Below are 57,062 nucleotides of genomic sequence, written 5' to 3'. Positions count from 1 at the left end.
CGACCTCGGCGACCAGGCATGGACCAAGGAAGTCCCGGCGAACTTCCACCCCGCCTACCGGCACAAGGGCAAGACGTATCTGTATTCGGCGGGAAGCAGCGCCATCGGCGCCATCCACAACAAGAAGGCCTTCGCCGAGGCCGGCGTCGAGCCACCCAAGACCTGGAGTGAACTCCTCGACGTCTGCGCCAAGTTGAAGGCCAAGGGCGTGATACCGATCGCGCTCGGGGCGCAGACTCCCTGGGTCACGCAACTGATCACCTACGCGCTGGTCCCCAATGCCGTCTACGCGAAGAACCCCGGTTTCGACGCCGAGATGGCCGCCGGACGGGCGCACTTCCGCGGCTCCGGGTGGGCCGACGCGATGGGCAAGTACCAGGAGTTGCAGCGCCGGGGGTTCTTCAACGACAACCCCAACGGAACGACGTACGAGCAGCAGACATCGATGGTCGCAAGTGGTAAGGCGGCGATGGCCGTCCAGGTATCCGCCGTACTCGCCAACTTCCGTCAGGCCACCCGGACACCGGACGACCTCGGCATGTTCCCGTTCCCCGGCGGTGACGACGCCGCGAACCTGTGGATCCCGGCAGGCATCGTCGTCGGCCTCGGCGTCTCCGCACGGTCCAAGAAGGCAGCAGGGGCAAAGGCGTTCATCGAATTCCTCGGGAAACAGGAGAACGTCGACCGGTGGGCGCAGTCCGTTGCCGCGATCCCGTTCAAGCGCGATGCTTCCACCGAGATCGACCCCGTCCTCAATGACTTCCTGCCCATCATCGACGACAACCGGGCCGTCCCCTTCATGGACCAGAGCTGGCCCAACGCCGAGGTGCAGCCCGCCCATTTCGCCGCCGTGCAGAACCTGCTCGCAGGAAAGACGGACGTCGACGGCGCCCTGGGACAGATGGACAAAGCCTACGGGAAAGAATCGTGACGACCACGTCCCAGAAGGCCGACTCCGGCACGGTCGGCAAGGCCGGAGGCGGGCCGCGGACCGGCTCCGGCCGCCCGGTCCGGCACCGCGATCACACGGTCCCACCGTGGATCTTCGTAGTTCCGGCGCTCGTCGTCTACGGCGTCGTCGTCCTGTACCCGAGCCTCGCCGGGGTGATGTACGCCTTCACCGACTGGTCCGGCATCGGCGGCTTCTCCTTCACCGGCCCGGACAACTTCCGGGCCCTGCTCGACGACAGCCGGGCACTGGATTCCGTCAGCAACACTCTGCTGCTCACCGTCGCCGTGGTCGTCGTCCAGAACGGCGTCGGCCTGCTGCTCGCGCTCGGCGTCCACGCCAACATCAAGTCCCGCGCGCTGCTGCGGCTGATCTTCTTCGCGCCCGCCGTCGTCAGTCCCGTCATGGTCGCGATCCTGTGGAAGTACGTCTACAACCCCGAGAACGGCGCAGGCCTCAACGGTGTCCTCGGCGCGGTCGGACTCGGCGGTCTGCGTCAGGACTGGCTGGGCGATCCCTCGCTCGCCCTGTGGTCCGTCGCGGCGATGGTCGTGTGGCAGTACGCCGGATACTCGATGGTCGTCTTCCTCGCCGGCTTGCAGGGCGTACCCGCCGAACTCCACGAGGCCGCAAGAATCGACGGCGCCGGCTCCTGGCAGCGCTTCCGCTATGTCACCTGGCCGCTGCTGGCCCCGGCCCTGACGATCAACCTCATGTTGTCGACCATCGGCGGTCTCAAACTCTTCGACCAGGTCTACGCCGCCACCAATGGCGGACCCGGCACCTCCAGCGAGACCTTGTCGACCGTGCTGTACAAGGAGGCGTTCGTCTACGGGAAGTTCGGCTACAGCACCGCCGTCGCCCTCGTCCTCGCGCTGTTCGTCGCCGCGGTCTCCCTGGTCCAGCTTCGCTATCTGCGCGCGAGGGAGGTCACCGCGTGATCACCGACACGTCCCGCGGACCCGCGAAACAGAAACCCGAACGCAGAGGCCGCAGGCCACGGTTCGGGCAGTACGCCCTCGAACTTGTCATGATCGCGGTCGCCGTCGTGTTCCTGTTCCCGGTGTACGCACTGGTCACCCTGGCGATGAAGGACCCCCAGCAGATCTCCGACTCGCCCCTCTCGCTGCCCTCCCCACCCACTTTCGCCAACTTCGGCAACGCCTGGTCCTCCGCGTCGCTGGGGCCCGCCCTGCTCAACAGCACGGTCATCACCGCCGTCAGTCTGCTGATCCTCGTCGTCCTGGGTTCCACGGGGGCCTACTACCTCGCGCGCCGCGCCCGCGGCATCGGCTACGGCCTGTACATCCTGTTCCTGCTGGGCATCGTGCTGCCCTTCCAGCTCGGCATGATCCCGCTCTACAAACTCGTCGACGACCTGGGCTGGCTCGGCACCTATCAGGGCATGGTGCTCTTCTACACGGGCATCCAGCTGCCGTTCACCGTCTTCCTCTACACCGGATTCATCCGGGCCCTGCCGCAGGACTACGCACAGGCCGCGCTCATCGACGGCTGCAACCACCGGCAGGCGTTCACCCGAATCGTCTTCCCTCTGCTGCGCCCCATCACCGGCACCGTGATCATCCTGAACGCCGTCTTCATCTGGAACGACTTCTTCACCCCGCTGCTGTACCTGGGCGGTTCCGACAAGGAGACCGTGCCCGTCGGTGTGTTCGCGTTCGTCGGCCAGTACGTCTCCGACTACGGACTCGTCTTCGCCGGACTGGTGCTGGCCGCCCTGCCGATCCTGGTGGTGTTCGTGGTCCTCCAGCGATATGTGATCAAGGGCTTCGCGGGCGGTCTCAAGGGCTGAGGGCATCTCATGACACACCCGGCGCACCCACCACTCCCCCCGAGCATCGCGGCGGTACTCGCCGAACCCCCACGTGCCTTCTCGCCCACCGCCATCTGGTGGTGGAGCGGAGAACGGCTCGACCACGCGCGGCTGCGGGCGCAGCTGGAACGGTTCACGGAGGGCGGGGTGCACAACCTCGTGCTCCTCAACCTGGCGCCGTCCGGCCCCCTGTTCGGCTCCGACGCCGACGACCCGCCTTTCATGTCCGACGCGTGGTGGGCCCTGCTCGACAGCGTGTGCGACGACGCCCGCGAACTGGGCGTCAGCCTGTGGTTCTACGATCAGCTCGGCTTCTCCGGTGCCGACCTCCAGGCGCGCCTCGTCGACGAACAGCCCGCCCACGCGGGACGTCGGCTCGACCGCTTGCGTGCCGTCGTCGACTCCACAGCGATACGGACCGGAGAGCTGCGGTGTCCCCCGGACGGCCGGCCGCTCGCGGGCCGCGCCGAACCGGTCGACGCCGACGGCCGGACAGTCGGCCCGGCGGTCCCGGTCGCGGTGGCCGACGGCGTCATACGGGCGCCGAGCCCTGGACGCTGGCGCCTGACGCTCCATCATCATGTGCCGCTCGGCTTCGACTACCTCGGCGCTCAGGCGTGTGCAGCGCTGCTGGACCGGGTGCACGGGGAATTCGAGCGCCGACTCGGCGACCGGCTCGGGACCGTCGTCGTCGGCTCGTTCCAGGACGAGCTGCCTTCCCTGCCCACCTGGTCCACCGGTTTCGCCGACGCCTTCGTGCGCCTTCGCGGCTACGACATCACTGCACGGCTCGACGCCCTGTACGACGACAGCACGGATCCGGACGCCCACCGGGTCCGGCGCGACTTTCAGGTGACCCGCGCCGAGCTGGCCGAGGAGGCGTTCTTCCGGCCGCTGGCCGCCTGGCACGACCGCCACGGCCTGCTCATCGGCTGCGACCAGCAGGACCCGGCCCGTGCCGGACACCCCGTCGCGGGCGTGGAGTTGTACGCCGACTACGCCCGCACCCACCGTTGGTTCTCGGCCCCCGGCTCCGACCACCACGGGGACGCCCGCATCCATTCCTCGCTCGCCCACCTCTACGGCCGCCCCCGCACCTGGATCGAGGCCTTCCACTCCACCGGCTGGGGCGGCACGCCGGAGGAGACCTTCGACTGGCTGCTCCCGTGGCTCCGCGCAGGCGCGACCCTCTACAACCCGCATGCCGTCTACTACACGACCAAGGGCGGCTGGTGGGAGTGGGCGCCACCGGCAACCGACTGGCGTCAGCCGTACTGGCGCCACCACCGCGTCTTCGCCGACGCCGTGACCCGGCTGTGCGCGATCCTGAGCCTCGGCCACCACCTGTGCGACATCGCGATCCTGCTGCCCACCACCACAGCCCAGGCCGGTACCGCTCTGGACGGGGTCACGGATGCTGCGGCGCGGGCCCAGTCGACGTATCTCCAACTCATTGGTGACATGGCCTGGTTCCGTACCCGGCCGGGCATCCTGGACCGTCTCGGTCTCGACGCCGACGTCATCGACGACGCGTCCCTGGCGCGCGCCCGGATCGCTCCGTCCGACGGCGGTGTACGGCTGAGGGTCGCGGACGAGGCGTACGCCACGATCGTGCTGCCCTCGTGCACAGTCCTTGAACGGGACACAGCACGCCGACTCATCGAATTCGCCTCCTCCGGTGGGACGTTGATCGCGGTCGGCGCCCTCCCCGAGCACGTCATCGGCCCCGGATCGACCACCGTGCTTGCCGAGCTGCGCGCGTGTTTCGCGGACGGCCGGGCCGATTCCGTCCCCCTGACGGACGATCCGGCCGACTCGCTCGCCGCGGCGCTCGCTGGGGCGCACCCGGTGGTCCGGGCCCCGGTCCCCGCACTCGCGCGCCGTGTGGACGGCGCCACGGTGGTGTTCCTGACCGCCGCCGCCCCACGGGCAACCCGAGCGGCCGTCGCGGCCCCCGACGAGCGGGGCGCCGCACTGGGCTGGCTGGATGCCCGATACGACTTCGATCCGGACCGCTGCGCGCGCGGCGCACGGGTGCGGGTGCGGGACGTGGTGGGCCCGGCGGTCCTGCTGGATCCGTTCGGCGGCGCTCCCCGGACGCTTCCGGTGCGGCCCGCCGATGACGACGTCCGGGCCGTGGAGGTCGATGTTCCTTTCGATACGGGCCCCGCAGCGGTGCTGGTCTTCCCGGCGGGGACCCGAGAGACGGCGATGACCGCAGCGGCCGACGCACCCGGCACACCCGGCACACCCGCACCTGACATCACCACCATCGAGATCCCTCCGGACGCGGACTGGGACATGACGCTCGTGCCGACCCTCGACAACACCTGGGGCGACTTCGCCCGCCCCGCGACCGGCCCGCCCGCCGGCCCGGCCGTCACCGAATGCCGGACCTTCCGGCACCGAGTGGAAGAGGCCGGGGAGGACGGCGTACGCGATGGATGGGCCGTGCCGGACCGCGCCGATGAATCAGTCGCGGCCACGGTCCACGCGACGTTCGGCCCGCACGCGGTCGTGCTCGGCGACGGCCCCGGCCACGACGTCCCGTCGGCCCTCGAATGGTCCGACACCCTGGGTGTGTACAAGGACCCGATCCACCGTGCCGTTCTGGGGCCCAAGGGTCATGTGCCGGAGGAGTTCGTACACATCGGCCCCACCGCCGCCAAAGAGGTGGTGCGGCTGCGCATGGAACTGCTCCTCGACGAGGCCTTCGACGGACACCTCGCGATCGGGGCCGCGGCGGCGAAGCAGGCCCGGCTCGACGGGGCCCCCGTCTCCCTGGACGACGGGGGTCACCTTGCGATGGGCCCGGTAGGAGTGGCAGCGGGACGCCGTCTGCTCGAACTGGAGCTGACACCCGATCAGGATGGTTATCTGCGGGCGCATGTGGCGCTCGTACGCGATCCGGATCGCTACCGGCGTCCGGAATGGATTCATGCCTCCGGGACGACGGGCACAACGCTGCGTCTCCCGGCCCTCCCCGTCCGGGCCATCGTCCAGGTGGTCGCGCGCGTACCCTGCGTACTGCGCGTCAACGGACAAGTGGTCGGCAGGCAGGGCGGATTCGACCCGTACGCCGAACACTCGGTCCCGCGCGTGCGACGGCATGACGTGGCGGCGGCCCTGCGCATCGGTGACAACGACATCACGGTGGAGACGTCCGGGGGCGGCGACCGCGCGGTCCTGGTGGACGCGGTTTTCGACGACGAAATCGGCAACCGTGTCGCGACCCTGCACAGCGACGCCCGCTGGTGGGCCGAGAGCGCGGAGGGGCGTGTGCCGGTCGCGGTACGTCGCGAGCCGATGGGTGACCCGGCCGCGTTGTATCTGCGCCGCCGCCCTCATCCGCTGCCGGGCGCCGCCTGGCTGGATCCGACCGCGGACGACGGCACGGTGGCGCCGGTCCGGTTCGCGGTCCCGGGGCGCCGGAGAGCGGTGGAGTGGCTGTGGTGCGAACTGCCGCCTGGCGCAACCCGGTTGACTGTGCTCGTGCGCGGCGAGACGACTGTCTTCGTGGATGGCTCCGAGTGCACTGGGCCCGTCACCGCCGTCGACGCGCGGGACTCGCGGGACGTGCTGAATGTGACCGCCTGCCTTGCGGCCGGTGGCCCCTCCGGACCCCGGACCGTGGCCCTGCGCATCCGGACGCACCCCGGGTACGAGGGTGGCGCCGCGCTGGCCGGTCCCGTGCGCTGTGAGGTGGGGCCGGGGCGGATTCGCGTCGGCAACTGGGAGACGCACGGCCTCGCCGAGTACAGCGGCGGTGTGCGGTACCGCCGCGTGGTGACCGTGCCCGCCGAGGTCGCCCCGGGGCATGTGTCGCTCGACCTCGGACGGGTCCGCGGGACGGCGGAGGTGCGGGTCGGTGGCGTCGCTGCGGGGGTGCGCGTGTGCTCCCCGTACGTCTTCGATCTGACAGGTCTGGTCGGGCCCGGCGCCAATACCCTCGACATCACCGTGTTCGGGACGCTGGCGCCGCACCTGGACGCGACGAGCCCGACCCACTTCGTCTTCCCGGGCCAGCGTGTCAGCGGTTTGCTGGGTCCCGTACGGCTGCGGGTCGGCGGTTCCGACGGGGGTCAGGGGCAGCTTTGACACCGTCCTGACCTTCCCGTGTCGACGTCGTCCCGACCACCCCGTCAAGAACGCGTGAAGAGATCACCGTTTCGCGCCAAGAACGCGCCATTGGCTGCCGTCCCCGGCCGGAAGCGGGAACACCCTGAGCGGACCCGATCGAAGGACCGCAAAGCAGATGTCTCTTCTGGCCTCAGACCCCGATACGGCACCGAGTGCCGAGGAACCCCCCGACACCGGGGCCCGCCACAAGCTCACCACCCTCACCGGCCTCGCCGCTCTGTCGCTCGACGCAATGGCCTCGGTGGCGTACGGGCCCGAGGCGATCGTCCTGGTCCTGGCAGCGGCCGGCGGTCACGGGCTCGGCTTCACGCTCCCCGTCACGCTGGCGATCGCCGTCCTCCTGGCCGTCCTCGTGGCCTCGTACCGCCAGGTCATCGCGGCCTTCCCGGACGGTGGCGGAAGCTACGCTGTCGCCAGGGCGCACATCGGCCGCCGCACCAGCCTGGTCGCGGCCGCCTCACTGGTTCTGGATTACGTCCTGAACGTCGCGGTCGCCGTCACCGCCGGAGTGGCCGCGCTGACCTCGGCCTTCCCCGGTCTGTACGACGAGCGGCTGTGGCTCTGTCTCGGCGTGCTGGTCCTGATCACCGCGGTGAATCTGCGCGGGATCGTCGATTCCGCGCGTGCGTTCGTCGTGCCGACCGCAGTATTCATCGGGGCGATCCTGGCGCTGATCGCAGTAGGTCTCTTCCGGTCCGCGCCGGTGAGCACCGAGGCGGCGGCCGGCCATGCCTCCGTACTCGTCGGCAACGCCACCACGGTCGGTACGCTGCTCCTGCTCAAGGCCTTCGCCTCGGGCTGCTCGGCGCTCACCGGTGTGGAGGCGATCGCCAACGCCGTTCCGTCCTTCCGTGCCCCGGCCGTCCGCCGCGCCCAGCGCGCGGAGGTCGCTCTCGGTGCGCTGCTGGGTGTGATGCTGATCGGTCTGTCCGTGCTGATCTCCCGGTTCGGGCTGCAGCCGGTCGAGGGCGTGACCGTGCTGGCGCAGCTCGCCGACGCGTCCTTCGGGCACAATCTCGCCTTCTATGTCGTGCAGTTCGCCACCATGGTGCTGCTGGCGCTGTCCGCGAACACGTCGTTCGGCGGTCTGCCGGTGCTGCTCAAGCTGCTGGCCCGCGACAACTATCTGCCGCATGTCTTCGGCCTGAAGGCCGACCGGCAGGTCCACCGTCACGGGGTCCTTACGCTCGCGGCCGTCTCCGCCGCGCTCCTGGTCTTCTCCGGCGGCAATACCAACACCCTCGTCCCGCTCTTCGCGATCGGCGTCTTCGTCGGCTTCACCATCGCCCAGACCGGGATGGTCATCCACTGGCGCGCAGTCCGCGGCACCAAGTGGGTTGGCAAGGCGTTGCTGAACGGCCTGGGCGCGCTCCTGACGGGGGTCAGCGCGGTCGTCGTCACGGCCACCAAGTTCCATGACGGCGCCTGGCTGATCGTGGTCGCCCTGCCCCTGCTGGTCGCCGGCTTCGAGTCCGTCCACCGTGCCTACACCAGGATCGGCGAACGGCTGGGCGTCGGCCGCATCCCGGAGCCACCGCACCGCGACCGCTCGCTGATCGTGGTTCCCGTCTCCTCGCTCACCCGGCTCACCAGCGAGGCCCTCACCGCCGCTGTATCCCTCGGAGACGAGGTCCGCGCGGTCACAATCTGCCACCCCGATGCCGAGGACCGCATCCAGACCGAAGCGCTGGAACGGGACTGGGCACTGTGGAACCCGGGCGTCCCCCTGGTGCGTGTGACCTCGCAGCGCCGTTCGGTCGGCCGCCCGGTCGCCGCGTATGTACGCGAGGTGTCGGCCGCTGATCCGGGCGTACGGATCACCGTGCTCATCCCCGAGGTGGAACCGGCCCACATGTGGCAGCGGCTGTTGCAGAACCAGCGAGGCGCGGTCGTCGCGCACGCCGTCCGCCACGAGACGGACGCGGTGATCTGCCGACTGCGGTTCCGGCTGTTGGATCCTCCCCTGGAGGTGCAAGCGGCTGCACGACCGTCAAGGACGACGTGCCGCGGCGGTTGTCGCGGTCATGTACTGAGCAGGCGATTGAAGAACGAGCGGTAACGCTGGAGTGCTATCCGCAGGTCCTCGGTGAGGACCTCTTCTCCACGGCCCCATTGACTCTCAAGCCCTTCCTTCCGGGATGCGAATGAACTGGCGAGCGACTGCATGACCTCGGCGACCAATGCGTCGGCGTTACGAACGGCATCCTGCGGATCGTCGACGAAGGCGGTCTGGACCGCCTTCCATCTGGTGTGGAATTCCTCGGCTTCCTCGGGCCCGAGGAGTGGCTCGTTCTCCTGAGCCTGTTCCGGCGCCGAAGGCTGCGGTGTGCCCGCCGCCGGCTCCGCCGACGCGGCCTCGTCCTCGGAGGCTGGTGACTCGCTGCCTCGACCTGCCTCCGAGCCTTCCCGAGGACCGGCAAGATCCTCCGTACTCAGGCCTTCCCTCGTCGCACCACCGTGATCGTCTGTTCCTCTGTCTTCACGCTGCATGTTTCTCCACCTCGTCCGGCAGCAGCTCCGTCGGGTGCTCGCTCCTTGCCTTCCGCCACCGTGGACGCCTTGGTCACGCGCGCTGCGTCCCCGGCTCTTCGCCGTTGCTGAGCAGATCGTCGAAGAGCGCGCGGTAGTGCACCATCGCGCCCCGCAGTTCCTCAGTGGTCGTCCGTCGGCCACTGGTCCGTGTGTTGACCTCGTGGGCCGCGCGGTAGTGCTCCAGCGTGCGTCCGTGTTCGACGGACAGGTCCTTCACCTGCTGCTCGTACCCCTCGGTCGGGTAACCGCGTTCCCTCATGAGCCGGGTCACCAGTTGATCCGCCTCACCGACAGCCTCGTCGGGGCTGTCGACGAAGTGTTCCTGCACGCCGTTCCACTGCTGCGCGTACTGTTGCCGGGCCGTCGGGGTCAGCGATTTCACGTCGAGGTCGTCATGGCGTTGTTCACGCGCGCGCAAATCGCGCTCTGCCGCCATGCGACTGCCCCCGGTTTCAACAGCGCGCTCGTATTCCGGCCCGAAGCGATCCCGCAGGTGTCTGCGCCGAATGGCGAGCCACAAAACCAACGCGAGCGCGACCAGCACCACTACGACGACGATGGCAATACTGATTCCTGTGGACACCTGGCCCTCCATTCAGGTCAGCCATGATCCCGCGATCGGCGACTGCCCCAGGGGCGTTGCACTCGGACGCGCGCGCATCCCTCGGCTCGGTCAGCGGCGATTGCCCCCGGCGAGCCGCCCTCAAGTCGATTCGACTGCTTGATCGGTCATCGCGGTCGCCCTTTCCGGAGAAAGGTCATTCGACTCCACCGCGGTCAGTCTACGCGCGGTTTACCCACATCGCTTGAGAAGGAACGCCCGAAGTCACACCGTGTAGTACATCAAATACGCATCCAATGCGCATGAACTCACCGCCCGGTCGACTCGACCCAGTGTGTTTTCGCGACGAGGCCGGCCGAGACGGAAGGCCTCGACGCAGACGGTTTCGACTCCGTCCACCCGCAGCATTTCCGCCACGAGAACGGGGTCGAGCCGAGGGTCTTCGGTGAGGATGCGGCGTAGGTGGCAGTGGCGTCCCGGGCGGGGCAGCGACGATCCACGCACCGGGGCGCACGCCGAGCGGCGCCCCGTGCGCAGCGAACGGCGGCCGCCTACCGCTCTCTTGCCAGCATCGGCAGCAGCAGCGCCGCGGACCAGCTGAAGTTGGGCGAGTTGAGCGGTGCCCCGGTGATCGGGTCGTAGTTCTCCATGATCGGTCCGTTGCCCGCGAGGCCCGACGCATGGGTGAGGAGCTGGTCCGTCAGGGCGTCCGCATCCTTGGCGTAGCCGTAGCGGCGCAGGCCGCCGAGGGCGAAGTATGCCTGGTCGAACCAGACGGGGCCGCGCCAGTACGCGGTCGGCGAGAAGTAGGGGGAGCTCTTCGCCACGGTCGGGAACGGGACAGTGGTGGCGAACTCCCCCGGGTCCGTCAGCTTGTCGCGCACGGCACGGGCCTGCGCCTGGGACGCTGTGCCGGTCCACAGCGGGACGGCGCCCTCGATGCCGCGTCCGCGGGCCGTGAGCGGTGCGCCGGTGCCGAGCGCGGTGTCGTGGAACCAGCCGTCCGCGGGGTCGTACATCGTCGTGCGGACGGCGGCGGACGTGGCGGCGGACCGCTGCTTCCACCGCTTGGCGTCGGCGCCGCGGCCCAGCGTGCCCGCGATGCGCGCCAAGTAGCCCTGGTCAGCGGCGAGATAGGAGTTCAGGTCGACGGACTCCTGGTCGAGGGAGTAGCCGAGAAGTGTTCCGTCGGCCGCCCGGTTGGCGACGATGCCGGTGCCGAGGGCGGCGTCGAAGCGGGGTGCGTTGTCCATGCCGCTCTCCCAGGCCGCGGCGAGGCGCCGCTCCTCGGGCGAGTTGTTGGCGGGGTCGACGGTGGCACCGTACTCGGCGAGGCCGTCGTGGTCGTGGTCGCGGTTGCGGTACCACCAGGCTTGGTAGGCGGCGAGTTTCGGGTACATCTCACGCAGGAAGGCCTTGTCCCCGGTCTTCGCGTACACCTCCCAGACTGCCCAGGCGGCCAGCGGGGGCTTGGAGTTGCGCTCGTTCCAGTTGCCGCCGCCGCGCGAGGGGTCGTTGTAGAAGATGACGTCGGGGATCATCCCGGCGTCCTGCGGGCGGGTCGTGGAGTCCGGGCTTATCTGCCAGTCGAACATGGCGCGGATCTGCGACTCGGCCAGGTCGGGCGCGAAGCGTGCCGTGCCCACAGCCTGCTTCCAGGTGTCCCAGGCCCAGATGCCACCGGTGAACCACTTGTAGGAGATCGACGGCGTGATGCCGTCGTGTTTGATCTGCCCTGCCGCGCCCCGCCAGTTGGTGACCAGGGTCTCCAGCGACTTCACGGCCGTGCGCCGCCGATCCGCCGGAACGCCCTGCGTCACCCCCGCGACATAGCCCCGCCAGCGCGCGTCGGAGGCGGAGACGACGGCATCGGGGTGCGCGAGTACGTCACGGACCTTCGCCTTCTCCTTCGCGCGCTCGGCGGCGGTGAAGGTGTAGGACTCGGTCCAGTCGAAGCTGTGCGAGCGGCCCGGCGCGAGGGTCACCGGTTCCACGGCCTCGGTGCGGTACGTGTCGCCGTCCACCGTCGTACGGACGGCGTCCTTGTGCGTGACGTCGAAGCGTTCCGTGCCGTCGGTGAGGTAGTCCCAGGTCTCCCGGACCTTCGCGAAGCCGACGCCGACACCGGAGCCGGTGGCGGTCAACGAGGGCGCGTCGCGCATCGGCCGGTCGGCGGGCCGCAACAGGCTGCCCGTCCAGTCGGCATCCAGCGTGCGGGGCGCCGGGCCGGTGTTGCGGACCTCGGCCCGCACCAGGGCGCTGCGGTCGGTGGCGAAGCGGAGTTCGAGGGTCAGGCGCAGGCCGCGGCCGAGGTCGTACGACTGGAGGAGCCGGCCCGGGAGCGAGGTGAGGCGTGGCGCGCCTCCCCCGGCCAGGTCCAGGGTGCGGCCGTGTTCGGTGAGGCGGATGCGGCTGAAGGACTTGCTGAGCCACCAGGGGTATTCCTGTGCGATGTAGAGGGGCCCGGAGAAGCCGCCGTAGGCGTCCTTGTCGCCGGCCTTCGGCAGGGCGTAGGCGTGCCAGGCTCCCCGGTCGGCGAAGACGGTGACGGGGTTGTTGTCCTCGTCGTCGCCCGGCTCGGCGGCAGCGGGGGTGCCGTGCAGGTCGAGGACGTCGGCGTACGAGGAGGGCGGCTTCGGGCGCGCATGGGCGGAGGCCGTCTGCGGGACGGCGAGGGCACCGCCGGCGAGAAGGAATGCGATCAGGGCGCACAGGGGCCGGTGTCTGGTCACTTGTCGGTCTCTCCAAGGGAGTCGGTGGCGATGCGCAGGACTGCGGCGCCGAGCGGGCCGAGGCCGATGTGGTCGCGGACGGCGGCTCCGGTGAGCAGGTCGGTGCCGCCGGCCGCGTAGGGGCCGGTCAGTTGCGTCCGGGTGTCGTGGTCGCTGTGATTGAGGACGAAGAGGTACGTGCCCTGCGTGCCGGAGCGCACGGTCGCCTCGACTCCCTCGGGGACTTCGAGCACGGGGCGTACGCCCGCTGCCCGCAGCACGTCGTCGAACACGGCTGAGATGCCGTCGCCGAGGTGGGCGCTCACGTACCACGCGGTGCCGGCGCCGTAGGGATGGCGGGTGACGGCGGGGCGGCCGGTCAGTTCTCCGGACGCGTACGAGTCGACGACCGCGGTGTCCGGGGCGTCGGGTTCGATCCACTCGCTCCAGTGGGTGGCCTCGGCACCGGAGTCGAGCCGCACCGCCTCGCCGTCGGGGATCGGCCAGAACTCGTCGACGGACACGCCGAGTACGTCCCGCAGCGGTCCTGGTGCGCCGCCGTCGTGGATGTGGTCGTGGCCGTCGACGACGCCGCTGAAGGGGCCGCACACGAGGTGGCCACCGCCGCGTACGTAGGCTGCGATGCGTACGGCGTTCTCGGGCCGCAGAAGGTGGAGGTTGGGCGCGAGCACCGCCCGGTAGCCGTCGAGGTCCGCGTGCGGGGGCACGAAGTCGGCGGTGACGGCTCGGGCGTGGAGAGCCGCGTACCAGGGGCGCAGGAGGTCGGGCCAGCGCATGCGGGCGGAGGGATGGTCGTCGGCCTCGAGGGCCCACCAGGAGTCCCAGTCCAGGACGATCGCCACGTCGGCCCGGGTGGTGGCGCCGGTGACTTCGCCGAGCCGGGCGAGTTCGGCGCCGAAGCGCACGGTCTCGCGCCAGCCGCGGGAGGCGGTGCCGCGGTGCGGGAGCAGCGCGCTGTGGTACTTCTCGGCGCCGGCGCGGGAGGCGCGCCACTGGAAGTACATGATGCCGTCGGCGCCGCGGGCCAGGGCCTGGAGGGACCAGAGTCGTTGCAGGCCGGGCTTCTTGGGGACGTTGACCGGCCGCCAACTGACGGCGGAAGGCGCCTGTTCGAGGAGCAGCCAGGGCCGGCCGCCCTTGAGGGAGCGCATCAGGTCGTAGTTGAGGGAGGCGTTGACGTGGGCGCGCGGGTCGGCGGGGTCGGGGTAGGCGTCGTCGGAGACGAGGTCCTCGTGCTCGGCCCACTTCCAGTAGTCGAGTGCCTTGAACATCGACATGAAGTTGGTGGTGGCCGGGATGTCCGGGCTGAGTTCCCTGAGTGCCTCGCGCTCGGCGCGGTGGCATTCGAGGAGTGCGTCGGAGCAGAAGCGCCGCCAGTCCAGGAGCTGCGTCGGGTTGCCGGGTCCCGGAGCGGTGCGCGGCGGTTCGATCTCGTCGTACGTGCCGTAGCGCTGCGACCAGAAGGCCGTGCCCCACGCGTGGTTGAGGCCGTCGATCGTGCCGTACCGGTCGGTGAGCCAGGCGCGGAAGTGGTCGGCGGAGCGTGCGCAGAAGCACTCGGTGACATGGTCGCCGTACTCGTTGTGGATGTGCCACAGAGCGAGGGCCGGATGGCGTGCGTAGCGTTCGGCGAGGGCTCGGGTGAGGCGGAGAGCAGCGGCACGGTACTCGGGCGAGGACGGACAGTAGTGCTGGCGCGAGCCGAATTCGAGTCGTACGCCGTCGGCCGTGACCGGCAGGATCTCGGGGTGGGCGCGGACCAGCCACGCGGGCGGTGACGCGGTCGCGGTGGCCAGGTCGACGGCGATGCCGTGGGCGTGCAGCAGGTCGAGGAGCCGGTCGAACCAGGGGAAGTCCCACGTGTCCGGGCCAGGTTGGAGCCGTGCCCAGGAAAAGACGCCGACGGTCACCATCGTGACGCCGGCCTCGCGCATCAGCTCGGCGTCCTCGGCCCAGACGTCCTCGGGCCACTGTTCGGGGTTGTAGTCACCGCCGTAGAGGACGCCCGGGACGCGGGTGAGGCGGCTCATCCCTTCACCGCCCCGCCGAGGAGTCCGGCCACGAACTGCCTTTGGAAGAGAAGGAAGAGGGCCATCAGCGGAAGGGTGGCGAGGAGTGAGCCGAGCATCAGTCCTGAGTAGTCGACATGGGAGAGCCCCGTGAGGGTGTTGAGAGCGACGGGCACGGTGTATTTGTCCTCGGAGTTGAGCATGAGCAGCGGCCAGATGAAGCTGTTCCACTGCGCCATGAACGTGAAGATGACCAGGGCGCCGAGCTGCGGGCGCACGCACGGCAGCACGACTTGGTAGAAGGTGCGCAGCTCGCCGGAGCCGTCGATACGGGCCGATTCGAGGAGCTCGTCGGGGAAGTCGACGAAGCCCTGCCGCATCAGCAGGATGCCGAAGGAGTTCGCCAGGAACGGCAGGACGACCGCTTGGTAGGAGTCGATCCAGCCGACGCTCGCCATCATCTGGAACAGCGGCACGAGCAGCACCTGGAACGGGATCATCATCGTCGCGAGCACGGCGCCGAGCAGCAGACCCCGGCCGCGGAAACGGTACTTGGCGAGCCCGTAGCCGCACATGGCGGAGATCAGCGAGCTGAGCGCGGTGTGCACGACGGCGATACCGAAGCTGTTGACCAGGACCCTCCCGAAGCCGATGGTGTCCTGGAGCCGCGCGAGGTTGTCGAGCAGACGGCCGCCGGGCAGGAACGGCGGCGGCGAGCGGAACAGGTCCGACGTGGAGTGCGTCGCGGCGATCGCCATCCAGAGGAACGGCACCAGGCTGACGACGGCGCCGGCCGCGAGGAACAGGCGTACGGCGTAGCGGCCGGCGCGCCGGGCCGGGTGGACACGTACGGGGGCCTGCTGGAGGGCGGTCACCGGCGGCGTTCCCTTCCGAAGGCGACGTACTGGAGGGCGGAGATCGCGGCGATGAGGGCCACGACGACCCAGGCGATGGCCGCGGCGTAGCCGAAGTCGAGCTGCTGGAAGCCGACTTTGTAGAGGTAGACGACCGGGGTGAGGGTCGCGTCGTCGGGGCCGCCGCGGGTGAGGACGTAGTTCTCGTCGAAGAGCTGGAGTGTCCCGATGGTGGAGGTGATCACGCAGAACAGGACGACCGGGCGCAGCTGCGGCAGGATCACGCGGGTGTACGTGGAGAGGGTGGTGGCGCCGTCGATGGAGGCGGCCTCGTACTGTTCCTTGCCGATGGACTGGAGTCCGGCGAGCAGGATGACGGCGTTGTAGCCGGTCCAGCGCCAGGTCAGGGACGCGATCAGCGAGACGCGGGCCCAGGTGGGGCTGTTGAGCCAGTCGACCTGACCGATGCCGACGGCGCCGAGGATCTGGTTGACGAGGCCGCCGTCGGTCTTGAGGAGGACCTGGAAGACGACGGCGTACGCGACGAGCGTGGTGACGGCGGGCAGGAAGTAGACCGCTCGCCAGGTGCCGCGGAAGCGCAGCCAGGACTGGTTGAGCAGGACGGCGAGGACGAGTGCCAGGCCGATCATCACGGGGACCTGCACGACGAGGATGATCCCGGTGTTGAACAGGGACTCCAGGAACGCGGGGTCGTGGATCATGCGCCGGTACTGGTCGAGTCCGACCCAGTGGGTGGCGCCGGCGTCCTCGGTGGTGAAGCTCTGCAGGAGGCTCGCGCCCAGCGGATAGGCGAAGAAGAGCGCGAAGAGGGCGGCCGCGGGTCCGGCGAAGATCCAGGCGGTGGGGCGTCGGCGTCTGCGGCGCGCCTCGACCGGGGCGCGGGCGGGGGCGACCGGCCGGTCGTAGGTGGTGTGGACGGCCATCGGGCTACTTCACCCTTTCGCGGCCGGTGGCCGTGGCGAGCTGCCGCGCGGCCGAGTTCAGGGCGGCGCGCGGGTCCTTGCCCCGGAGCATCACGCCGGTGACGGCGGAGATCATGATGTCGGTGGCCTTCGCGTCGTCCTTGTTGTTCTCGACCGGCGGGATGTTGCGGGCGAGCCGGGCGAACACGTCGAGGGCCGCCTGCCCGCCGAAGTACTCCTGCTTCGCGCTCAGATACGGGTCGTCGAGCGCGGGCAGATAGGCGGGGAACAGGCCCTCACGCTTGAGCATGGAGACCTGGTTCGCCTTGCCGGTGAGCAGGAACTGAATGAAGGCCCAGGCCAGTTGGGGGTTCTTGCTCTGCCCTGGGACGCAGAGCGTGGAGCCGCCGATGTTCGAGGTGCGGATGCCGTCGGCGGTGAATCCGGGCAGCGGCACCACCCCGAACCTTCCCTTCAGCTCGGGCATCTCGTCGCTGAGCGTGCCCGTCCACCAGGCGGCGGTGGGAGTGGTGGTGGCCTTGCCCTCCTTGGTGCCGGTGACGAGGCCGTCCCAGCCCTTCTCGTAGTCGACGAGACCCCTTTCGTGCAGGGTCTTCATCAGCGTCAGGGCCTTGACGGCCTCCGGGGTGTCGACCGCGACCCGGCCGCCCTTGAAGTAGGCCTGGCCCTGCTGCTGGAGCAGCATCGGCAGGATCCCGGCGTCCGTGGAGTCCATGATGAGCAGCTTGCGACCGGTGGCCTTCTTGATGCGGACACCCGCCGCTACGTAGTCGTCCCAGGTCAGCAGCGACTTGGGGTCGACTCCGGCGGCGCGGAAGTGGTCCGTGCGGTAGTAGAGCGCGCAGGGGCCGATGTCCCAGGGCAGGGCGAAGACCGCGCCGTCCTTGCCGGTGACGGTACGCCACGCGGCGCGGTCGAAGTCGCCTCCGTAGCGGCCGCCGAGGCTCGTCAGGTCGTAGAAGCCACTCGGGAAGTTGCCGATGTAGCGCGGCATGTGGCTGCCCTCGACCGTGAGGACGTCGGCGAGGCCCGAGCCGCCGCGCAGGCCCACGGTGATCTTGTCGTAGGCGTTGTCGTAGCCGATGTCGACGACGTCGACGGTGGTGCCGGGGTGGCGCTTCTCGAAGGTGCGGGCGAGTCGCTTCATGGCCTTGGCGGCCACGTCCCACGACCAGACGGTGATCTTCCCGCTGACCTCGCCCCCTTCGTCATCCTTCCTGCCGCCGATGTCACGGGCGTCTCCGCCGCCCGCGCCGCCCATGGCACATCCGCTGACCAGTGACGATGCCGCGGTCGCGAGACCTGTGGCCAGAACAACCCGTCGGGTGGACCTTGTTGACACTCTTGCCTCCTGGAGCCTGAATGCCTAATGCTGTATTCAGAACACTGAATGACGGAGCCTGCCGTCAAGAGGTGTACACCCAAAGACTTTTGTTGCTGTGGTTCATGACTGACCTGACCGAGTCGGCTCACGCGAAAGGCGCGGCATGACGTCACCCCAGGAATCCGTCCCCCCCTACACCCACCCCTACATCCCGAACGCGGTCCCGGCCGTTCGGCAGGCGATGCTCGACGAGATCGGCGCGGCGAGCGTCGAGGACTTCTACGCCGACATCCCGGACGGCATCCGGCTGCACCGTCCCCTCGATCTGCCGGCCCCGCTGCGTTCGGAAGCCGAACTCACCCGCCACATGGAGGAGCTGCTCGGCCGCAACACCTCGACGCGGCAGGCGCTCAGCTTTCTCGGCTCCGGCTGCTACCAGCACCACGTACCGGCGGTCGTGGACGAGGTGGTCAACCGCAGCGAGTTCCTCACGGCGTACGCCGGCGAGCCCTACGAGGACCACGGCCGCTTCCAGGCGTTGTGGGAGTACCAGTCGATGATGGCCGAGCTGCTCGACGTCGAGATCGTCAACGTCCCGGTGTACGACGGCTTCCAGGCCTCGGGAACCGCCCTGCGCATGGCAGGCCGGATCACGGGCCGCCGCCGCGTGCTCGTCGCCACCGCGATCGACACCGACAAGCTCTCCCGCATACGTGACTACGTACGGCCCGACCACGACGTGACGGTGATCCCGGTCGACCCGGACACCGGCTGCGCCGACCTCGACGCGGTGCGTGAAGCGCTCTCCGCCGACGACACGGCGGCGGTGTACGCGGACACGCCCTCCGCGCTCGGCATCGTCGACGAGGCACTGCCCCGCCTCGCCGAACTCGCCCACGAAGCAGGGGCGTTGTTCGTCGCGGGCTGCAATCCGCTCACACTCGGCGTGCTCGCGCCGCCCTCCGCGTACGGCGCCGACATCGCGTGCGGCGACATCCAGCCGCTCGGCCTCCACCAGAGCTTCGGCGGCGGCAACGCGGGATTCATCGCCACGCGCGACGAGGAGACGCTGGTCGCCGAGTACCCGTCGCGCCTGTTCGGCCTCGTGCCGACGACCGTCGAGGGCGAGTACGGCTTCGGCGACGTCGCCTACGAGCGGACCTCGTTCGCGCTGCGCGAGGAGGGCAAGGAGTGGGTCGGCACGGCCGCCGCGCTGCACGGCATCGGTGCCGGGGTCTATCTCGCGCTGATGGGACCGCAGGGCATGCGGGAGATCGGCGACACGATCCTCGCGCTCACCGCGTACGCCCGCAGGCGCCTCGCCGAGGTGCCCGGCATCGAGGTCCCGTACGGCGACGCCCTGCACTTCGCCGACTTCACCGTCCGCTACACGGGCGGCAGGACCGCCGCCGAGATCCGCACCGACCTGAAGGAGCGGGGCATCTTCGGCGGCGTACCTACCGGCGGGCACGAGGCCACGTACTGCGTCACCGAAGTCCACACCAAGGCCGACATCGACCGGCTCGCCGCAACCCTGGAGGAGATCGTCAAGTGACCGCCCCGCACGCGCCCGTCTCCGTCTCCCCCGAGGAGGCGCGCATCGCCGACAAGCCGCGCCTCCGCCGTTTTCAGCAGGCCTCCTGGGACGAGGAGCTGATCTTCGAGCTCGGTTCGCCGGGCGAGCGAGGCGTCCTCGTACCGGCCACGGACCCGTCCATCGGGAAGGCCGAGATACCCGCCGCCCTGCGCCGCGCCGAACCGCCCGCACTGCCGGAGATGTCCCAACAACAGGTCCTGCGCCACTACTTGCGCCTGTCGCAGGAGAATCTGGGCGCCGATCTCAACATCGACGTCGGCCAGGGCACCTGCACCATGAAGTACAGCCCCAAGGTCAACGACCAGTTCGTCCGTGACCCGCGGATCGCGGCGCTGCACCCCCTCCAGGACGAGGACACGGTCCAGGGCGTCCTCGGGATCATCCACAGCCTGGAGCAGCTCCTGAAGGAGATCTCCGGCATGGACCGGGTCTCGCTCCAGCCGGGCGCCGGCTCCGCCGCGATCTACACGAACGTCGCCATGATCCGCGCCTACTTCGCCGCGCGCGGCGAGCTGGAGCAGCGCGACGAGGTCATCACGACGATCTTCTCCCACCCGTCGAACGCGGCTTGCGCGAAGACGGCGGGCTTCAAGGTCATCACGCTCCACCCGGACGCGGACGGCTACCCGGACATCGAGGCCCTCAAGGCGGCGGTCGGCCCGCGCACGGCGGCGCTCCTCATCACGAACCCCGAGGACACGGGCATCTACAACCCGCGCATCGAGGAGTTCGTACGGATCGTGCACGCGGCGGGCGGCCTGTGCTCGTACGACCAGGCCAACGCGAACGGCATCCTCGGCATCACGCGCGCCCGGGACGCGGGCTTCGACCTGTGCCACTTCAATCTGCACAAGACGTTCTCGACGCCGCACGCGTGCGGCGGTCCGGCGGCGGGTGCGTGCGCGGTCTCCGAGGACCTCGCCCCGTATCTGCCGCGCCCCACCGTCGAGTTCGACGGTTCGGCGTACCGTCTTGACGACGACCGGCCCGAGTCGGTCGGCAAGATGCGGCCGTTCTACGGCGTCGTGCCGAACCTGGTCCGTGCCTACGCCTGGATCATGTCGCTCGGCGCACAGGGCCTGCGGGCCGCCGCCGAGACGGCCGTCCTCAACAACAACTACCTGCTCCACAAGGTCCGGCAGATCCCGGGCGTCTCCATCCCCTACGCGGCGGGGCGCCCGCGCGTCGAGCAGGTCCGCTACAGCTGGGAGAAGCTCCACGAGGACACCGGCCTGCACTCCGAGGACATCGGCCTGCGTGCCGCGGACTTCGGTACGCACTACTGGACCAGCCACCACCCGTACGTCGTGCCGGAACCCATGACGCTGGAGCCGACCGAGTCCTACACGCGCGCCGACCTCGACGAGTACGCGGCGATCCTCACAGAGATCGCCCGTGAGGCGTACGAGGACCCGGAGACCGTACGAACGGCGCCGCACCGCTCGACCATCCACCGGGTCCGCCCGGAAGCCCTGGACTCCCCGGCGACCTGGGCGGTCTCCTGGCGCGCCTACCGCCGCAAGGTGCTCGGTGAGGCCGGCCGGTGACGAGGATCGGCCTGGTGGTCAACCCGGTCGCCGGCCTCGGCGGCCGGGTGGGCCTGGGCGGTACCGACGGCCCGGACCGGACCCGCGTGGCACTCTCGCTGGGCGCACGCCCCTTGGCGGGGGCGCGTGCCGCTGCGGCTTTGAGTGAACTGGCGGCACGTTCGGGTCAGTTGACAGAGGCCGGCCGTCCTGCGTGGGACGGGCCAGGCAGCGAGTCGACAGCGGCGGTGCACCCCGCGCCCAGCCGGCGCACACAGCCGAGCGCCGCTTCGACGGCCTCCGCGCCGGATGGGCGTCCCGATGCGTCGCAGAGCACGGCGCACGTCCCCGCGACCACGCGGGAGCGCACGCCACACCCCGTGCCCGGCCGCCGGGCCGACGCCACCGCGGATCCCGCGCCGAACGAGCTCAGCGACACGAACGCCGGGGCGGCGGCCATCGTCCCGGCCGCTCACCCGCCGGGCTCAGGAATCCTCGTCGTGACCGCCGCCGGTCCCCTGGGCGCTGACTCCGTCGCCGCCGCAGGGCTTGCGGGGCGGGTCGTGTACGCCGCCGGGGCCGGGCGGGACACCTCGGCCGCGGACACGGCCGCCGCGGTGCGGGCCGTCGTCGCCGAGGGCGTCGACCTCCTGCTCTTCGCCGGCGGCGACGGCACCGCGCGGGACGTGCTCGGCGCCCTCCGCGACGTGCCCTGCCCGGTCCTGGGCGTACCGACCGGCGTGAAGATGCACTCGGCCGTCTTCGCCATCAGTCCGCGCGCCGCGGGTGAGGTCGCGGCGGCGTGGCTCGCCCGCAGGAGCACTGTTCGGCTGCGGGACGCCGAGGTGATGGACCGGGACGAGGACGCCCTGAGCGAGGGCCGCGTCGCCTCACAGCTCTTCGGATGGCTGCGCGTTCCCGACGTACCGGTCCGCGTACAGCAGCGCAAGACCGGCAGCACCGCCACCACGCCCGAGGCGGTCGGCGGCATCGCGACCGACGTCGCCGAGCGCGTCGGGGACGGGCTGCTCGTGCTCGGCCCCGGCAGCACCACCCGGGCGGTCGCGGCGACGCTCGGCGCGGACGTCTCCCTCACGGGGGTCGACGTGCTCCGCCTGCGGCCCGGCCACCGGCCGCGAATCGTGGCCCGCGACGCGGGCGAGAACACCCTCCTCTCCGTCGGCCCGGCCTGGATCGCCCTCTCCCCCATCGGCGGCCAGGGCTTCCTCCTCGGCCGCGGCAACCAGCAGATCTCGCCGCGCGTCCTGCGCGCGGCGGGCGGCCGCGAGCGCCTGCTCGTGCTGTGCACTGAACAGAAACTGGCCGCGCTCGGCGGCCGCCCTCTTCTCCTCGACACCGGCGACGACGCGCTCAACGCGGAGCTGTCCGGCCACCTGCCCGTCATCACCGGCAGGCGGCGCACGTCGCTGTACCGCGTGGTCGGATGACCCCTTATGCCTCCCATCACACCCAGAAGGAGCCAAAGATGATCTCCCTTGACGGCAAGCGTGCCATCGTGACCGGCGGCGGAGCCGGAATCGGCCGCGCCACCGCCCAGGTCCTCGCGGAGCTCGGCGCGCGCGTGGTGATCGCCGACATCGACACGGACGGCGGCGAACGCACCGCGAAGGACACCGGAGGGACCTTCGTGCGCTGCGACGTGTCACGGCGCGAGGACTGCGAGGCCGTCGTGCACACGGCGCAGGAGCAGTTCGGCGGCGTGGACGTCCTCTTCAACAACGCCGGCATCATCCGCCGCTCCACGGTCTGCGAGATCACCGAGGACGACTGGGACCTGGTGATGGCCGTGAACATCCGCTCGGTGATGCTGATGAGCCGCCTCGTGATCCCGGGGATGGCGGCCCGGGGCGGCGGCTCCGTCATCAACACCGGCTCCGGATGGGGCATCCGCGGTGGCGGCCGGGCCGTCTCGTACTGCGCGTCGAAGGGCGCCGTCGTCAACATGACCCGCGCCATGGCCATCGACCACGGCCCCGACAACATCCGCGTCAACTGCGTCTGCCCCGGTGACACGGCGACCGGGATGCTCGCCGAGGAGGCCCGCCAGCTCGGCGAGAGCTCCGACGCGTTCTACGCCGACGCCGCCGACCGGCCGCTCGGCCGGATCGGGCAGCCCCGCGACATCGCCCAGACCGTGGCGTTCCTCGCCTCCGACGCCTCGGCGTTCCTGAGCGGGGCGATCATCCCGGTCGACGGCGCCGGTACCGCGTGACCCGCCGGTAGCGGATAATCGACCGGACCGAAGGGGAGGGCAGCCTCACATGCCAATCGAAAATCGCCCGCTGCGCGAACAGGTCAAGGAGGAACTGATCAAGCGCCTCGGGCGCGGCACGATCGCTACCAGCGAGCCGATCAACGAGGGGCAGCTCGCCACCGAACTCGGCGTCAGCCGTACTCCGCTGCGCGAGGCACTGATCACGCTGGAGCGCGAGGGCGTCATCACCAGCGAGCGCGGCAAGGGCTTCCGCTTCACGCCGCTCAGCGCGCAGGAGTTCCGTGACCTGTCCGCGATCGTCGCGACGCTGGAGGCGCTCGCCCTGGAGTCCAGCGATCCCGAGCACCTGACGGCGACAGCCCCCCGTCTCCTGGAGGAGGCGCGTGCGTTCTCGGCCCCGCAGGCACCGCACGACGTCATAGAGCGTTACGACGACGCGTGGCACGACCTGCTCCTGTCCGGCTGCACGAACAACCGCCTGATGAAGCTGATCACCTCCCTGAAGGTGACGATGCACCGCTACGAGCGGGTGGCCCTGGGCGACCAGGACATCCTGGAGCGTTCGGCGGTGGAGCACGAGCGGATCGCCGAGTGCCTGCAGCGCGGCGACCTCGACGCGGCCGTCGCGGCGCTCAAGGAGAACTGGAACAGCGGGATGCACCGGATCCTGGAGCATCTGAAGGACTGACCACGGGCGGCGAGACCCTGACGGGGACAGCGGAGAGGAACTCCACAAGTAGGACCGACCGGCAATTGGGGGGTGGGTGAAGGAGCGGGGCTGGGGTGCGTGCATCGCAAGGCGGAGGATTGAGCCATGGAGCATGGGGCCTCCCCTGCTCGAGCGAAGCCGAGAACTCGGGGAACATGGTGATTGACGACAACGCCGCGAGGTGCGTGCCCCAGCCCCGTGACGCCGCCCCCCAATTGCCGGTCGGTCCAACTTGCAAGGTTCCTTGTGGAGTTTTACCCGGGTCATGAACACGAACCCCAGGCCGCAGCAGTCCACTGCGACCGCGCAGCGCCTCGACGACGCGATCAAACGGCTGCGCGCACGCCTGCGCGCGGAATCGGGGCAGGACGCGACCGGCCTGACCGCCACGCAGCTCGGCGTGCTGGCAAGCGTGGTACGGGAGGGCCCCGTCACTGCGGCCCGGCTCGCCGCGCTGGAGCGCTTCAGCGCGCAATCCGTCGCGCAGAGCCCGGCGGTACTCAAGGCCGCCGGGCCGGTCCACAGCGAGCCCGCTCCGCAGGACGGCCGCAATGAGCTGATGAGCGCCGACCCGTCCGCGACCGAACTCGTCGACAATCTGCTCGCGGGACGCGCCTCCCTCCTGGCGCGGGCCATCGACCAAGTCGTCGCCCCTTCTCGGCGTCCACTCCGTGAACCCGGTGGGGGGAAGCCGCACACGGGATTTCCACTGTGGGGGCGGGACCCCTGCTCCTGCCGATGGGCGCCGTCTCCGCGCTGCTCTCGCGCCCGCTCGCCAGCCGCAACCTGGTGCGCGGACCGCTGATCGCCTCGGCAGTGACCATGCTGCTCGGCTCAGTCGGCATCATGCTGCTCACCTCGCGCAGCCCGGCGATCGCGATCGTGCTGGTCTCCCTGATCTTCGGCGTCACGTCCGCCTCCACCACGGTCGGCAACCAGACCGCCCGACAAGCGGATCACGCCCGAGCACGGCGACATCGTCGTCCGCAAGATCCGCTACGGCTCGGCCTCCACCACCGACCTCCACCAACAGCTGACCGACCGCGGCATCGGCACCCTGGTGCTCGCCGGAATCAGCACCAGCGGCGTCGTTCTGTCCACCCTCATCGACGCCGCCGCCATGATTACCGGGTCTACGTTCTGTCCGGCGGCATCGTGGGTCTTCAAAGTTGAGCGGTGCGGAGGTGTCCGCGGGCTCGCCGGGTGGTGACGCAGCTTGTCCGTAGCCGCTGGTTCTCGGCGTTGCGGAAGCCGAACGCGTTGCGGGCGACGAGCTTGATCACGCGGTTGATGCCATGACGATCACAAAACCGGGGTTGGAGGCGTGCCGTCGGGATCTGCGGCCTGGCCGCCCGGCTTTCAACGGTCGCAGGTGACGTGGAGTCGGGCCCAGGCGTTGTTGGCGTAGCCCTTGGGGTTCCAGACCGTCGCTGGCGACTCGGGCTGTACGGCTGCGGCGGAGTCCCAGGCACGGGCGAGGAGTTCCGTCTCCCCTGCCGGGAGGGTGAGCGTGGCGCGCCAGTGCTGCCACGTCCATGGGTTGTCCGGTGCGTGCAGATCGGCGTGGACCCACGTGGTGCCGCCGTCGGCGGACACGTCCACGCGTGTCACCGTGCGGTCGTCGCCGGCGAAGGCCACGCCAGTGACCTCGGCAGGTCCGGACGACAGCTGGGCACCTTTGCCGGGCCGCAGGATGGCGATGTGAATGACGACCGGCCCGAGCGTGATGCCGTCGCCTGGTCCTGCCTTGTGGGGGTCGGCCTCGGGAGGCAGGAGGCTGTATTCCCACTGGAAGTAGTTGTCGGACGATTCGGTCTGTGCGGTGATGCGCTGGAGCCATTTGACGCTGCGGGCGCCGATGTAGCCCGGGACGACGGCGCGCAGCGGGGCGCCGTGCGCGACGGGAAGCACCTGATCGTTCATCGCCCAGGCCAAGAGCACCTCGCTGGAGGTGGCCTTCGCCGCCGGTATGGAGGCGCCGAAGGGCTGTGGCGGGTCGGCGTCCTGTGACACGTCGGCGCCGGTGAAGGCGATATGGGCCGCTTCGGCCTGCAGCCCTGCCTCGGTCAGTACATCCGCCAGGCTCACACCGGTCCACCATGCCGTGGAGATGGCCCCGGGGCCCCAGGGGACCTGGCCGGGTATGTCGCGGAACTCCATGAGGTCGGCGCGGCGGTTACCCGCGCACTGCAAAGTGGCGAGCACTTTCCGTTCGGGGAAGCGGCGCCGCAATTCGTCCAGCGACAATTCCAGCGGGCGGTCGACCGTGCCGTCCACCCGCAGCCGCCAGCTCGCCCCGTCCACGCGGGGGATCGGGGCATGGTTGCGGCCATAGAAGGTGTCCAGAGGGGTGACCGGGTCCACGAGCGCGCCAGGAGGTGGTTCAGCGTTGTAGGGCTCGACCTGGTGCACGATCATGTCGTCTCGTTTGCCCCATATGCCCATATCGCCACTATGCTCGAAGTCCTTCCAAACGGCACTTTCGATCCCGCTCGTTTTCGGCGACAGCGACAGAATGCGCATCGCTGCGGCCTCCAGCAGGAGAGCGAGTCATGGGCGAGGAACGCCCCGGGGATGACACAGATCCATCCCACGCCCGAGATCATCTGGCGAACGAGCGCACCTACCTCGCATGGTTGCGCACATCCGCGACCGTGATGGCTCTAGGGCTGGCCGTGGCCAAGTTCGTCGAAGGCAGCCGTACCCGTTCACTGGCCGCAGGCGCTCTGCTGATGGCTGTCGGAGCGGCTGGGCTGGCTTACTCCGCCGTGCGCTATCGAAACGCCGCAGCCGATATCAGGCACGAACGGCTTCGCGCCGCCAGCCGAACCGGAGGACCACTGGCCGCAGGCGCCGTACTGGCCGTCGCACTCGCTGTCGCCCTATTGCTGCTCTGGTGACGTCAGTACGGCCAGGACGAAGGTCGGCCCGCGGATGGCCTCGGGCCGACCTACGACACCGCGTTCTTGCTGATGCATCTTGTTGGCGAGCGGGACGACGTGGAAAGTGGTCGACGACCACGATGACGTCCGGGAGACCGGCGCGCACGGCGGCTCGGTAGGTGGCTGACATGTCGATGGCGACGTAGCGGATGTGCCGTCTCCAGGTTAGGGGCGTGGTGGACAGCCAGGCCAGGACGTCGGCCACGGCGCGGCCCTCGACCTGGCCGAGCATCCCGCCGGTGCCGAGTGCGTCGACGAACCCGGTGTGCCGGCGGTCCCGCGTCAGCTGCCACTTCCCGGTGTCGGCATCCTGCTCCCAGCGGGTGCGGCCGCGCCGGGTCCCGTCGATGCCCAGCACTGAAACCTCGGGCAGCTCCCCTTTTCCAGGGTCTGTCCATGACCGGGACAGGGTGGATGCGTACTCCTTGCCGGTTGAGTATGCCGACCAGTTCGGTCTCCGCCGGCCACAACTCGGAGATCTCCCGGGGCAAGGAGCCGCGTTCGGACGCCTGCAGAGTCGCTACGGCCTCGTGCCTGCTCTCGTCGGTGAGAGCGGACGCGTCGTCGTGCGCCTGCGTGGCGGTCGACGTCAGCACGGATGACCTCGGCCCGCACCCTCTCCGACACAGAGAGCCCCGGCCTGACGCCTTGTCAGTAAAGTCAGCGTCGGGTCAGCATCGACCTACCCAAAGACGGTTACACGGGAGGACAGCTGCACATAGTGTCCTCCCGTCAGGTATCCGCTGACCTGGCAGAATGCAGCCCTGGAGCCGATCCGGCAGAGCTAGGAGCCGCCCCGTGTTCTATTACGTGCTCAAATACGTCATCCTCGGGCCGCTTCTCCGACTGTTCTTCCGCCCCAGGATCGAAGGCCTGGAACACATCCCGGAGGACGGCGCGGCCATCGTCGCCGGTAACCATCTGTCGTTCTCCGACCATTTCCTGATGCCTGCGATCCTCAAACGGCGCATCACGTTTCTCGCCAAGGCGGAGTACTTCACCGGACCGGGGGTGAAGGGGCGGCTGACCGCCGCCTTCTTCCGCAGCATCGGGCAGATTCCGGTGGACCGGTCCGGCAAGGACGCGGGGCAGGCGGCGATCCGCGAAGGGCTCGGGGTGCTGAGCAGGGGCGAGCTGTTGGGGATCTACCCGGAGGGCACCCGCTCGCACGACGGCCGACTGTACAAGGGCAAGGTCGGCGTGGCCGTGATGGCGATCACGGCACAGGTGCCGGTGGTGCCGTGCGCGATGGTCGGTACGTTTGAGATCCAGCCGCCGGGACAGGTCGTCCCGCGCATCAAGCGGGTCACCATCCGCTTCGGTGAGCCGCTGGACTTCTCCCGCTACGCCGGTCTGGAGAACCAGAAGGCTGCGATCCGGGCGGTCACCGACGAGATCATGTACGCGATCCTCGGCCTCTCCGGACAGGAGTACGTCGACGAGTACGCGGCCAAGGTGAAGGCCGCGCAGGCCGAGCAGGTCAGGCAGTCGAAGAAGTTCCCGAAGCTGCGACGCTGACAGCGAATCCGCGCTGGGTGAACTCCACTGGTCCGGGCGACGGCCTCGTCCTAACGTGCCTCTCATGAGCAGGGGAAACGCATGGGTTCTGGGAGCGACGGGACAGATCGGGCGAGTGGCCGTGCAGGCGCTCGTCGAGGACGGCTGGGAGGTGACGGCCGCTTCACGCGGCGGCGGGCGGGACGCGCGGTGGGACGGCGCGGTGCGCACGACGGCTCTCGATCGCGACGAGGACGGGGCGCTGGCGGCGTCGCTGGGTGACGGTTGTGACGTACTGGTCGACATGGTCGCGTACGGCGCGGACCACGCCCGGCAGCTGACCGGCCTCGCAGACCGGATCGGTTCGGCCGTGGTCATCTCCAGCGGTGCGGTGTACGAGGACGATCAGGGTCGCAGCTTCGACACACAGGGCGAACCCGACGGAGCCCCGCGGTACCCCGTGCCGGTCCCGGAGACACAGCGCACCGTGCCGGCCGGCGATGCCACGTACGGGACGCGGAAGATACAGCTGGAGCAGGATCTGCTCGCGGCGGGGGACGCGCTGCCGGTGACGCTGTTGCGTGCGGGGGCGATTCACGGGGCGTACTGCCGCTCGCCACGAGAGCTGTACTTCGTGAAGCGGCTCCTGGACGGCCGGGGGCGGCGGGTGCTCTCGTACGGCGGGACATCCCGTTTCCACCCGGTCCATGTATCCAACCTGGCCGAGCTGATCCGGCTCGCCGCCGGGCGGCCCGGTTCGCGGGTGCTCAATGCCGGGGACCCGCAGGCGCCGACGGTCGCGGAGATCGGCGAGGCCGTCGACGCGGTGCTCGGCCGGAGGACCGAGACCCTGCTGATGACCGGCGCTCCCGGGGACGACGGCGTCGGCTCGACGCCCTGGAGCGCCGCCCATCCCCTCGTGTACGACATGACGGCCGCCGAGCGGGAACTCGGGTACCAGCCGGTGACGGGCTACGCGGAGTCGCTTCCGGAAACGGTCGAGTGGATCGGCGCGCAACTGGAGGGCAAGGACTGGACGGAGGCCTTTCCCGTCATGCTGCGGGCATACGGGAAGCAGCTCTTCGACTACGCGGCGGAGGACGCCTGGCTGGAGACGTACGACCGCAAGGCATGAGGCGGAGCCCGTACGCGAGAACGGGCGGCCGGTGGTTCGAGGCCTCCGGCCGCCCGTGCCCGTGAGGTGTGACCGTTACGGCTTGGGCGTGGCGTGCGGGGCGCACGTCACGTCGCTGCGGTCGGTCCTGCCGGTGAGCAGGTAGGTGTCCACCCGCTCGTTGATGCAGGGGTTGACCAGGCCGGTGACACCGTGCGAACCGGCGTCCCGCTCCGTGATGAGGCGCGAGCCCTTGAAGCGCTTGTGCAGTTCGACAGCGCCCTCGTACGGGGTTGCGGCGTCACGCGTGGACTGCACGATCAGCACCGGCGGCAGGCCCTTGCCGGTCTTCACGTTCAGCGGGGTCTGCTGCTTGGCCGACCAGGTCGCACAGGGCAGGTTCATCCAGGCGTTGGCCCAGGTCATGAACGGGTAGTCCTTGTGCAGCCGGGTGTTGTCGCGGTCCCACTTCTGCCAGCTGGTGGGCCACTTGGCGTCCGCGCACTCGACCGCCGTGTACACGGCGTTGCCGTTCTCCGAGGAGATGTTCCCCGCGATGTCCGACATGGTCGGTCCGGCGGCCTTGACCAGCGCCTGGGTGTCGCCGCCCAGGTAGTCGCTCCAGGTCCGGGCGACGCGCGCCCAGCTGGAGTCGTAGTAGGGCGCGCTCTGGAAGAAGCCGATGAGCTCGGCGGGGCCGACGACACCACCGATCGGGTTCTGCTTCGCGGCGGCGCGCAGCTTCAGCCACGCCTGCTCGACCTTCTCGGGGGTGTCGCCGATGTGGAAGGCGGAGTCGTTCTCGGCGACCCATGCCTTCCAGTCGTCCCAGCGCCCCTGGAAGGCGATGTCCTGGTTGAGGTTGGCCTGGTACCAGATGTTGTCCTTCGCCGGGTCGACGACACTGTCGACGACCATGCGGCGGACGTGGGTCGGGAAGAGCGTGCCGTAGACCGCGCCCAGATAGGTGCCGTAGGAGACACCCAGGAAGTTGAGCTGCTTCTCACCGAGGGCGGCGCGGATGACATCCAGGTCGCGTGCGGTGTTCGGTGTGGTCATGTGCGGCAGCATGTCGCCGCTGCGTTCGGCGCAGCCGTCCGCGTACTCGGCGGCGAGCTTGCGCTGGGCGCGCTTGTCGGCCTCGGAGTCGGGTACGGGGTCGGCCTTCGGGGCCTTGGCGTACTCCTGGGGGTCGATGCAGGAGATCGGCGCGGAGTGGCCGACGCCCCGAGGGTCGAAGCCCACGAAGTCGTAGGCCTTCGCCGCGTTCGCCCAGATCGCGGTCTGGTTGATGATGCGCTTCGGGAACGCCATGCCCGAACCGCCGGGGCCACCCGGGTTGTAGAGCAGGGCGCCCTGACGCTCGTCCTCCGTGCCGGTGCTGACGTGCCGGTCGACGGCGAGCCTGATCTGCTTGCCGTCGGGCCTGGCGTAGTCGAGCGGCACGGTCACCCAGCCGCACTGGATCGGCTTGGCCAGGGCCCAGTCGGCCGGACAGTCCTTCCAGTCGATGCCGGACCTGGCCGCCCGTGCCGCGGCGACCTGAACGCCGCGTGCCTCGGAACCTTGGTGGTGACGGCCTTCGGCAGTGGCCGCCGGTGCGGTCACCGCGCCTGCTATGAGCGTGCCCGCGATCAGAGCGCCGGCCGAGCCGAGCACTGCTGTGCGTCTCAAGTGGAACCTCCCCCATCTCTGAAGCGCCGCCGGTGGCGGCGCAGTTCATTCGGGACCTCCCGCGGATCCTGTCGTCTGTGAGGTTCCTGAGAACAGGTCACACACCCACTTCTTTACCGAATCGATAACCGGACACCCGTGTCCCGCTGAGCGGTATTCACCCTGCCGGGATGTCGAGTACGTCGCTCAGAGCGTCGTCCAGGACCCTGCGCAGCAGGCGTGCATCGGGGGCGACCGCTGTCACCAGAACGGCCGGACCGGCGAGCGGGGTGAGGACGGCGGTCGGTCCCAGCAGGCGCGCTTCGGGACTCTTGTCGTCGAACGACGGGTCCACGGCGAGGAGTTGACCGATGGCTCGGTGGCCGCCCAGGACGGCCGCGCCGTCCCAGCCGCCGGGTGCTCCTGGCCCGTACGCCACCTGCTGGCCGATCAGCGGACGGCCGGCGCGGTGCACGGTGAGGCGGCTGGTGAGGGTGCCGGTGCTCTCGCCGTGGCGGCCGAGAATCTGCTCCTCGCGCAGCACCAGCCTTGCGGTGGGGGCGAGTTCGACCCGTGTGGTCATGTGCAGGACGCTGCCGTGCGCCGAGACGAGCTGCTCCGGCAGCCAGCAGAGCTCGGCCCGTTCCCCCACGCTCAACCCGATGTCGTACGTGGCCGGTTCGGCGGCCGCTCCCGGTCCGGGCAGGGCGATGGTCGCCGCGGCCGAGTCGACGGTGAGCCGGGCGCCTTCCTCGACCCGTGCCTCGATGGCGAGCCGGTCGCCGCCGAGCGGCGCGCTCATGGCGCCGACGACGGTGACACGGGCATACGGGCCGTTCGCTGCCCGGGTCCGGCGCAGGGCGAGCGGTCCGTCGCTCTCCAGCACGGGGAGTGAGGTGACGCCCCGGCTGTCGAGGACCGCGGTGATCCGGGCGGTGGCCTGGACGCTCATGCGGTCCAGGCGGCGAGCTGCCCCCGCACCCAGTCGACGACGGGCCCCACGCCTTCCTCGGAGGCGAGCGAGGTGAAGGCCACGGGGAGCGGGCCGCGCTGCTGTGCGGCGTCGTGAGCCATACGGTCGAGATCGGAGCCGACGTACGGGGCGAGGTCGGTCTTGTTGATGACGAGCAGGTCGGAGGTGGTGACGCCGGGGCCGCCCTTGCGCGGGATGTCGTCACCGCCCGCCACATCGATGACGAATATCTGGGCGTCGACCAGGCCTTTGGAGAAAGTGGCGGTGAGGTTGTCGCCGCCGGATTCGACCAGGATCAGATCAAGCGGCCCGACGGTGTCCTCCAGGTCCTCGACGGCTTCGAGGTTGGCGGAGATGTCGTCCCTGATCGCGGTGTGCGGGCAGGCACCGGTCTCCACGGCCTGGATGCGCTCGGGCGGCAGGACGGCATGGCGCAGCAGGAAGGCGGCGTCCTCGCGGGTGTAGATGTCGTTGGTGACCACGGCGATGGAGAGCTGGTCGCGCAGGGCCCGGCACAGGGCTGCGACGGTTGCGGTCTTTCCCGAGCCGACCGGTCCGCCGAGTCCGATGCGCAGGGCGCGGCGGGTGCCGTCGGGGCGGGCGGCATCGGCGCTCACGGCGGCGGGGCCGTGCTGGGCGTGGTCGAGGTGCATGAGGTCGGCTCCTGGTTCTTGCAGGTCTACGAGGCAAACAGGCGAATTGGCCAGGCCGCGTGCGCCTCGGCGGTGATGTCGAGGAGAGGGGCGGAGGCGGCGGGCAGCGCGTCGATGGTTCCGTGCGCCGCAGCGGCGGCCTGTTCGGCGATCCGGTCGAGCTCGGGTGCGAGGCGGGCGAGGACGGCGGTGGCCTCGAAGGGGTCGAGGGAGAGCAGGCGGACGACGGCGGTGGCCGGTCCGCTGACGGTCTCGTAGGCGACGCAGTGCGCGGCGTCCTCGGGCCGGAGGCCCGCGGCGCGGGCGGTGAGGCCGAGCACGACGGGCTGGTGGGCGCCGCGCGGCCGGGCCTGGGCCAGGGCGGCGAGTTCGGGACTGGGCCAGGTGGCGCGGGCGGCCCGCATCAGCTGCCGGCCGAGCTTGCGCGCGACGGTCCGCAGCGCGGGCGACGGGGTACGGGCATCGGCGGCCTCGTCGAGCGCGAGCGGGTCATGGCCGCGGGCGGCCGCCGCGGCAAGTGCGGCGGCCGTGAGTCCGGTGGTGTGGAGGCGGCCCCGGCAGAACTCGGCGAGGTCCTCGGCGTTACGAATACGTCCTTCCTTCACGGCCGGTTCGGCGCCGCCGGAGTGGGCGTGGCCACCTGCGGGGAACCGGCCGTCGGCGAGGACGAGCAGAGCTGCGCGGCTCATCACAGGGTCCGCATCAGAAGAGGAAGTAGCGCTGGGCCAGGGGAAGTTCGGCGGCCGGTTCCGGTTCGACCGTTTCGCCGTCGATCGTCACGGCGAAGCTGTCGGGGTCGACGTGGACCCGCGGCAGTGTGTCGTTCTCCCGCATGTCGGCCTTGGTGACGCCGCGCGTGCTGGTGATCGGAACGAATTGCTTGCCGAGACCGAGGCGTTCGGGCAGCCCGTCCTCGATGGCCGCGTTCGCCACGAAGTTGAACGAGTTGGCGGCGGGCGCCCGGCCGAGTGCGCCGAACATCGGCCGCGGCATCACCGGCTGCGGGGTAGGGATGGACGCGTTGGCGTCGCCCATCTGCGCGTACGCGATCTGCCCGCCCTTGATGACGGTCTGCGGCTTGACGCCGAAGAACGCCGGGTCCCACAGCACCAGATCGGCGAGCTTGCCGGTCTCGACCGAACCGATCTCCCGGTCGAGGCCCTGGGCGACCGCGGGGTTGATGGTGTATTTGGCGACATAACGACGAACCCGGTGGTTGTCGGCCCGGCCGTCGCCGGGAAGGACGCCGCGGCGCTTCTTCATCACATGGGCGGTCTGCCAGGTGCGCAGGACGACCTCGCCGATGCGGCCCATCGCCTGGGCGTCGGAGGAGATGATCGAGATCGCCCCGAGGTCGTGGAGGATGTCCTCCGCCGCGATGGTGGAGGGACGGATCCGGGACTCGGCGAAGGCCAGGTCCTCCGGCACGGCGGGGTTGAGGTGGTGACAGACCATCAGCATGTCGAGGTGTTCCTCGATGGTGTTGACGGTGTGCGGCCGGGTCGGATTGGTGGAACTGGGCAGGACGTACGGCTCCGAGACCACGGTGATGATGTCCGGGGCGTGCCCGCCGCCGGCGCCTTCGGTGTGGTAGGCGTGGATGGAGCGTCCGGCGATGGCCGCGAGCGTATCGGCGACGAAGCCGGCCTCGTTGAGGGTGTCCGTGTGGATGGCGAGCTGCGCGCCGCTCTCCTCGCACACGTTCAGACAGGCGTCGATGACGGCGGGAGTGGCACCCCAGTCCTCGTGGATCTTGAATCCGAGGGCGCCCCCGCGCAGTTGGGCGCGCATGGCGTCGCCCGACATCGTGTTGCCCTTGCCGAGCAGCCCGATGTTGACGGGGTAGGTCTCCAGGGCCTCGAACATCCGGGCAAGGTGCCAGGCGCCCGGAGTGACCGTGGTCGCCTTCGTGCCCTCGGCCGGTCCGGTGCCGCCTCCGACGAGCGTGGTGACACCGGCGGAGAGCGCCTGGTCGACGATGGTCGGCGAGATGAAGTGGACATGGGCGTCGATGGCGCCCGCGGTGAGGAACTGGCCGTTGCCCGCGACGATTTCGGTCTCGGGGCCGATGACCAGATCGGGGTCGACGCCGTCCATGGTGTCCGGGTTGCCGGCTTTGCCGATCCCGGTGATCCGGCCGTCGCGGATGCCGATGTCCGCCTTCACGATGCCCCAGTGGTCAATGATCACGGCGCCGGTGATGACGGTGTCCGGGGCGCCTTCGGCGCGGGTGGTACGCGCCTGGCCCATCGACTCGCGGATCACCTTGCCTCCGCCGAAAACTGCCTCGTCTCCCGCGAGTCCGGGGCCGCCCGAGCGGTCCTCCTCGATCTCGACGAGCAGATCGGTGTCGGCGAGCCGGATGCGGTCGCCGGTCGTGGGGCCGAACAGGTCGGCGTAGACCGCGCGGTCGAGTTCAGCCATCGATGGCACCTCCGGTTTCGCCGCGCAGGCCGGGGACGATACGCCGTCCGGCGAGCGGGACGAGCTCGATGTCGACGGGTACGCCGGGTTCGAAACGCACGGCGGTCCCGGCGGCGATGTTCAGCCTCAGTCCGCGGGCGGCCGAACGGTCGAAGTCCAGGCCCGGGTTGGCCTCGGCGAAGTGATAGTGCGAACCGACCTGGACGGGTCGGTCGGCGGCGTTGAGAACGGTGAGGCGGGTGACGGCCCGGCCCTCGTTGAACGGTACGGGCCCGTCTCCGTACAGGATCTCTCCGGGAATCACCGGTGACACCTCCTGTCAGACGATCGGCTCGTGCACGGTCACGAGCTTGGTGCCGTCCGGGAAGGTGGCCTCGACCTGGACGTCATGGATCATCTCGGGCACCCCGTCCATGACGTCCTCGCGGGAGAGCACCTTGCGGCCCGATGCCATCAGTTCGGAGACCGTACGACCGTCGCGGGCCCCCTCCAGCAGATGGGTGGTGATCAGCGCGACCGCCTCGGGGTGGTTGAGCCGCAGTCCGCGCGCCCGACGCTTCTGAGCCACGTCGGCAGCAACATGGATGAGCAGGCGTTCCTGCTCATGCGGAGTCAGTTGCATGCTTCCACCTCACAGTCCTGTGCCCAGTACCGGCCCTGGGCACAGCGAGACACTAGCCGCAGTCAACAGACTGTTGAACATCGAACCGGTCTCTCACGGCGAGGTATTGCACGTTGGAGCCGAAGTTTTTCCGGCGCGTTAACTGATCTTTTGCAGATCCATGGACATCAGGCCGCGCAGGCCGTTTTCCAGCACTTCGGGTTCGGCGTCGCCGAACATCGCCAGCTGGGCGATGAACCCCTGAGCGGTGGCGATCAGCGTGCGGGCCACATGATCGGCGGACACATCGGAGCCGAGCAGGCCGATGTCGCGGTACACGTCGACCAGCTCCGTCCACGCCGCCCGCAAACCCCCGAAAGCCTCGGCGAGTGTGGCAGCCAGCCGCTCACTGCGCAGAGTCTCGGACCACACCTGCACGATCAGTCCGGCATAGGCCTGTCGACCCATGCCACGCCCAGCACTTTCGAACAGCGAGCGGGCCACACGACCGATCAGCACATCAGGGGCAGGCGGCGGCGAAACACGGGCGGCCTCCTCGAACGCCCGCCTGACGCCGCCGACCGCCTCATCGGCGATGGCCGCGATCAGGTCTTCCTTCCCGCTGAAGTAACGGTAGACCGCACCGGCCGACAGGCCGACCTCCTTCAGCACCCCCTGCATCGATGTGCCGTGGAAGCCGTCGCGCGCGAAGCAGCGCGCCGCGCCGTCGATGATCTGCCGACGGCGGGCGTCGAGGTGTTCCTGGGATACACGGGCCATGTCGCAAATCTAAAACGAACGTTCCTTCTTGACAAGCCCCGACACCCGACGGACAGTGTGGCCATCAACTAAAACGAACGATCCTTCTCTTTGAATCGAGGCCTCTCGTGTCCGCTACCCCGAACCGCCGCATGGTGGCGGTCATCCTGCTGATCCCCGTGGTGGTGATCCTCGCGCTCTGGGCCTTCGCCTGGCCCGCGGCCCGGATCGCACCACACGATCTGCCCGTCGGGGTAGCCGGTTCCGCACCGGCCGCCGATCGGCTCCAGCAGCAGTTCGAGCAGCGCGAGGGCGCCTTCGAGGTCCATCGCTACGCGTCCGCGGCCGATGCCCGGCACGCGATAGAGGACCGGTCCGTATATGGCGCGGTCGCGGTCACCCCGCAGGGCCCGCAGTTGCTGACCGCATCCGCGGCGAGCCCGGTGGTGGCCCAACTGCTGCGCGAAGCGGTCACGGCCCAGGCCCCCGAGGGCGCTCAGGTGCAGGTCACGGATGTGGTGGCGGCGCCCGCCGGGGATGCGCGCGGCAACGCGCTCGGTGCGAGCTTCCTGCCACTGGCGATCGCCGGCGTCCTTTCGGGCTCCGCGGTCACGATGCTGCGGCTGCGCGGAGGCCGGGCCGCACTGGCGCTCATCGGCGCGGCCACACTGGTCGGGGTCGGCGCGGCGGCGCTGACCGACAACTGGCTCGGCGTGATCACCGGCGACTGGTGGGCCGAGGCCGGGACTCTGGGCCTCACCGTCCTGGCCACAGGCGGGACGGTGGCGGGGCTCGCCGCGCTGATCGGTCCGCCCGGTGTCGGCCTCGGCGCCCTGCTGATGGTGCTCCTCGGAAACCCGTTCTCCGGCGTTACCAGCGCTCCCGAGCTGCTGCCCCGGCCGATCGGGACGATCGGACAGCTGATGCCGCCGGGTGCGGGCGGCTCACTGCTGCGGTCGGTGGCCTTCTTCGACGGCAGCGGTGCGGGCAGTGCGCTGCTCACGCTCACGATATGGGCGGCGCTCGGGCTGACGGCGGTACTGATCGGCGGCCGACGCCGGGCCCGGCCTCCGGCCGTGCCCGCTCCCAGCGCCCCGGAGCCGGCCCTGATGGGCTGACCTCGTTCGAGCATGCCGTGCACCCCCGCCGCAACGGGCGGGGGTGCACGGCATTTCCGCGTTACGGAACGTCAGTGCGGCGCTCAGCTGCCCGGCTCGCGGTACCCCGTGTGTTCCGCCGCGATGCCGAAGCGCCGCCGTTCGCCGGGAGCGGACACGGAGGAGCCGATCGAGGAGACCGAGCTGATCACCTGCTCCTCGGCAGCCGCCTCGTCGTTTTCGAGTCGCTCCAGGTCAGCGGCCGAAACGAGCGCCACGAGCGGCTTGCCGTGCCGCGTCACAACCACTCGCTCGCCGCCGTAGACAACGCGGTTGATCAGTTCGGCGAGCTCAGCTCGGGCTTGCGTCACCGGAATCTCGTAGGCCATGCTCCCTAGCCTATGTAATGTCCACCTGGTCCGCCGTGGTCCGTAGCGACGGCGATTATCCAGGTCAGAGGCTCTCGCGTGCTCCCGTGCGCTCTCGATTGTGAGAGATGTGTGAGACGAGGTGGGACGAAGAGTTTTCTGGTAGCCCCGGATCCTGACGGGTCTCAGCGTCGGGGCCGGAAGCGGGGTGAGATACCGCTGAACGCGGGGTCGAAACAGCCCTCGGGCACCAGACATCCGCCCTGCTCAGGCAGCTGAACACCGCCTGCGACAACGCTGAACAGCTCGAAGAAGCCGTCACGCAAGCCTTCGCAGAGCATCACGATGCCCCGATCGTCCGCAGCTTTCCCGGACTTGCCTCACTGACCGGCGCCCGGATTTTGGCAGAGATCGGCGATGACCGGACCCGCTTTGCCAACGCTCCCGGCACGCGCCAAGGGTTCGTACTCGTCGCCAGCTCATGGCCGCCCGGCCCTCGCCGCACACGAAGGCCGCCCGGGCGCCAAGGCTCAACCAGTCTCACTGGTCACGCGGTTGTCCTGGCCGAGTCCCGGTGCCTTGGCCACCGCGCTCGGTCTCACGTTGGAGTTCGGACACGCTTCGGAGAGTCGCCTTGAAGGCCGTGTACTCCTGCTCGCCCAGCGCTTTCGCATGGCGTTCCTCGATCGCGCGCATGATCGAGGAAGCAGCCTCCATCTGGAGCAGGCCCCGTTCTGTGGGGCAGATCAGTTTGGCGCGGCGGTCCACAGGGTCGGGCTGGCGTTCGACATACCCCAGGCGTTCGAGATCGTCGACGAGAGTGCCGATGACCTGCTTGTGCTGCCCGGAGGCGCGGGCGAGTTCGCTGGCACGGATGCCGTCGGCGCGCAGGTAGGCGAGGACTGCGCCGGCGCGGGGAGCTATGTCGTCGAAGCCCTGCTCGGCGAGCGTAGTGAACAGTTCCCGCTGGACGGAGAAGAGAACTCGGGCGGCGAGTACGCCGAGGTCCGGGTCCGTGGCCTGGTGCCCGGTCAACGCTCCTCCGTCGGTACGCTCGTCCGCGGTTCTGCCATGACCAGCAATTTTAGCCCTGCCCGGTGGGCTGTCCATCGCCCCGGGTGCCGGGGGCCGGGTGCCCAGTCCCTGCCGATGCTTGCGCTCCAGGTGGCAGAAGGCATAGCCTCAAATTCGTCACTAATCTTGACTATCAATATCAGTGACCAGTGAAGCCGTGGCCCAACCCTCGAAGGAGCGGAAAATGAGCGAGCACAGCAAGTTCCTGGAGTCTGTTACCCGGGAGAACGCCGCCGTGGTGCTGGTTGACCACCAAGTGGGCCTCCTCTCGGGCGTCCGGGACGTCCCGGTCGGCGAGCTGAAGCACAACGTGGTGGCGCTGGCCCGGGCCGCTACCGTGCTGGGCATCCCGCTGGTCGTCACCACCACAGCGGCCGACAGCATGTGGGGGCCGACCACCCCCGAACTTGTCCAGGCACTGCCGACCGGACAGAAGATCATCGACCGCGGCACGGTCAACGCCTGGCACGACGACCGGGTACGCGAGGCCATCGAGACCACCGGCCGGCAGAAGCTGATCTTCGCTGGGGTGTCGCTAGAGGTTTGCGCGGCCCTGCCCGCGATCTCCGCCACAGCTGCCGGGTACGACGCCTACGTCACCGTGGACGCCTCCGGCACCTTCAGCCAGGCCAAGCGTGAGGCCGGACTGCTCCGCATGCAGCAGGCAGGCGTCATCGTCTCCGACTACGCCACTCTCATGGTCGAGGCGCTGGCGGACAACGCCGCACCCGAGTCCGGCGCCCTGTACGCCGCCCTGGACATGCCGTTCGCCGTCCTGGTGGGCCAGATCTCTGCGGCCTACCGCGCATAGGGGCTCACCGGCCGCCGGGCCCCGGCACACGCCCGAGCCAGGGCCCGCCAATGGCCAGAAGGCAAGTACCAGTAGCACCACGTCCTGCCTCGACCCCCACGCGGAACCCCGAGCCGGGCAGCAACCGAAACACGGCCGGCAGCAGGGAAAGCAGCAGGGCCTCCTCGTCAGCTTCCGCCTCCACCTGGACGGCGTGCACCCGGACCTGAAAGTCCGAGCGCCCACCGGCGGCTACCGCTCCGATGCCCTTGGCAACCTGATCTGTCCCGCTGAGACGACGCTCACCATGTACGCGCCTCAGGGCAACGGCTCTGCCAACCAGCCCAGAACCGGTACGAAAAGAAAAAGGCCACGCGCCTGAGACGGGAACGTGGCCACGGGCGTGAGACATCCCAAGGACACGCAGGTCGCAGTACTTCAAGATGACAAGGAATTTGAGACCCACAACAATGAAGTCAGCCGACGTCAGTGCTCTGACCAGGCTCGACTGACTTCGTTGTCACGCGTCACCGCTCTTCTCGTGCGGCTGGTGCCTGCCGCCGGCCGGGTTTCACATGCGGCCGATGCCGCGACGCCGAGAACACCGCCCGCCTACAATTCCAGTGAATATGTTCACCATTGCAGATATATGAGAGATTATGCGATGGATGGTATCGCCGATATGGGGGGAACCCCGGGATGGGGTCCCGTTCATCCGCCGAGACGCGATGAACCTGTTTTCGAGGAGCCCTGGCAGCTCAAGGCATTCGCGCTTGCGATCCTCTCCAGCCGCGTTGCGTGCGGCGGCATCAACACGGACGCCTTCCGGCACGCGCTGGAGCGCCTGGACCGGGCCGCCTACCTGGACGACGGCTACTACGGGCGCTGGCTCAACGCCGGGGAGCTGATGCTCACCGACAGCGCCATCCTGGCGCCGGGCGCGATCGACGCCCGCGCCCGCAACCTGCGCGGTGAGCGCGTCGAGGAACCGCCGATCCCGGAGCCCGCCCGGCCGGACTACACGCCGACCGCCGAGGGCTCGCTGCGCACTGTGGACGCCGCCCCGGTCTTCGCCGTCGGCGAGCGTGTGCGCGCCAAGGACATGTCGCCGCCCGGGCACACTCGGCTGCCGGGCTACGTACGGGGCCATACCGGCATCGTCGAGCTCATCCAGCCCGCCGCGGTGCTGCCGGACACCAACGCGCACTTCCTGGGCGAGAACCCGCAGCACGTCTACTCGGTGCGGTTCGACTCGCACGAGCTGTGGGGCGTCGACGCCGAACCCTTCGCGCTCACCGCAGAGCTGTACGAGAGCTACCTGGAGACAACCTCATGACCACCACCGGCGGACCGGGCGAGAGGCTTCCCGCGGCCCTGCGCACCGAGGCGCTCGAGCAACTGCTCACCGAGCGGGGCCTGATCGACCCGAAGGTGATGAACGGGATCATCACCACCTACGAGACCCACGTGGGCCCGCTCAACGGGGCCGAGGTCGTCGCCAAGGCGTGGACCGATCCGGAGTACCGGCGGCGGCTGCTCGAGGACGGCACCGCCGCCATCAAGGAGTTGGGCTTCTCGGGGCAGCAGGGCGAGCACATCGTCGTCGTGGAGAACACCGCGACCACCCACAACGTGGTGGTCTGCACGCTGTGCTCGTGCTACCCGTGGCCGGTGCTCGGCCTGCCGCCGAGCTGGTACAAGGACCCCGCCTACCGCGCGCGGATCGTCAGGGAGCCGCGTAGGGTGCTGGCCGAGATGGGACTCCAACTCTCCGACGACGTGCGGATCACCGTCCGCGACTCCACCAGCGAGGTGCGCTGGCTGGTGCTGCCCGAACGTCCGGCCGGCACCGAGCACTTGTCCGAGGAAGAGCTCGTGCCGCTGGTGACGAGGGACGCGATGGTGGGCGTGGCGAGGGTCGAGGCCCCATGAGCGCGCCGTTGGACATCGAGGGCCCGACCGCACCGCCCCGCTCCAACGGCGAGTTGGTGTTCGCCGAGCCGTGGGAGAGCCGTGCCTTCGGCATGGCCGTCAGTTTGTACGAGGCGGGCGCGTTCACCTGGCCGCAATTCCAGGCCGCGTTGATCGCCCGGATCGCTGCCTGGGAGAACGCGTCGGCGCGGGAGGAGCCCTACAACTACTACCTGCTCTGGCTGGGTGCCCTGGAGGACGTGCTCGTCGACCTGCGCGCCGTGTCCACGGACGAGGTCACCGCACGCACCGAGGCCCTGGCGCAACGCCCCGAGGGCCATGACCACCGTCACGATCACGACCATCCGCACTCACACTGATCCGCAGCGTCCTCCCCCGACAGCGGATCGCGACCCGCCGCCACACGTTCTCGCCGTGGCGGCGCAGCGCATCGTGCAGCCACGAGCCCGTGGCCATGCCCTGGTCGACCGCGGGCTCTACCTGCCTAACAGAATCGCACACGGACAGGCTGCATCCACGGCGCATGCGTATCCCCGGCCTGCTCGACGGCCGGGACCAAAGTGGCCCCGGGCACTCACCGATTGGCGTACAGCTTGTCCAGTCCCCCCGAGAGCCTGGCGCGTACCTGGCGGGTGACCTCGTCAACCAGCACTTCGGGTTCATCGTTGAGCAGCCCCGTCATCGTCGCCTCGGCCACGTCGCCGACGAGGGTTTTCGGGGAGTCGACGTCCGCCGACAAGTCGGTGTCGACATAGCCGGCATGCACGCCGACCACCAGCGTGCCCTGCTCCTGCAGTGCCAGCCGGAAGGCGTTCGTCAGCGACCATTGAGCGGACTTGGAGGCCGCGTAGCTCGGAAACTGCCGATTGGCCACCCACGACGCCACGGATAGCATGTTCACCAGTGCTCCACCGCCATGGGCGGCCAACACGGGCGCGAACGCACGCGAGACAGACCAGGTGCCGAAGTAGTTGACTTCCATCTCGCGTCTGGCACCGTCGAATGACCCCTCCAGCAGCGAGGGGCCACCGGTGACCCCGGCGTTGTTGATGACAATGTTGACATCATCGGCGGCACGTGCGGCTGCGGCGACCTGCTCCTCGTCGGTGACGTCCAGTCGCAGCGGAGTGAGCCCGGAGGCCAAGGCGGCCTTCGGGTCCCGGACGCCGGCGTAGACCTTGGCCGCGCCGTGCGCGAGCAGGGCCTCGGTGAACGCCATTCCGATGCCACGGTTGGCTCCCGTGACAAGGGCTACCGAACCGTTGATGTCCATGATCAACACTTCCGTCAGCGAAGGCGAAGGACTCTCTTCTTCAAGGCTAGTACGGGACTGTAAAACGTTCGTTTGACAGACCCTCTGCCGGTGATGGACGGACCCAGGCATACGGAACTGCGCCGCGTGTTGATGAAGGCGTTCTCGCCACGAGCCCCGGCGTCGGTGGTGGACAGCATCGCGAACGCCTCCCGCGCACTGGTCACGGAGGCCGTGGAGCGGGGCCGGTGCGACGTCGCCCGGGACATCGCCGCGCAGCTCCCCCTTCGGGCAATCTGCGATCTGCTCGACGTTCCGCCGGCGGACCGGCAGCAGTTGCTGACCAGGACCTCGAAAGCGCTCGGGGCGGAGAGCGCAGAAGAGCTGGCAGCGGACTCCTGGGTGTCCCGTGGCGAGATCCTCTTCTACTTCGCCGAGCTGGCGGCGCGGCGACGGCGCGAGCCGGGGGACGACATCGTCAGTCTCCTCACCCAGTGCCGGGTCGGTGGTCAGAACCTCACCGACGAGGAGGTGGTCCTCAACTGCTACAGCCTGATCCTCGGCGGTGACGAGACCACACGCCTGGCGCTGGTCGGGGCGGTGGCCGCGCTGCTGGAGAACCCCGAGCAGTGGCGGACCTACCAGGCGGGCGGCATCGCCACGGAGACGGCGGTGGAGGAGGTCCTGCGCTGGACGACGCCGACGCTGCACGCGGGGCGTACGGCCACGGTCGGCATCGACCTGCACGGCCGGACCGTCCGGGCAGGTGACGTCGTCACGCTCTGGAACGCGGCCGCCAACCGGGACGGGTCGGCCTTCGACGAACCGGACCGCTTCCTGCTGTCGCGCTCCCCGAACCCGCACCTGACGTTGGCGTTCGGTCCGCACTTCTGCCTGGGGGCGTTCCTCGCGCGGGCCGAGATCGGCGCGGTCCTGTGCGATCTGCGGGACCTGGTGGGCGAGATGCGCCCCACGGCCCCGCCGCGGCGCGTCTACTCCAACTTCCTGTCCGGGATCGACTCGCTCGCGATCGCACTCACACCGGTCCGCTGACCGGGCGCGCACGACCTTCCCGGCTACGTCATCACGGTCTGCTTCACCACGGCCACCATGGCGTAGGCGACAGTGTCGGCCCGGTAGCCGGTGCGGTTGGACCAGTGAGCAGTGGATGGTTCCTCGGTAATCCTGAAGAACCGTCATGATCCGTTCGGGCCCTCCGCGCCTTCGCCCCGTGCCACACTCGCGGGATGTCGCTCACATGGCCAACTGGCGCGACGCCGCGCTGGAGCTCGGCGAGTTCGCCCCCGTCGGGCCCGCACTGCGGCTCTGCCCCGGCGGGAAGGACGACTGCCCCGTAGGCGGTCAGGCGCTCGGCTTCTTCTGCTGGGCCGCCCAGACGCGGCGCACGAGCTGGATGCGGGATGGCCGAGCCACCAGTTCGCCGCCGTAGCCGCAGGCCGTTGACGCGGCGGACAACCCGGAGAGTCCTCCACTAGCTGCCGGACAGGTCGCGCCTCTGCTCCGCGGTGAACGCCGCGTCCGCCTGTGCCTGGCGTCGGTCCACGAGATCGGCGAAACGGGCGACCGAGGCACGCTCGGTCGGCGTGAGATCGTCGACTGTCGCCTCGATGGCGGCGCGGACGCCGTCGCCCACGTCATGCGCAGAACGGAATTCGGCCTCGATGGCCCCGACCGTTTCGAAGTAACCGAGTTCGACGAGGCGTCGAACAGAGCCACGGGTCTCAGCCTCCGGCATGCCAAGTTCAGAGATCAGCCAATCGACATCGCCGTATGGGGCACAGACGTCCAACAGCCACCGGCAGCGCAGATATACGCCGAGGTCGGTCGCAGAGAGGCGACGGTCGGTGATGGGATCGTGGGGGACGACAACCGCGTACGGCCCGGCGCTCTCACTGCGAAGTCTCACCGGTTCGGGGGTGGGCATGCCTGGTCCTCCTTGGGGCGGTGTCCCCGTGAGTCTAGGGTTCGGCACCGACGCGGTCCGACAGACCGAGCAGGAACTTCAGCACACAGACGGTGGCCAATTGGGCGGGCGAGATGCCGGGGCGTCCGTCACGCGGGTACCAGCCCGCGAAGTCCTCGTCGCACCACAGTCCGTCCAGCCGGTCTCTTACCCACATCGCCGTCGTACCGCCCGGGTTGCTCGCCCGCGCGATCTGCGCGGTCAGAGACGGGACCTGCTCACCGGAACGGGGACGGAGCGACAACTGACACCTCGACAACTGCATCGGCCTTCGAAGCAGTCCCGAGCATGCCCGCTGATCACGCTGGCGCACCGGGAAACTCCAAGATCCCCGACAGAGTCAAGTTAGCCGCGACCTGTTGCAAGGCGCAGGTGAGTCACCGTATTGTCTCGCAGGCGATGATGATCGCGACGGGGATTCCACCAGCGGGCACCGCGAGGTCCTCGGGTTGATGGTCGGCGACAGCGAGTCGAAGCCGTTTTGCACCGAATTCCTGCGCCGTCTACGGGCCCGCGGCCTGGACCACGTCCAGCTGGTGGTCTAACGACGGACCGACGTCGTCCAGATCTTCCCCAACCCCGCCGCCCCTGGACCGACTCGCCGCCGTCCTGATCGAAACAGCTGCCGTGACTACATCGCCCAGCGGGACGTGACCGTTGAGTCGGCAGGTCAAGCCCGTACCGGGGGCTCAGCGCCGGCAGGACAGGGTACGTCGTGTCGAGAGCTGTGCCGGAAGGGCGTGCTGGTCACTTCGCACACCGAACAAGGAGAGATCTTGCCCACCCATCCGCTCACGTCAGACGGCAGTGAACTCAGCTCGCTTCAGCATGATTTGCCGTTCGACCCCACCTACGGCTACGACCTGCCGCGCCTCCTTGCGGTGGGGGCTCCGCCAGGCCCGGACGGCTTCGCCGACTTCTGGCAGGAGCGCTACGCGAGTGCGCTACGCGTCGACCCGGCGCCTCGGATCGAGGGACCGTGGGCCACCGTGGACGGCGTGCGGGTCGCCGACGTCTCGTACACATCCGCCGACGGCGTCCGTATCGGCGGGTGGCTGACCGTCCCTGCCGATGGCCGCGTTACGCAGGGCTGTGTGGCGACACACGGATACGGAGGCCGGGCGGCCCCGGCCCCCTGGCAACCCCCGCCGGGGACTGCGACCATCTGGCCCTGCCTGCGCGGGCTCGGAACGCGGAGCCTGCTGCCCGGCGTTCCCTCGGACTCGGCGGGGCACGTTCTGCACGGCATCGGCGCCCGGGAGTCGTACCTCATCGGCGGGTGCGTGGCGGATGTCTGGTGTGCGGCCACCGCACTGCTGCGGCTGGTGCCGGAGGCTGCCGGGCGGCTGACGTACCTGGGCACGAGTTTCGGCGGCGGCATCGGGGCGTTGGCGCTCCCCTGGGACGACCGTTTCCATGCCGCCGGCCTTACGGTGCCGACCTTCGGAAACCATCCGCTCCGGGTGACACTGCCGTGCACGGGCAGCGGAGAGTCGGTGCGTACGCGGCTCGCCGAGGAGCCCTCGGTGCTGGACGTCCTGGCGTACTTCGACGCCGCGACAGCGGCCCGGCACCTTCACATCCCAGTGCATGTGGGTGCCGCCCTGTTCGATCCGGCGGTACCCCCACCGGGGCAGTTCGCGGTGCACAACGCACTGGCCGGGCCGCGCGAACTCTTCGTTCTGCGGGCGGGGCACTTCGACCACCCGGACGAGCGGGCCGAAACGGCGGCCCTGGAAGAGGTCCAGCGACGCTTTCTGTCGGGGGCGGACTGAGTGGTGGTATCGCGCCCTACCGCTTGACCGCCTCCCGCACGGACGCGGTTACGGGGCTCAGCACAGTCGGCGTGACAGCGGTGAGGGGCAGCTCGCGCCTTCCCGGGGGAAAGGGCCCGCCGGACGGGCAGATGGGAGAGCACAGGTCCGATGCCTGCACCACGGCAGTACCCCGACGGGCTGCGCGAGCGGGCCATCCGCGAGGTCCAGGCCTCCGGTCGTCCGGTCGCCCATGTCGCGAAGGACCTGGGCATCCACAAGGAGGCCCCGCGCGGCTGGGTTCACCAGGCCGAGGCGCTCAACGGTTCCTTCAAGGCTACGAAACTCGGGGCAGCTCAGACTGCCGGGTGAATGCCGGCAGTTCCGCGACGTCGCCCGCGTCTGGCCCGGGTGACGTCGCGGAACTGCCACTGTCGCTGATTTCAGGTACGGGCGTCGATGATGCGCGATATGCTGATGCAGATTGTGCAAGCGATTTGCAAAACGAGGAGGGTCATGGCTACGCGGGCGACTGATGTCGGGACGAACCAGAGCGTCGAACGAGCGGTCTCGGTGCTGCGCGCACTCGACTCCGGTCGGGCCGAACTCCGTGTCTCCGACGTCGCCGAGCTCACCGGACTGGGCTCGTCGACCACCTCTCGCCTGCTGTCCACCCTGGAACGCCTCGACATGGTCGAACGCGATCCGGTCAGCAACCTCTACCGGCTCAGCCTCGGCCTCCTCCCCCTCGCCGCCACCGCCACCAACCGCCACCCCGTGCACCGGGCCGCCCGCATGGTGCTCCAGGACCTCGCCACCCGCACCGGGCTCGGGGCCAACGTGGCCGTACGCCGCGGTACCGAGCTGATGTTCCTGTGCAATTTCGAGGGCACGCGCGCCCCCAAGTCCTATACGCAGGCCGGACACACCGCCCCGCTGCATGCCACGAGCATCGGCAAGTGTCTGCTCACCGATCTCGCTCCCAAAGAGCGTCGCAAACTGCTGGGAGAACCTCTCGACGCGCACACCGAGTACACGACCACCAGTCACGACCTCCTCGACACCGAGATCGACACTGTCCGGCGCACCGGATACGCCGTCGAAGCCGAGGAGCGCGCCCTGGGCCGCGCGTCCCTGGCCGCGCCCGTCCGCGACGCTTCGGGGGACGTCGTCGCCGCCATCTCCCTGTGGGGCCCGACCTCGCTGCTCGGGGACCGCTCCGATACCGAGGGGCAGCGCCTCGCCCTCGTACGCGAGGTCATCGAGGCCGCCGACGCCATCAGTCAGGCACTTGGCGCGCTCTGACGTACATGGCGAAGGGGTCCGGTGGAGGCTGATCAGCCTCCACCGGACCCCTTCGCCATGTGGCTATGCGCCGTACGCCTTGAAGGCGATCACGTGCGCGTGCCGTGCCCCGTGCGTCGCGTCGACCACGAGCCGTAGTGCGTCGGTGCGTACGGGGCTGCCGTCCGCGGCCCTCAGTTCGTGTACACGGTGGCGGCGTCGGTTGTCCGTCACCGTCAGGAGTGTGTGCCAGGTACCGGCGGCGTCGCGGCTCTGGATGCGGTAGTCGCGTACGAGTTCCGGCATGACCTCGTACGGGGTGCGGTGGCGGTGCAGGTTGTTGAGGTATTCGTCGACGTCGTCGTCGAACACCAGGCGCGTTTCGGCGAGTTCTTGCTCGTTGCGCCAGTCGAGACGGAGCCACTCAGCGGCGTCCTCCGGCGCGGAGGACCACATGTGCGGGCCGCCGTAGGGACGTTGGTATCCGCCTACGGCCCGTTCGGGGTGGAATGCCGTGGTGTCGGGGGCCGCTCGAAAGGCGAAGGTCTGGCGGCGCAAGCCGCGGGCCTGCCATTCCAGGACCAGTTGTCCGTCTTCTTCCGGGATGTCGTGGTCGACGGCCGCGTCTCCCTCGGCCTTCCTGCGCAGGGCGAGGACACCGTCGGTGCGTTCGGGTAGGAGGACCAGGGCCGTGTCCGCGCAGGCTCGGACGATGAGGATCGCGTTCTGGGGGGTGTCGGGGTGGTGGTCGAGGCGGGCCGTGACCCAGTGGGGGCCGTCGGACGGGACGGTGACAGTGGTCGTGAGGAGGTGGTCGGCGGGGACCGCGTTTTCGGGGTGGCCCGTGCTCCACAGTTCCACGGTGAGTTCGCGGGACTGGCCGTTCGGGGCGCCGTGGACGAGGAGGTCGACCGTGTCGAGTGCGGGGTCGACCGGAAGCAGGAGGGCCAGGTCGCGGGTGAGGGGGTACGGGGTGCCGGGCGCGGCCGGTGTGGGTTCGGCGGCCAGACGCGTCAGGTGGGAGGAGGCGGTGACGCGGGCAGTGCACGCCAGGTTGTCGGGGTCGTCGTCGGCGAGGCCGATCACGGAGGCGTCCTGGCGCAGCAGGGTGTGGCGTACCAGTTCCGGTCGTTTGGTGGCGAGTTCGCGCGGCGTGAGGCCCTCGGCGACGCACAGGGCCGCGGCGGTGCCCGCGGCCTCGCCGAGTGTCGCGCAGGTGGCCATGACGCGGGTGGCCCCGAAGGCGATGTGGGTGGCGGAGATGTTGCGCCCGGCGAAGTGCAGGTTCGTGACGTTCGCCGAGTACAGGGAGCGCAGCGGGATGTGGAAGATGCCGTCCGCGTATCGCTGGCGGGCGCCGGGCTCGTCGGCGTACATGCCCTGTACGGGGTGGAGGTCGACGGACCAGCCGCCGAAGGCGATCCGGTCGGCGAACTGGCGCTGCTGAAGGATGTCCTGCTGAGTGAGGACGTAGTCGCCGAGGAAGCGGCGGTACTCGCGCTTACCGGGGAGACTGCCGACCCATTCCAGGGTGAGGTTCGCCGCGTCGGGGAACTGGCCTGAGTTCTTGATGTGGTCCCAGACGCCCATGATCACGGCCTGGAGCTCGTCGCGGATGCGCTCGTTGTCGTGGACGGTGTCGAGTTCGCCGCCCCACTCGATCCACCAGTAGTCGCAGCCGTTGTCCCCGGTGCGCAGGATGCGGTTGCGCAGGATGGGCGTGGTCGACAGGTCCTTGGCGTAGGCGGGCGGTACGAACTTCGCCGGCCGGCCCGTGTCCCTGGTGTGGAAGAGGATCGTCGAGCCGAGCAGCGCCTGGTCCGCCTCGGCCGGCGCCCAGGGCTCGTCGAACTCGGTCTGTGCCTCGCGGCCTATGCGGTAGCGGGCACCGGCGAGGTGGCCGAGCAGGCCGTCACCGGTGCAGTCGAGGAACTGGCGCGCATGGAAGGTGATGCGGCGCTCCGAGCCCACCATCCAGCCGGTGCAGGAGTGCACCTCGCGGCTGTCGTCGGGGCCGCTCGCGTCGACCTCGCGTACGTCGGTGTTGAGGTAGAGGTCGATGTTCGGTTCGGCACGGACGGCGTCGAGGACGACCTGGTCCCAGTAATAGGGGTTGCCCTCGGGGTTGCGGTACTGGTTCTCGGTGTACAGCTCGCCCATGATTCCGGTCTCGCGGGCCCAGCGGTGCACGCCGTGTGCGGTGGCGCCGCAGACCCAGACGCGGATCTCGCTGCTGGCGTTGCCGCCCAGGACGGGCCGGTTGTTGACCAGGGCGACGCGTCGGCCGAGCCGGGCCGCGGCGATGGCCGCACAGGTCCCCGCCAATCCGCCGCCGATCACGGCGATGTCGTAATGGACCTCTTCTTCCCGCACGGTGCGGCCTCCTTGGTGTGAAGCTCGGATACTCCCCGGCAGCGGAGCAACCTTGAACGTACATCACATCCATATTGTGCAACCACTGTTCAGTCAGTGGGATTCGTTGTAAGTTCCGGTTACGGCCACCGACCTGGCTGTCGCAAGCCGAAGTTCAAGTTCAGAGCAGGTGGGGCGAGTTCGCCGGTCCTGCACAGAACCGGCGATTCGCCGACCAAAAGGGTTGACGCCATCGCACGATATGGAGAACGATCCCGCATGCTGCAACTTGCATTCAATGGAGCATGGATGGCGTTCACGCAGGGCCCCGGCGCTCCCGCCCCGTTTGAGAGGACACACCCATGAGTACGGCCGCACCTCCCCAGAAGGCGCCCCCGCCCCGTCAGCGGACCGGCGGACGGCTCTCCAACGGTGCGTTCGCCCTGCTGCTGACCGCACCGGGACTCGCCCTGTTCGCGGCGATCATCTTCTACCCGCTGCTGTCGGCACTGTTCACCGGCTTCTTCAAGCAGGATCTGCGGCTGCCGGGCCGGGAGTTCGTCGGCCTGGACAACTTCACATACTGGCTGGACGGCGACTTCCTCACGATCCTCAAGCAGACGCTGATCTTCACCGTCGGCGCGACGCTCGTCCCCTTCGCGCTCGGCTTCGCGCTCGCGCTCGCACTGAACACCGGCCTCAAGGGCAGCGGCGTCCTGCGCGGCCTGTTCCTGTTCCCCTGGGTGATCCCGGGCGTGGTGGTCTCCTTCCTCTGGATGTGGATCTTCAACGCAAACTACGGGGTGCTCAACGGCGTCCTCATGAAGACCGGAATCATCGACGAGTCCGTCGCCTGGCTCGGCCAGCCCGGCACCGCGATGCTCGCCGTCATCGTCACCAAGACCTGGGCCAGCTTCCCCTGGATGATGGTGATGCTCCTGGCCGGTCTGCAGACCGTGCCCAGGGAGCTGCACGAGGCGGCCTCGATGGACGGGGCGGGTTCGATCCGGCGCTTCTTCGCCGTCACCTGGCCGCAGGTCCGCGGTGTCGCCTCGATCGTGCTCCTGCTGGAGTTCATCTGGAACTTCCAGCACTTCGACACCATCTACGTCCTCACCGGCGGCGGACCGGCCGGCACCACCGAGACGTTCGCGACCGCCGTGTACCAGACCGCCTTCAAGGGCTTCGACATCGGCCGGGCCACCGCGCTGGGCGGACTGTGGATGCTGCTCCTGCTCCTCCTCGTCGCCGTCTACCTCAGGATCACCGAGCGGAAGGGCGACGCCTGATGACCTCCACTACCTCCACCGCGCTGTCCGCCGTCGACCGGCCGCGGCCGTCCGCCACGCGGGCTGGGCGCAGTGCTCGGCGCCGTATACGCAAGGACCTGCTGCGCTCGCGGATCGCCGCCTGGAGTGCGGTCGTCGTCATCGGCGCCTTCGGTCTGCTGCCGGTCTACTGGCTGCTCGCCACCGCGCTGAGCACCCCCGAGTCGACCTTCCAGTTCCCGCCGAAGCTGATACCCACCGATCTGACCCTCAGCAACTTCACGGCCCTCGCCGAGAACGACCAGCTGATCAAGTACATGATCAACTCGCTCATCGTGGCCTCGATCACCGCCGTGCTGAGCGTGGTCGTCGCCACATACATGGGCTACTCGTTCTCCAAGTTCCGCTACCGCGGGCGCCGGTCGCTGATGCACCTGGTACTGGCCTCCCAGATGTTCCCCCAGGCGCTCCTGCTGGTGACGCTGTACACCGTCTTCTCCAGCTTCGGCATGCTCAACACGTACACCGCCCTGGTGCTCTCCTTCACCACGTTCACCATGCCGCTGTGCGTCTGGATGCTGAAGGGCATCTTCGACACCATCCCGGACGCCCTGCTGGAGGCGGCGTCCATCGACGGCGCGTCCCGGTGGCGGACGCTGCACTCCATCGTGGCGCCGCTGGCCGCGCCCGGGATGATCGCCGCCGGGCTCTTCGCCTTCGTACGCGGCTGGAACGACTTCATCTTCGCGCTGACCCTGGCCGACAAGGAGAAGCAGACCCTGCCTCCCGGCCTCGTCTCCACCTACATCGGCGAATTCCAGACCGCCTGGCCCCAGTTGATGGCGGCCTCGCTCATCGTGTCCATCCCGGTGGTCGTCGCCTTCATGTTCCTGCAGCGCTACCTCGTCGGCGGCATGACCGCCGGTTCGGTCAAGAGCTGAACCCGCGGGATCAGCCCGCGCCCTCACGTACCTCCCCTCCCACTTACCCCCCCATGGAGAGATCATGACCACCTCTGGCATCAGCCGGCGCGGCGCGCTGCGCATGTTCGGCATCGGCGCGCTCGGTGTGGCCGGCGCCGGTGTGCTCGGCGCCTGTGCACCGTCCGGCGCCGGCAGCACCTCCAACGGCGGCGACCCGAAGTCCAAGAACTTCGACTTCACCTCCTGGTCGCTCAACGAGGAGGCCGCCAAGCCCTCGATCGAGAAGATCATCGCGGCATGGGAGAAGGCCGAGAAGTCCACGATCCGCGCGGTCTCGTACCCGTACAACGAGTACCTGAGCCAGCTCACCCTCAAGCTGGGCGGCGGGGAGACGACGGGTGCGGTGCACCTCGACATCGCCTGGCTCGCCGCGATGGCGCAGATGGGCAAGCTGGCCGACCTCGGATCGGTGGCCGGTAAGGGCGGCTACACCGACGTGGCGCTGAACAGCGGCAAGTACGACGGCAAACAGTACGGGCTGCCGTGGAACACCGGATCGATCGGTGTGATCGCCAACTCCCAGCTCCTGGAGAAGGCCGGGATCAAGAAGCACCCCACCACCCTTGAGGAGTTCGAGGCCGCACTACGGGAGCTGAAGGGGCTCGGCGGCGGTGTCGTGCCGTATGCCGCTGCCACCAAGGTCGCGCAGCTCAAGGACATCTTCCCGTGGATGCAGACCTTCGGCTGCAAGCTGCTCGACGGTGGGAAGGTCACGATAGGCGACGACGCCTCGATCGACGCGGTCACCTGGTACAAGAAGCTGCACGACGAGAAGCTGATCGCCGCCGACGTGGACCGCTTCGACGCGCGCGCCCTGTTCGGGCAGGGCAAGGCCGCCTTCTACGACGACGCGATCATCGGCAAGGGCGTGACCTCTGCCCAGTCCAAGGACAAGACGCTGGCCAACGCCATGCAGCCGATGGAGCGTCCGGTGCTCAAGGCCGGGGACACGCCGCAGGCGCTGCTGTGGGGCGGCGTGATCGCGATCGTGAAGGGCAAGGGGCAGGACGCGGCGACCGAGTTCGCGCTGCACACCACCACCGACCAGGCCACCACCTCCGAGTACTTCGCCGCGCGCGCACTGCCGCCGTCCACCACCGCGGGTCTGGCCGCCCCGGAGGTCGCCAAGGACACCTTCACCACGGAGTGGACCGAGAAGATCACCAAGACGGCGACCGGCAGCCCGTTCTGGCAGTTCGCGCAGAATGCCCAGATCGAGGAGGCCGTCGCCAAGCAGGTGCAGGCCGTCCTCGTCGGCAAGTCGAAGCCGAAGGACGCGATGAAGCAGGCCGGCGAGGAGGCCGCCGCGCTCATCAAGCGCTGAGGCCCAGCGCCGTAGTCCGGGCCAGGCGAACGTCGCACGACCCTCGCCTGGCCCTGCTCCGTACCCCGCACGACGACCGCGCCGGCCGGCTCTCGGGCCGCTGCCGTCCGCGTCACCTCCACGCCCGCGCACGCACCCGCGAAGGAGCTCATCTTGCGACGTCCCACGGTACGCACGTACACCGCCTCGGCCACGGCCCTGGCCGCCCTGCTCCTGCCCGTCCCGGCCGCCCGGGCCGACACCGCGCAGAGCACGGCAGCCGCGGCGGCGTTGATCGAGAAGGTCCCGTACGCGATGGACTCGTCGAACCAGGCCGCTTGGTGGACGCCGGTCGCCACGTACAAGGGCCGCGGCCAGTACACGTACTTCGCCTTCAACGAGCCGGGCTCGACGGCCGCCACGCACCGGCCCGCCGTCGCGCGGCGCGACCCGGACGGGGTCTGGAGCCTGCTGCCGCTACTCGACCAGAGCGGGGCGCAGGCGGAGTTCCCTGACGACAACGGCCACAACCAGCCGTCCGTCGCGCGGGACGGCAACGGACGTCTGCATGTGTTCGCCTCCATGCACGCCGACGCCTGGCGCTACTTCCGTACCGAGGCCCCCGGCGGGGACGTCACCGACCATGCGGCTGAACTGCCCGACCAGGGCCAGGGCATCACCTATCCGATCGTCGCCACGGCGCCCAACGGCGATCTGTACCTGGCCGCCCGTGTCGGCGCCGGCGCCGATCAGCGCCCCGGCAAGCTCTACCGCTGGGACAACGCAGCGGCGCGCTGGAGCGTGGTTGCCACGTTCGCCGGCGCGCTGAACCGCTCCGTGTACCCCGACGACCTGACGGTCGACAGCGAGGGGCGTGTGCACCTGCTGTACGAGTGGGCGAAGGCGCCGGCGACCGGGTTCCGCCACCAGCTCTCCTACCTGCGCTTCGACCCGGCGACTGGCGACTTCGCCGACAGTACGGGTGCGGCGCTCACCGTCCCGGTGACGCCCGACACCTCCGACGTGATCCAGCAGCTGACCACCGGCGAGGAGTGGAGCATCGACAACGCGTACGCCGGTCCTGCGGTGCAGAGCGCCAAGCTCACCCTCGACGGCTCCACCCCGAAGGTCGCCTACCGCTACCGCTCGGCCGACAGCGGCGGCAACTTCCGTGTGTACTACGCCTATCCGAGCGGCAGCGACTGGGTCAGCAAGACCGTGTACGCCGGCGGACAGACCGCAGCCGCCCTCGGCATCACCTGGGACGAGACGGACACCAAGCGGATCTACTACGTGACCACCTCGGGCACCGACCGGGTCTTTGCCGCGACGCAGTCGGCGGACGGGGCCTGGACCGCGCAGTCCGCCGCGCCGGGCGTGAGCGCGGACCGGCTCGCGGTGCGGCGGGACTCGGACGGTCACGATGTGCTCTATCTTCCGGACACCGTGCACAACTCCCTCTACTACGGCTTCCGTTGAGGCCGGTGCGCCGCCCGCGCCGTACTGATCGCTGCACGAGGAGACTGTTCGTCATGCGCATGCTGGGATGCGGGCATGGAGCGAGAGCCGTATCCGAGTGACCTATCGAACGAGCAGTGGGCGTTGATCGAGCCGGTGATCACGGCCTGGAAGCAGGCCCGGGTGGAGCGGTCGGCGACCGGAGACCCAGGCTCCTGTGATCTCCGGGAGGTCGTGAACGCGATCTCCTACCAGAACCGGACCGGCTGTCAGTGGCGGTACCTGCCCCACGACTTCCCTGCCTGGTCGGCGGTGTTCTACTACTTCACGCTGTGGCGTCAGGACGGTCTCAACCAGCGGATCCTGGAACTTCTGTGCTGCCAGGTACGGGAGAAGGCCCGCCGGTTAGAGGCCCCATCCCCCGTGATCACCGACACCCAGTCCGTCCGCGCCGCGGCGGGTGTCCCGAAGGCCACGACGGGATTGGACGCCGGCAAGAAGACACCGGGACGCAAGCGGGGACTGGCCGTCGACGTCATGGGGCCGGGCTGGCCGTTTCCGCCCACAACAACGCAGCCGGCACCTCGAAGAGGTGCGGGACCGCGAGCCGGCCGCCCGTCTGTTCGCAGAGGGTGAGGCCGTCCCAGGTGAAACGCCCTGGAGAATCCAATTGCACAAAGAAACCCCCGAGCTGCCGGAATCGCAGTACAGCTCCGCACGCATTCGAGCCACGTGGGACGGAACGGGAAGCGTCACGGACGCATCGAAGGCGTTGGGCTTTTCGCGGGCGAAGGGCTACGCACTGGTTCGTCGGGGCGAGTTCCCGTGCCGGGTACTCAGGGTTGGCCGCTCGACTCGCGTCGTCACCGCGTCCTTGCTACGCGTGCTTGATAGCGGAGAGCCGGAGTACAACGCTGCCCGCGCCGAATGCCACACGACGTCGTAGCCCGTTGCGCGACGAAGCCTCGCTGAAGCGTGCTGACGGGGCTTCGTCGTCTCACGCGCTCTCTCACTGATCTATGACGGGAGCATGGCCGTGCGGGCCTGACCAGGCGGAAGGCCTCCCGGGCAGGAGGAATCGCGGCTTACCGTAGGCACTTCAGGAAGCCTGCTGAAGTAGGCCAGTTAAGGGGGGTACATGCCGCAGATCAAGAAGGTCACGTTGCAGAGCGGCAAGGTCCGTTACCGCGCCGTCGTCGACATGGGCCATGACGCCCAAGGCAAGCGCAAGCAGCGCACCGTCACGATGGACACTGCCACAGAGGTGCGTGACGAGATCGCCCGCATCCGCAATCAGCGGGCGACGGGCATGTTCGTCATGCCGAGCAAGATCACGGTGTCCGAGTGGCTCGACATCTGGCTGGCCAAGAAGGCCGAGGACCTGGAGGAGAGCACGGTCCAGGGGTACAAGAACGCTTTGGTCCACGTGCATTCCTACCTCGGCTATATGCGCCTGCAGGAACTGACGGAGGAACACGTCGAGTCCATGGTCGCCTGGCTACTCGTCGGCGCCCGCAGGCGCGGCGGCCAAGCCGGCACAGGACTGCGCCCCTCGACGGCCCAAGGGGTGCTCAGTCGCCTGAAAGAGGCCCTCGGTCG

Annotated in this window: 53 protein-coding genes and 3 pseudogenes (2 of these 56 cut by a window edge); 33 read left to right on the top strand and 23 right to left on the bottom strand. The window is 69.3% G+C overall.

Annotated features, from left to right (window positions below; genetic code table 11):
• The 5 genes from OG953_RS36810 to OG953_RS36790 all read left to right on the top strand — a co-directional run.
• Positions 1-931, top strand: the 3' portion of a protein-coding gene (locus tag OG953_RS36810) for an extracellular solute-binding protein (protein WP_405689738.1). Its footprint begins 377 nt before the window's first position; 931 of the gene's 1,308 nt are visible here — the last part of the coding sequence; its start codon lies off the left edge, out of view; its stop codon occupies positions 929-931.
• Entirely contained in the window at positions 928-1,890 is a 963-nt protein-coding gene (locus tag OG953_RS36805; protein ID WP_405689736.1) for a carbohydrate ABC transporter permease, read from the top strand. Before OG953_RS36810 ends, OG953_RS36805 begins: the two co-directional genes overlap by 4 nt.
• Positions 1,887-2,762 carry a carbohydrate ABC transporter permease gene (locus OG953_RS36800; protein ID WP_405689733.1) on the top strand — a complete coding sequence of 292 codons (876 nt, stop codon included), beginning with the start codon at positions 1,887-1,889 and terminating at the stop codon, positions 2,760-2,762. The genes OG953_RS36805 and OG953_RS36800 overlap by 4 nt, the downstream gene beginning before the upstream one ends.
• Positions 2,763-2,771: 9 nt before the next feature.
• Positions 2,772-6,881: a hypothetical protein gene (locus tag OG953_RS36795; RefSeq protein ID WP_405689730.1), complete on the top strand. Its 4,110-nt coding sequence runs from the start codon at positions 2,772-2,774 to the stop codon at positions 6,879-6,881.
• 157 nt (positions 6,882-7,038) lie between these two features.
• Positions 7,039-8,982 (top strand): APC family permease, encoded by a 1,944-nt coding sequence (locus OG953_RS36790; protein ID WP_405689727.1) that lies wholly within the window; start codon positions 7,039-7,041, stop codon positions 8,980-8,982.
• Here the strand turns inward: OG953_RS36790 and OG953_RS36785 are convergent.
• The 7 genes from OG953_RS36785 to OG953_RS36755 all read right to left on the bottom strand — a co-directional run bounded on the left by OG953_RS36785 (position 8,946) and on the right by OG953_RS36755 (position 17,898).
• Entirely contained in the window at positions 8,946-9,413 is a 468-nt protein-coding gene (locus tag OG953_RS36785) for a hypothetical protein (RefSeq protein WP_405689725.1), read from the bottom strand. The two genes, OG953_RS36790 and OG953_RS36785, sit on opposite strands and share 37 nt — an antisense overlap.
• A 73-nt stretch (positions 9,414-9,486) precedes the next feature.
• Positions 9,487-10,038: a hypothetical protein gene (locus OG953_RS36780; protein ID WP_405689723.1), complete on the bottom strand. Its 552-nt coding sequence runs from the start codon at positions 10,036-10,038 to the stop codon at positions 9,487-9,489.
• Between the two features lie 530 nt (positions 10,039-10,568).
• Positions 10,569-12,749, bottom strand: coding sequence for an MGH1-like glycoside hydrolase domain-containing protein (locus OG953_RS36775; protein ID WP_405689721.1), 2,181 nt, complete (start codon positions 12,747-12,749; stop codon positions 10,569-10,571).
• On the bottom strand, positions 12,746-14,779 hold the full coding sequence (locus OG953_RS36770) for a beta-galactosidase (RefSeq protein ID WP_405689719.1): 2,034 nt from the start codon (positions 14,777-14,779) through the stop codon (positions 12,746-12,748). Before OG953_RS36770 ends, OG953_RS36775 begins: the two co-directional genes overlap by 4 nt.
• Positions 14,776-15,633: a carbohydrate ABC transporter permease gene (locus tag OG953_RS36765; RefSeq protein ID WP_405689716.1), complete on the bottom strand. Its 858-nt coding sequence runs from the start codon at positions 15,631-15,633 to the stop codon at positions 14,776-14,778. The genes OG953_RS36770 and OG953_RS36765 overlap by 4 nt, the downstream gene beginning before the upstream one ends.
• Entirely contained in the window at positions 15,630-16,556 is a 927-nt protein-coding gene (locus OG953_RS36760; protein ID WP_405689713.1) for a carbohydrate ABC transporter permease, read from the bottom strand. The genes OG953_RS36765 and OG953_RS36760 overlap by 4 nt, the downstream gene beginning before the upstream one ends.
• Positions 16,557-16,560: 4 nt before the next feature.
• Entirely contained in the window at positions 16,561-17,898 is a 1,338-nt protein-coding gene (locus OG953_RS36755) for an ABC transporter substrate-binding protein (protein ID WP_405689710.1), read from the bottom strand.
• Positions 17,899-18,043: 145 nt separating this feature from the next.
• Here OG953_RS36755 and gcvPA point away from each other — a divergent pair, with 145 nt between their 5' ends.
• The 7 genes from gcvPA (at position 18,044) to OG953_RS36720 (ending at position 25,158) form a co-directional block, all read left to right on the top strand.
• Complete coding sequence (gcvPA, locus tag OG953_RS36750) at positions 18,044-19,435, top strand: aminomethyl-transferring glycine dehydrogenase subunit GcvPA (RefSeq protein ID WP_405689709.1); 1,392 nt, start codon at positions 18,044-18,046, stop codon at positions 19,433-19,435.
• Positions 19,432-21,024 (top strand): aminomethyl-transferring glycine dehydrogenase subunit GcvPB, encoded by a 1,593-nt coding sequence (gene gcvPB, locus OG953_RS36745; RefSeq protein ID WP_405689707.1) that lies wholly within the window; start codon positions 19,432-19,434, stop codon positions 21,022-21,024. The genes gcvPA and gcvPB overlap by 4 nt, the downstream gene beginning before the upstream one ends.
• A complete protein-coding gene (locus OG953_RS36740; protein ID WP_405689705.1) occupies positions 21,021-22,451 on the top strand; it encodes an NAD(+)/NADH kinase in 1,431 nt (476 codons plus the stop codon). Before gcvPB ends, OG953_RS36740 begins: the two co-directional genes overlap by 4 nt.
• A 38-nt stretch (positions 22,452-22,489) precedes the next feature.
• Positions 22,490-23,236 carry an SDR family NAD(P)-dependent oxidoreductase gene (locus tag OG953_RS36735; RefSeq protein WP_389604791.1) on the top strand — a complete coding sequence of 249 codons (747 nt, stop codon included), beginning with the start codon at positions 22,490-22,492 and terminating at the stop codon, positions 23,234-23,236.
• 49 nt (positions 23,237-23,285) lie between these two features.
• On the top strand, positions 23,286-23,927 hold the full coding sequence (locus OG953_RS36730; protein WP_329839887.1) for a GntR family transcriptional regulator: 642 nt from the start codon (positions 23,286-23,288) through the stop codon (positions 23,925-23,927).
• Positions 23,928-24,213: 286 nt separating this feature from the next.
• The gene (locus OG953_RS36725) at positions 24,214-24,753 is read left to right on the top strand and encodes a MarR family winged helix-turn-helix transcriptional regulator (RefSeq protein WP_405689702.1); all 540 of its coding nucleotides are present in this window, start codon (positions 24,214-24,216) and stop codon (positions 24,751-24,753) included.
• A 150-nt stretch (positions 24,754-24,903) separates the two neighbouring features.
• A complete protein-coding gene (locus OG953_RS36720) occupies positions 24,904-25,158 on the top strand; it encodes a cysteine hydrolase family protein (RefSeq protein ID WP_405692269.1) in 255 nt (84 codons plus the stop codon).
• A 149-nt stretch (positions 25,159-25,307) separates the two neighbouring features.
• Here the strand turns inward: OG953_RS36720 and OG953_RS36715 are convergent, their stop codons facing one another.
• Positions 25,308-26,366 carry a sulfite oxidase gene (locus OG953_RS36715; protein WP_405689700.1) on the bottom strand — a complete coding sequence of 353 codons (1,059 nt, stop codon included), beginning with the start codon at positions 26,364-26,366 and terminating at the stop codon, positions 25,308-25,310.
• A gap of 134 nt (positions 26,367-26,500) precedes the next feature.
• Between OG953_RS36715 and OG953_RS36710 the strand changes: the two genes are divergently transcribed.
• Complete coding sequence (locus tag OG953_RS36710) at positions 26,501-26,848, top strand: YidH family protein (protein WP_405689698.1); 348 nt, start codon at positions 26,501-26,503, stop codon at positions 26,846-26,848.
• Here OG953_RS36710 and OG953_RS36705 read toward each other — a convergent pair.
• On the bottom strand, positions 26,745-27,248 hold the full coding sequence (locus tag OG953_RS36705; RefSeq protein ID WP_405689696.1) for a transposase: 504 nt from the start codon (positions 27,246-27,248) through the stop codon (positions 26,745-26,747). The two genes, OG953_RS36710 and OG953_RS36705, sit on opposite strands and share 104 nt — an antisense overlap.
• Before the next feature lie 440 nt (positions 27,249-27,688).
• Here OG953_RS36705 and OG953_RS36700 point away from each other — a divergent pair, with 440 nt between their 5' ends.
• Entirely contained in the window at positions 27,689-28,408 is a 720-nt protein-coding gene (locus OG953_RS36700; RefSeq protein ID WP_405689694.1) for a lysophospholipid acyltransferase family protein, read from the top strand.
• A gap of 64 nt (positions 28,409-28,472) precedes the next feature.
• The gene (locus OG953_RS36695) at positions 28,473-29,522 is read left to right on the top strand and encodes an NAD-dependent epimerase/dehydratase family protein (RefSeq protein ID WP_405689692.1); all 1,050 of its coding nucleotides are present in this window, start codon (positions 28,473-28,475) and stop codon (positions 29,520-29,522) included.
• 75 nt (positions 29,523-29,597) lie between these two features.
• Here the strand turns inward: OG953_RS36695 and OG953_RS36690 are convergent, their stop codons facing one another.
• The 8 genes from OG953_RS36690 to OG953_RS36655 all read right to left on the bottom strand — a co-directional run bounded on the left by OG953_RS36690 (position 29,598) and on the right by OG953_RS36655 (position 36,585).
• Positions 29,598-31,175, bottom strand: coding sequence for an alpha/beta hydrolase (locus tag OG953_RS36690; RefSeq protein ID WP_405689690.1), 1,578 nt, complete (start codon positions 31,173-31,175; stop codon positions 29,598-29,600).
• A 157-nt stretch (positions 31,176-31,332) separates the two neighbouring features.
• Positions 31,333-32,106: an urease accessory protein UreD gene (locus OG953_RS36685; RefSeq protein ID WP_405689688.1), complete on the bottom strand. Its 774-nt coding sequence runs from the start codon at positions 32,104-32,106 to the stop codon at positions 31,333-31,335.
• Positions 32,103-32,780: an urease accessory protein UreG gene (gene ureG, locus OG953_RS36680; RefSeq protein ID WP_405689685.1), complete on the bottom strand. Its 678-nt coding sequence runs from the start codon at positions 32,778-32,780 to the stop codon at positions 32,103-32,105. Before ureG ends, OG953_RS36685 begins: the two co-directional genes overlap by 4 nt.
• Positions 32,781-32,806: 26 nt before the next feature.
• A complete protein-coding gene (locus OG953_RS36675; protein WP_405689683.1) occupies positions 32,807-33,469 on the bottom strand; it encodes an urease accessory protein UreF in 663 nt (220 codons plus the stop codon).
• A gap of 13 nt (positions 33,470-33,482) precedes the next feature.
• Entirely contained in the window at positions 33,483-35,204 is a 1,722-nt protein-coding gene (locus OG953_RS36670; RefSeq protein WP_405689682.1) for an urease subunit alpha, read from the bottom strand.
• Positions 35,197-35,508: an urease subunit beta gene (locus OG953_RS36665; protein WP_405689680.1), complete on the bottom strand. Its 312-nt coding sequence runs from the start codon at positions 35,506-35,508 to the stop codon at positions 35,197-35,199. Before OG953_RS36665 ends, OG953_RS36670 begins: the two co-directional genes overlap by 8 nt.
• Before the next feature lie 15 nt (positions 35,509-35,523).
• On the bottom strand, positions 35,524-35,826 hold the full coding sequence (locus OG953_RS36660; protein ID WP_189280153.1) for an urease subunit gamma: 303 nt from the start codon (positions 35,824-35,826) through the stop codon (positions 35,524-35,526).
• Between the two features lie 138 nt (positions 35,827-35,964).
• Positions 35,965-36,585, bottom strand: coding sequence for a TetR/AcrR family transcriptional regulator (locus tag OG953_RS36655; RefSeq protein WP_405689678.1), 621 nt, complete (start codon positions 36,583-36,585; stop codon positions 35,965-35,967).
• 107 nt (positions 36,586-36,692) lie between these two features.
• Here OG953_RS36655 and OG953_RS36650 point away from each other — a divergent pair, with 107 nt between their 5' ends.
• A complete protein-coding gene (locus OG953_RS36650; protein WP_405689676.1) occupies positions 36,693-37,682 on the top strand; it encodes an ABC transporter permease in 990 nt (329 codons plus the stop codon).
• A gap of 83 nt (positions 37,683-37,765) precedes the next feature.
• On the opposite strand, the gene OG953_RS36645 is transcribed toward OG953_RS36650, so the two are convergent.
• On the bottom strand, positions 37,766-38,050 hold the full coding sequence (locus tag OG953_RS36645) for a type II toxin-antitoxin system Phd/YefM family antitoxin (RefSeq protein ID WP_405689674.1): 285 nt from the start codon (positions 38,048-38,050) through the stop codon (positions 37,766-37,768).
• 209 nt (positions 38,051-38,259) lie between these two features.
• Here OG953_RS36645 and OG953_RS36640 point away from each other — a divergent pair.
• A pseudogene (locus OG953_RS36640) lies at positions 38,260-38,472 on the top strand (IS110 family transposase); the annotation flags it as partial.
• Between the two features lie 97 nt (positions 38,473-38,569).
• On the opposite strand, the gene OG953_RS36635 reads toward OG953_RS36640, so the two are convergent.
• Positions 38,570-39,064, bottom strand: coding sequence for a MarR family winged helix-turn-helix transcriptional regulator (locus OG953_RS36635; RefSeq protein WP_405689672.1), 495 nt, complete (start codon positions 39,062-39,064; stop codon positions 38,570-38,572).
• 223 nt (positions 39,065-39,287) lie between these two features.
• On the opposite strand from OG953_RS36635, the gene OG953_RS36630 reads away from it, so the two are divergent.
• The 4 genes from OG953_RS36630 (at position 39,288) to OG953_RS36615 (ending at position 42,184) form a co-directional block, all read left to right on the top strand.
• Entirely contained in the window at positions 39,288-39,914 is a 627-nt protein-coding gene (locus OG953_RS36630; RefSeq protein ID WP_405689670.1) for an isochorismatase family protein, read from the top strand.
• 628 nt (positions 39,915-40,542) lie between these two features.
• Entirely contained in the window at positions 40,543-41,229 is a 687-nt protein-coding gene (gene nthB, locus OG953_RS36625; protein WP_405689669.1) for a nitrile hydratase subunit beta, read from the top strand.
• Positions 41,226-41,825 (top strand): nitrile hydratase subunit alpha, encoded by a 600-nt coding sequence (nthA, locus tag OG953_RS36620; RefSeq protein ID WP_405689667.1) that lies wholly within the window; start codon positions 41,226-41,228, stop codon positions 41,823-41,825. Before nthB ends, nthA begins: the two co-directional genes overlap by 4 nt.
• A complete protein-coding gene (locus OG953_RS36615) occupies positions 41,822-42,184 on the top strand; it encodes a nitrile hydratase accessory protein (protein WP_405689664.1) in 363 nt (120 codons plus the stop codon). Before nthA ends, OG953_RS36615 begins: the two co-directional genes overlap by 4 nt.
• 215 nt (positions 42,185-42,399) lie before the next feature.
• Here the strand turns inward: OG953_RS36615 and OG953_RS36610 are convergent, their stop codons facing one another.
• Positions 42,400-43,098 carry an SDR family oxidoreductase gene (locus OG953_RS36610; RefSeq protein WP_405689662.1) on the bottom strand — a complete coding sequence of 233 codons (699 nt, stop codon included), beginning with the start codon at positions 43,096-43,098 and terminating at the stop codon, positions 42,400-42,402.
• Positions 43,099-43,170: 72 nt separating this feature from the next.
• On the opposite strand from OG953_RS36610, the gene OG953_RS36605 reads away from it, so the two are divergent.
• Both OG953_RS36605 and OG953_RS36600 read left to right on the top strand, forming a co-directional pair.
• Positions 43,171-44,130, top strand: coding sequence for a cytochrome P450 (locus OG953_RS36605; RefSeq protein WP_405689660.1), 960 nt, complete (start codon positions 43,171-43,173; stop codon positions 44,128-44,130).
• Between the two features lie 205 nt (positions 44,131-44,335).
• Positions 44,336-44,527, top strand: coding sequence for a hypothetical protein (locus OG953_RS36600; RefSeq protein ID WP_405689659.1), 192 nt, complete (start codon positions 44,336-44,338; stop codon positions 44,525-44,527).
• Between the two features lie 42 nt (positions 44,528-44,569).
• Here OG953_RS36600 and OG953_RS36595 read toward each other — a convergent pair whose 3' ends face one another.
• A complete protein-coding gene (locus OG953_RS36595; protein ID WP_405689657.1) occupies positions 44,570-45,022 on the bottom strand; it encodes a hypothetical protein in 453 nt (150 codons plus the stop codon).
• Positions 45,023-45,056: 34 nt separating this feature from the next.
• Positions 45,057-45,305 (bottom strand): hypothetical protein, encoded by a 249-nt coding sequence (locus tag OG953_RS36590; protein ID WP_405689655.1) that lies wholly within the window; start codon positions 45,303-45,305, stop codon positions 45,057-45,059.
• Between the two features lie 95 nt (positions 45,306-45,400).
• Between OG953_RS36590 and OG953_RS36585 the strand changes: the two are divergent.
• From OG953_RS36585 to OG953_RS36570, 4 genes and pseudogenes are all read left to right on the top strand, one after another.
• Positions 45,401-45,603: pseudogene (locus OG953_RS36585) on the top strand (transposase); the annotation flags it as partial.
• 234 nt (positions 45,604-45,837) lie between these two features.
• A complete protein-coding gene (locus OG953_RS36580; protein WP_405689653.1) occupies positions 45,838-46,836 on the top strand; it encodes an acetylxylan esterase in 999 nt (332 codons plus the stop codon).
• 150 nt (positions 46,837-46,986) lie between these two features.
• The gene (locus OG953_RS36575) at positions 46,987-47,187 is read left to right on the top strand and encodes a transposase (RefSeq protein WP_405689652.1); all 201 of its coding nucleotides are present in this window, start codon (positions 46,987-46,989) and stop codon (positions 47,185-47,187) included.
• Between the two features lie 144 nt (positions 47,188-47,331).
• On the top strand, positions 47,332-48,120 hold the full coding sequence (locus tag OG953_RS36570; protein ID WP_405689650.1) for an IclR family transcriptional regulator: 789 nt from the start codon (positions 47,332-47,334) through the stop codon (positions 48,118-48,120).
• A 63-nt stretch (positions 48,121-48,183) separates the two neighbouring features.
• On the opposite strand, the gene OG953_RS36565 is transcribed toward OG953_RS36570, so the two are convergent.
• Positions 48,184-50,472: an FAD-dependent oxidoreductase gene (locus OG953_RS36565; protein WP_405689648.1), complete on the bottom strand. Its 2,289-nt coding sequence runs from the start codon at positions 50,470-50,472 to the stop codon at positions 48,184-48,186.
• A 341-nt stretch (positions 50,473-50,813) separates the two neighbouring features.
• On the opposite strand from OG953_RS36565, the gene OG953_RS36560 reads away from it, so the two are divergent.
• The 6 genes and pseudogenes from OG953_RS36560 to OG953_RS36535 all read left to right on the top strand — a co-directional run.
• On the top strand, positions 50,814-51,740 hold the full coding sequence (locus tag OG953_RS36560) for a carbohydrate ABC transporter permease (protein ID WP_405689645.1): 927 nt from the start codon (positions 50,814-50,816) through the stop codon (positions 51,738-51,740).
• Positions 51,740-52,660, top strand: a complete 921-nt coding sequence (locus OG953_RS36555; protein WP_345515743.1) for a carbohydrate ABC transporter permease — start codon at positions 51,740-51,742, stop codon at positions 52,658-52,660. The genes OG953_RS36560 and OG953_RS36555 overlap by 1 nt, the downstream gene beginning before the upstream one ends.
• A gap of 64 nt (positions 52,661-52,724) precedes the next feature.
• Entirely contained in the window at positions 52,725-54,026 is a 1,302-nt protein-coding gene (locus OG953_RS36550) for an extracellular solute-binding protein (protein WP_382953760.1), read from the top strand.
• 153 nt (positions 54,027-54,179) lie between these two features.
• On the top strand, positions 54,180-55,484 hold the full coding sequence (locus OG953_RS36545) for a BNR-4 repeat-containing protein (protein ID WP_405689642.1): 1,305 nt from the start codon (positions 54,180-54,182) through the stop codon (positions 55,482-55,484).
• Between the two features lie 75 nt (positions 55,485-55,559).
• A pseudogene (locus tag OG953_RS36540) lies at positions 55,560-56,044 on the top strand (transposase); the annotation flags it as partial.
• A gap of 557 nt (positions 56,045-56,601) precedes the next feature.
• Positions 56,602-57,062, top strand: the start of a protein-coding gene (locus tag OG953_RS36535) for a tyrosine-type recombinase/integrase (RefSeq protein ID WP_405689640.1). It continues 727 nt past the right edge of the window; the window shows 461 of its 1,188 coding nt (coding positions 1-461); its start codon is at positions 56,602-56,604; its stop codon lies beyond the right edge, outside the window.

It is taken from the genome of Streptomyces sp. NBC_00057 (assembly GCF_045041165.1).
GTDB lineage: Bacteria > Actinomycetota > Actinomycetes > Streptomycetales > Streptomycetaceae > Streptomyces.
The sequence above is the reverse complement of the archived record's forward strand: the minus strand, read 5'-3'. Positions and strand labels throughout refer to the sequence as shown.

What these genes read in the sequence shown, in the direction of transcription:
- OG953_RS36795 (WP_405689730.1), top strand. Translation starts at nt 2,772, where the DNA reads ATGACACACCCGGCGCACCCACCACTCCCCCCGAGCATCGCGGCGGTA.
- OG953_RS36790 (WP_405689727.1), top strand. Translation starts at nt 7,039, where the DNA reads ATGTCTCTTCTGGCCTCAGACCCCGATACGGCACCGAGTGCCGAGGAA.
- OG953_RS36785 (WP_405689725.1), bottom strand. Translation starts at nt 9,413, where the DNA reads ATGCAGCGTGAAGACAGAGGAACAGACGATCACGGTGGTGCGACGAGG.
- OG953_RS36770 (WP_405689719.1), bottom strand. Translation starts at nt 14,779, where the DNA reads ATGAGCCGCCTCACCCGCGTCCCGGGCGTCCTCTACGGCGGTGACTAC.
- OG953_RS36760 (WP_405689713.1), bottom strand. Translation starts at nt 16,556, where the DNA reads ATGGCCGTCCACACCACCTACGACCGGCCGGTCGCCCCCGCCCGCGCC.
- gcvPA (WP_405689709.1), top strand. Translation starts at nt 18,044, where the DNA reads ATGACGTCACCCCAGGAATCCGTCCCCCCCTACACCCACCCCTACATC.
- OG953_RS36735 (WP_389604791.1), top strand. Translation starts at nt 22,490, where the DNA reads ATGATCTCCCTTGACGGCAAGCGTGCCATCGTGACCGGCGGCGGAGCC.
- OG953_RS36730 (WP_329839887.1), top strand. Translation starts at nt 23,286, where the DNA reads ATGCCAATCGAAAATCGCCCGCTGCGCGAACAGGTCAAGGAGGAACTG.
- OG953_RS36725 (WP_405689702.1), top strand. Translation starts at nt 24,214, where the DNA reads ATGAACACGAACCCCAGGCCGCAGCAGTCCACTGCGACCGCGCAGCGC.
- OG953_RS36715 (WP_405689700.1), bottom strand. Translation starts at nt 26,366, where the DNA reads ATGATCGTGCACCAGGTCGAGCCCTACAACGCTGAACCACCTCCTGGC.
- OG953_RS36710 (WP_405689698.1), top strand. Translation starts at nt 26,501, where the DNA reads ATGGGCGAGGAACGCCCCGGGGATGACACAGATCCATCCCACGCCCGA.
- OG953_RS36695 (WP_405689692.1), top strand. Translation starts at nt 28,473, where the DNA reads ATGAGCAGGGGAAACGCATGGGTTCTGGGAGCGACGGGACAGATCGGG.
- OG953_RS36685 (WP_405689688.1), bottom strand. Translation starts at nt 32,106, where the DNA reads ATGAGCGTCCAGGCCACCGCCCGGATCACCGCGGTCCTCGACAGCCGG.
- ureG (WP_405689685.1), bottom strand. Translation starts at nt 32,780, where the DNA reads ATGCACCTCGACCACGCCCAGCACGGCCCCGCCGCCGTGAGCGCCGAT.
- OG953_RS36675 (WP_405689683.1), bottom strand. Translation starts at nt 33,469, where the DNA reads ATGAGCCGCGCAGCTCTGCTCGTCCTCGCCGACGGCCGGTTCCCCGCA.
- OG953_RS36670 (WP_405689682.1), bottom strand. Translation starts at nt 35,204, where the DNA reads ATGGCTGAACTCGACCGCGCGGTCTACGCCGACCTGTTCGGCCCCACG.
- OG953_RS36660 (WP_189280153.1), bottom strand. Translation starts at nt 35,826, where the DNA reads ATGCAACTGACTCCGCATGAGCAGGAACGCCTGCTCATCCATGTTGCT.
- OG953_RS36655 (WP_405689678.1), bottom strand. Translation starts at nt 36,585, where the DNA reads ATGGCCCGTGTATCCCAGGAACACCTCGACGCCCGCCGTCGGCAGATC.
- OG953_RS36645 (WP_405689674.1), bottom strand. Translation starts at nt 38,050, where the DNA reads ATGGCCTACGAGATTCCGGTGACGCAAGCCCGAGCTGAGCTCGCCGAA.
- OG953_RS36630 (WP_405689670.1), top strand. Translation starts at nt 39,288, where the DNA reads ATGAGCGAGCACAGCAAGTTCCTGGAGTCTGTTACCCGGGAGAACGCC.
- nthB (WP_405689669.1), top strand. Translation starts at nt 40,543, where the DNA reads ATGAGAGATTATGCGATGGATGGTATCGCCGATATGGGGGGAACCCCG.
- nthA (WP_405689667.1), top strand. Translation starts at nt 41,226, where the DNA reads ATGACCACCACCGGCGGACCGGGCGAGAGGCTTCCCGCGGCCCTGCGC.
- OG953_RS36615 (WP_405689664.1), top strand. Translation starts at nt 41,822, where the DNA reads ATGAGCGCGCCGTTGGACATCGAGGGCCCGACCGCACCGCCCCGCTCC.
- OG953_RS36610 (WP_405689662.1), bottom strand. Translation starts at nt 43,098, where the DNA reads ATGGACATCAACGGTTCGGTAGCCCTTGTCACGGGAGCCAACCGTGGC.
- OG953_RS36600 (WP_405689659.1), top strand. Translation starts at nt 44,336, where the DNA reads ATGGCCAACTGGCGCGACGCCGCGCTGGAGCTCGGCGAGTTCGCCCCC.
- OG953_RS36595 (WP_405689657.1), bottom strand. Translation starts at nt 45,022, where the DNA reads ATGCCCACCCCCGAACCGGTGAGACTTCGCAGTGAGAGCGCCGGGCCG.
- OG953_RS36575 (WP_405689652.1), top strand. Translation starts at nt 46,987, where the DNA reads ATGCCTGCACCACGGCAGTACCCCGACGGGCTGCGCGAGCGGGCCATC.
- OG953_RS36570 (WP_405689650.1), top strand. Translation starts at nt 47,332, where the DNA reads ATGGCTACGCGGGCGACTGATGTCGGGACGAACCAGAGCGTCGAACGA.
- OG953_RS36560 (WP_405689645.1), top strand. Translation starts at nt 50,814, where the DNA reads ATGAGTACGGCCGCACCTCCCCAGAAGGCGCCCCCGCCCCGTCAGCGG.
- OG953_RS36555 (WP_345515743.1), top strand. Translation starts at nt 51,740, where the DNA reads ATGACCTCCACTACCTCCACCGCGCTGTCCGCCGTCGACCGGCCGCGG.
- OG953_RS36550 (WP_382953760.1), top strand. Translation starts at nt 52,725, where the DNA reads ATGACCACCTCTGGCATCAGCCGGCGCGGCGCGCTGCGCATGTTCGGC.